61 protein-coding genes and 2 pseudogenes (1 of these 63 cut by a window edge) are annotated in these 45,934 nt (G+C 38.2%); 49 read left to right on the forward strand and 14 right to left on the reverse strand.

Features of this window, described 5'->3' with window-relative positions; all coding sequences use genetic code 11:
• A protein-coding gene (locus ACP3VS_RS08455) for a PLP-dependent aminotransferase family protein (protein ID WP_036166317.1) crosses the window boundary here: on the reverse strand, positions 1 to 1,278 show its 5' portion. The gene continues 132 nt to the left of window position 1, outside the view; the window shows 1,278 of its 1,410 coding nt (coding positions 1-1,278); the start codon lies at positions 1,276 to 1,278; its stop codon lies off the left edge, out of view.
• 110 nt (positions 1,279 to 1,388) lie between these two features.
• On the opposite strand from ACP3VS_RS08455, the gene ACP3VS_RS08460 reads away from it, so the two are divergent.
• Positions 1,389 to 1,829, forward strand: coding sequence for a GNAT family N-acetyltransferase (locus ACP3VS_RS08460; RefSeq protein ID WP_036161364.1), 441 nt, complete (start codon positions 1,389 to 1,391; stop codon positions 1,827 to 1,829).
• 100 nt (positions 1,830 to 1,929) lie between these two features.
• On the opposite strand, the gene ACP3VS_RS08465 is transcribed toward ACP3VS_RS08460, so the two are convergent.
• Positions 1,930 to 2,613: a class I SAM-dependent methyltransferase gene (locus ACP3VS_RS08465; protein WP_012294047.1), complete on the reverse strand. Its 684-nt coding sequence runs from the start codon at positions 2,611 to 2,613 to the stop codon at positions 1,930 to 1,932.
• A gap of 229 nt (positions 2,614 to 2,842) precedes the next feature.
• On the opposite strand from ACP3VS_RS08465, the gene ACP3VS_RS08470 reads away from it, so the two are divergent.
• From ACP3VS_RS08470 to ACP3VS_RS08490, 5 genes are all read left to right on the forward strand, one after another.
• A complete protein-coding gene (locus ACP3VS_RS08470; RefSeq protein ID WP_036166308.1) occupies positions 2,843 to 3,442 on the forward strand; it encodes a CPBP family intramembrane glutamic endopeptidase in 600 nt (199 codons plus the stop codon).
• Positions 3,443 to 3,513: 71 nt separating this feature from the next.
• Positions 3,514 to 3,699: a hypothetical protein gene (locus ACP3VS_RS08475; RefSeq protein WP_426388541.1), complete on the forward strand. Its 186-nt coding sequence runs from the start codon at positions 3,514 to 3,516 to the stop codon at positions 3,697 to 3,699.
• Entirely contained in the window at positions 3,692 to 3,859 is a 168-nt protein-coding gene (locus tag ACP3VS_RS08480) for a hypothetical protein (RefSeq protein WP_008175876.1), read from the forward strand. Before ACP3VS_RS08475 ends, ACP3VS_RS08480 begins: the two co-directional genes overlap by 8 nt.
• A gap of 8 nt (positions 3,860 to 3,867) precedes the next feature.
• Entirely contained in the window at positions 3,868 to 4,500 is a 633-nt protein-coding gene (locus ACP3VS_RS08485) for a hypothetical protein (RefSeq protein WP_426388542.1), read from the forward strand.
• A gap of 360 nt (positions 4,501 to 4,860) precedes the next feature.
• Positions 4,861 to 5,172, forward strand: a complete 312-nt coding sequence (locus tag ACP3VS_RS08490) for an RNHCP domain-containing protein (RefSeq protein WP_031419777.1) — start codon at positions 4,861 to 4,863, stop codon at positions 5,170 to 5,172.
• 49 nt (positions 5,173 to 5,221) lie between these two features.
• On the opposite strand, the gene ACP3VS_RS08495 is transcribed toward ACP3VS_RS08490, so the two are convergent.
• A complete protein-coding gene (locus ACP3VS_RS08495) occupies positions 5,222 to 5,719 on the reverse strand; it encodes a hypothetical protein (protein ID WP_031419779.1) in 498 nt (165 codons plus the stop codon).
• Between the two features lie 91 nt (positions 5,720 to 5,810).
• On the opposite strand from ACP3VS_RS08495, the gene ACP3VS_RS08500 reads away from it, so the two are divergent.
• From ACP3VS_RS08500 to ACP3VS_RS08545, 10 genes are all read left to right on the forward strand, one after another.
• On the forward strand, positions 5,811 to 6,551 hold the full coding sequence (locus ACP3VS_RS08500) for a sulfite exporter TauE/SafE family protein (protein WP_036166305.1): 741 nt from the start codon (positions 5,811 to 5,813) through the stop codon (positions 6,549 to 6,551).
• A gap of 3 nt (positions 6,552 to 6,554) precedes the next feature.
• Positions 6,555 to 7,520 carry a PD-(D/E)XK nuclease family protein gene (locus ACP3VS_RS08505; RefSeq protein WP_426388543.1) on the forward strand — a complete coding sequence of 322 codons (966 nt, stop codon included), beginning with the start codon at positions 6,555 to 6,557 and terminating at the stop codon, positions 7,518 to 7,520.
• An 86-nt stretch (positions 7,521 to 7,606) separates the two neighbouring features.
• Positions 7,607 to 7,909, forward strand: coding sequence for a hypothetical protein (locus ACP3VS_RS08510; RefSeq protein ID WP_332290542.1), 303 nt, complete (start codon positions 7,607 to 7,609; stop codon positions 7,907 to 7,909).
• Between the two features lie 231 nt (positions 7,910 to 8,140).
• Positions 8,141 to 8,797 (forward strand): hypothetical protein, encoded by a 657-nt coding sequence (locus ACP3VS_RS08515; protein ID WP_332290540.1) that lies wholly within the window; start codon positions 8,141 to 8,143, stop codon positions 8,795 to 8,797.
• A gap of 121 nt (positions 8,798 to 8,918) precedes the next feature.
• A complete protein-coding gene (locus ACP3VS_RS08520; RefSeq protein ID WP_332290538.1) occupies positions 8,919 to 9,626 on the forward strand; it encodes a hypothetical protein in 708 nt (235 codons plus the stop codon).
• Positions 9,627 to 9,762: 136 nt separating this feature from the next.
• Complete coding sequence (locus ACP3VS_RS08525) at positions 9,763 to 9,969, forward strand: hypothetical protein (RefSeq protein ID WP_332290536.1); 207 nt, start codon at positions 9,763 to 9,765, stop codon at positions 9,967 to 9,969.
• A 52-nt stretch (positions 9,970 to 10,021) separates the two neighbouring features.
• Positions 10,022 to 10,471: a hypothetical protein gene (locus ACP3VS_RS08530; protein WP_332290534.1), complete on the forward strand. Its 450-nt coding sequence runs from the start codon at positions 10,022 to 10,024 to the stop codon at positions 10,469 to 10,471.
• 152 nt (positions 10,472 to 10,623) lie between these two features.
• Positions 10,624 to 11,631 (forward strand): SPRY domain-containing protein, encoded by a 1,008-nt coding sequence (locus ACP3VS_RS08535; protein ID WP_281486563.1) that lies wholly within the window; start codon positions 10,624 to 10,626, stop codon positions 11,629 to 11,631.
• A gap of 125 nt (positions 11,632 to 11,756) precedes the next feature.
• Complete coding sequence (locus tag ACP3VS_RS08540; RefSeq protein ID WP_426388544.1) at positions 11,757 to 12,170, forward strand: hypothetical protein; 414 nt, start codon at positions 11,757 to 11,759, stop codon at positions 12,168 to 12,170.
• Positions 12,167 to 12,355 (forward strand): hypothetical protein, encoded by a 189-nt coding sequence (locus ACP3VS_RS08545; protein WP_332290528.1) that lies wholly within the window; start codon positions 12,167 to 12,169, stop codon positions 12,353 to 12,355. Before ACP3VS_RS08540 ends, ACP3VS_RS08545 begins: the two co-directional genes overlap by 4 nt.
• A 462-nt stretch (positions 12,356 to 12,817) precedes the next feature.
• Here ACP3VS_RS08545 and ACP3VS_RS08550 read toward each other — a convergent pair whose 3' ends face one another.
• Positions 12,818 to 13,048, reverse strand: coding sequence for a helix-turn-helix domain-containing protein (locus ACP3VS_RS08550; protein ID WP_281486562.1), 231 nt, complete (start codon positions 13,046 to 13,048; stop codon positions 12,818 to 12,820).
• Positions 13,049 to 13,223: 175 nt separating this feature from the next.
• On the opposite strand from ACP3VS_RS08550, the gene ACP3VS_RS08555 reads away from it, so the two are divergent.
• Together ACP3VS_RS08555 and ACP3VS_RS08560 are read left to right on the forward strand one after the other, a co-directional pair.
• Positions 13,224 to 13,727 carry a helix-turn-helix domain-containing protein gene (locus tag ACP3VS_RS08555; protein ID WP_426388545.1) on the forward strand — a complete coding sequence of 168 codons (504 nt, stop codon included), beginning with the start codon at positions 13,224 to 13,226 and terminating at the stop codon, positions 13,725 to 13,727.
• Between the two features lie 29 nt (positions 13,728 to 13,756).
• Positions 13,757 to 14,032 (forward strand): hypothetical protein, encoded by a 276-nt coding sequence (locus ACP3VS_RS08560; RefSeq protein WP_426388546.1) that lies wholly within the window; start codon positions 13,757 to 13,759, stop codon positions 14,030 to 14,032.
• 18 nt (positions 14,033 to 14,050) lie between these two features.
• On the opposite strand, the gene ACP3VS_RS08565 is transcribed toward ACP3VS_RS08560, so the two are convergent.
• Positions 14,051 to 14,659, reverse strand: a complete 609-nt coding sequence (locus ACP3VS_RS08565; protein WP_426388547.1) for a hypothetical protein — start codon at positions 14,657 to 14,659, stop codon at positions 14,051 to 14,053.
• 560 nt (positions 14,660 to 15,219) lie between these two features.
• On the opposite strand from ACP3VS_RS08565, the gene ACP3VS_RS08570 reads away from it, so the two are divergent.
• From ACP3VS_RS08570 to ACP3VS_RS08605, 8 genes are all read left to right on the forward strand, one after another.
• A complete protein-coding gene (locus ACP3VS_RS08570) occupies positions 15,220 to 15,699 on the forward strand; it encodes a hypothetical protein (protein WP_426388548.1) in 480 nt (159 codons plus the stop codon).
• 44 nt (positions 15,700 to 15,743) lie between these two features.
• Entirely contained in the window at positions 15,744 to 16,412 is a 669-nt protein-coding gene (locus tag ACP3VS_RS08575) for an FtsK/SpoIIIE domain-containing protein (RefSeq protein WP_281487145.1), read from the forward strand.
• Positions 16,413 to 16,635: 223 nt separating this feature from the next.
• The gene (locus ACP3VS_RS08580; RefSeq protein WP_197149466.1) at positions 16,636 to 17,292 is read left to right on the forward strand and encodes a hypothetical protein; all 657 of its coding nucleotides are present in this window, start codon (positions 16,636 to 16,638) and stop codon (positions 17,290 to 17,292) included.
• Positions 17,293 to 17,444: 152 nt separating this feature from the next.
• Positions 17,445 to 17,711 carry a histidine kinase gene (locus ACP3VS_RS08585; RefSeq protein WP_099805238.1) on the forward strand — a complete coding sequence of 89 codons (267 nt, stop codon included), beginning with the start codon at positions 17,445 to 17,447 and terminating at the stop codon, positions 17,709 to 17,711.
• A 230-nt stretch (positions 17,712 to 17,941) separates the two neighbouring features.
• Positions 17,942 to 18,073 (forward strand): hypothetical protein, encoded by a 132-nt coding sequence (locus ACP3VS_RS08590; RefSeq protein ID WP_257216143.1) that lies wholly within the window; start codon positions 17,942 to 17,944, stop codon positions 18,071 to 18,073.
• Between the two features lie 119 nt (positions 18,074 to 18,192).
• Complete coding sequence (locus tag ACP3VS_RS08595) at positions 18,193 to 18,345, forward strand: hypothetical protein (RefSeq protein WP_012294057.1); 153 nt, start codon at positions 18,193 to 18,195, stop codon at positions 18,343 to 18,345.
• A gap of 194 nt (positions 18,346 to 18,539) precedes the next feature.
• The gene (locus ACP3VS_RS08600; protein WP_426388549.1) at positions 18,540 to 19,718 is read left to right on the forward strand and encodes an MFS transporter; all 1,179 of its coding nucleotides are present in this window, start codon (positions 18,540 to 18,542) and stop codon (positions 19,716 to 19,718) included.
• 98 nt (positions 19,719 to 19,816) lie between these two features.
• Positions 19,817 to 20,476: an MBL fold metallo-hydrolase gene (locus ACP3VS_RS08605; RefSeq protein ID WP_426388556.1), complete on the forward strand. Its 660-nt coding sequence runs from the start codon at positions 19,817 to 19,819 to the stop codon at positions 20,474 to 20,476.
• Between the two features lie 38 nt (positions 20,477 to 20,514).
• Here ACP3VS_RS08605 and ACP3VS_RS08610 read toward each other — a convergent pair whose 3' ends face one another.
• Positions 20,515 to 21,681 (reverse strand): Ger(x)C family spore germination protein, encoded by a 1,167-nt coding sequence (locus ACP3VS_RS08610; protein WP_099805235.1) that lies wholly within the window; start codon positions 21,679 to 21,681, stop codon positions 20,515 to 20,517.
• 140 nt (positions 21,682 to 21,821) lie between these two features.
• Positions 21,822 to 22,067: a YkuS family protein gene (locus ACP3VS_RS08615; RefSeq protein WP_012294061.1), complete on the reverse strand. Its 246-nt coding sequence runs from the start codon at positions 22,065 to 22,067 to the stop codon at positions 21,822 to 21,824.
• A gap of 340 nt (positions 22,068 to 22,407) precedes the next feature.
• On the opposite strand from ACP3VS_RS08615, the gene ACP3VS_RS08620 reads away from it, so the two are divergent.
• Positions 22,408 to 22,599: a hypothetical protein gene (locus ACP3VS_RS08620; RefSeq protein WP_012294062.1), complete on the forward strand. Its 192-nt coding sequence runs from the start codon at positions 22,408 to 22,410 to the stop codon at positions 22,597 to 22,599.
• 53 nt (positions 22,600 to 22,652) lie between these two features.
• Here the strand turns inward: ACP3VS_RS08620 and ACP3VS_RS08625 are convergent, their stop codons facing one another.
• Complete coding sequence (locus tag ACP3VS_RS08625) at positions 22,653 to 23,228, reverse strand: TIGR00730 family Rossman fold protein (RefSeq protein WP_031419819.1); 576 nt, start codon at positions 23,226 to 23,228, stop codon at positions 22,653 to 22,655.
• Positions 23,229 to 23,308: 80 nt separating this feature from the next.
• On the opposite strand from ACP3VS_RS08625, the gene ACP3VS_RS08630 reads away from it, so the two are divergent.
• On the forward strand, positions 23,309 to 23,626 hold the full coding sequence (locus tag ACP3VS_RS08630) for a MazG nucleotide pyrophosphohydrolase domain-containing protein (RefSeq protein ID WP_012294064.1): 318 nt from the start codon (positions 23,309 to 23,311) through the stop codon (positions 23,624 to 23,626).
• A gap of 75 nt (positions 23,627 to 23,701) precedes the next feature.
• A pseudogene (locus tag ACP3VS_RS08635) lies at positions 23,702 to 24,100 on the forward strand (GNAT family N-acetyltransferase); the annotation flags it as partial.
• A 16-nt stretch (positions 24,101 to 24,116) separates the two neighbouring features.
• On the opposite strand, the gene ACP3VS_RS08640 reads toward ACP3VS_RS08635, so the two are convergent.
• Positions 24,117 to 24,569 (reverse strand): NUDIX domain-containing protein, encoded by a 453-nt coding sequence (locus ACP3VS_RS08640; protein ID WP_426388550.1) that lies wholly within the window; start codon positions 24,567 to 24,569, stop codon positions 24,117 to 24,119.
• Between the two features lie 96 nt (positions 24,570 to 24,665).
• On the opposite strand from ACP3VS_RS08640, the gene ACP3VS_RS08645 reads away from it, so the two are divergent.
• On the forward strand, positions 24,666 to 25,163 hold the full coding sequence (locus tag ACP3VS_RS08645) for a hypothetical protein (protein WP_031419823.1): 498 nt from the start codon (positions 24,666 to 24,668) through the stop codon (positions 25,161 to 25,163).
• A gap of 68 nt (positions 25,164 to 25,231) precedes the next feature.
• Here the strand turns inward: ACP3VS_RS08645 and ACP3VS_RS08650 are convergent, their stop codons facing one another.
• Positions 25,232 to 26,404 carry a multidrug effflux MFS transporter gene (locus ACP3VS_RS08650; RefSeq protein ID WP_207890052.1) on the reverse strand — a complete coding sequence of 391 codons (1,173 nt, stop codon included), beginning with the start codon at positions 26,402 to 26,404 and terminating at the stop codon, positions 25,232 to 25,234.
• Between the two features lie 366 nt (positions 26,405 to 26,770).
• Here ACP3VS_RS08650 and ACP3VS_RS08655 point away from each other — a divergent pair, with 366 nt between their 5' ends.
• Entirely contained in the window at positions 26,771 to 27,313 is a 543-nt protein-coding gene (locus ACP3VS_RS08655; RefSeq protein WP_426388551.1) for a GNAT family N-acetyltransferase, read from the forward strand.
• Between the two features lie 206 nt (positions 27,314 to 27,519).
• Positions 27,520 to 28,050, forward strand: a complete 531-nt coding sequence (locus tag ACP3VS_RS08660) for a hypothetical protein (protein WP_036166290.1) — start codon at positions 27,520 to 27,522, stop codon at positions 28,048 to 28,050.
• 81 nt (positions 28,051 to 28,131) lie between these two features.
• On the opposite strand, the gene ACP3VS_RS08665 is transcribed toward ACP3VS_RS08660, so the two are convergent.
• Positions 28,132 to 28,527, reverse strand: a complete 396-nt coding sequence (locus ACP3VS_RS08665) for a hypothetical protein (protein ID WP_012294071.1) — start codon at positions 28,525 to 28,527, stop codon at positions 28,132 to 28,134.
• Positions 28,528 to 28,716: 189 nt separating this feature from the next.
• On the opposite strand from ACP3VS_RS08665, the gene nagZ reads away from it, so the two are divergent.
• Both nagZ and ACP3VS_RS08675 read left to right on the forward strand, forming a co-directional pair.
• Positions 28,717 to 30,417 carry a beta-N-acetylhexosaminidase gene (gene nagZ / locus ACP3VS_RS08670; protein WP_426388552.1) on the forward strand — a complete coding sequence of 567 codons (1,701 nt, stop codon included), beginning with the start codon at positions 28,717 to 28,719 and terminating at the stop codon, positions 30,415 to 30,417.
• Positions 30,418 to 30,691: 274 nt separating this feature from the next.
• Positions 30,692 to 30,877, forward strand: a complete 186-nt coding sequence (locus ACP3VS_RS08675; protein ID WP_036166283.1) for a hypothetical protein — start codon at positions 30,692 to 30,694, stop codon at positions 30,875 to 30,877.
• A 68-nt stretch (positions 30,878 to 30,945) separates the two neighbouring features.
• On the opposite strand, the gene ACP3VS_RS08680 is transcribed toward ACP3VS_RS08675, so the two are convergent.
• Complete coding sequence (locus ACP3VS_RS08680; RefSeq protein ID WP_426388553.1) at positions 30,946 to 33,123, reverse strand: DNA topoisomerase III; 2,178 nt, start codon at positions 33,121 to 33,123, stop codon at positions 30,946 to 30,948.
• Between the two features lie 297 nt (positions 33,124 to 33,420).
• Here ACP3VS_RS08680 and ACP3VS_RS08685 point away from each other — a divergent pair, with 297 nt between their 5' ends.
• Both ACP3VS_RS08685 and ACP3VS_RS08690 read left to right on the forward strand, forming a co-directional pair.
• Positions 33,421 to 33,900, forward strand: a complete 480-nt coding sequence (locus tag ACP3VS_RS08685) for an RNA polymerase sigma factor (protein WP_031419832.1) — start codon at positions 33,421 to 33,423, stop codon at positions 33,898 to 33,900.
• Positions 33,900 to 34,418 (forward strand): hypothetical protein, encoded by a 519-nt coding sequence (locus ACP3VS_RS08690; protein WP_198696008.1) that lies wholly within the window; start codon positions 33,900 to 33,902, stop codon positions 34,416 to 34,418. Before ACP3VS_RS08685 ends, ACP3VS_RS08690 begins: the two co-directional genes overlap by 1 nt.
• A gap of 277 nt (positions 34,419 to 34,695) precedes the next feature.
• Here ACP3VS_RS08690 and ACP3VS_RS08695 read toward each other — a convergent pair whose 3' ends face one another.
• Positions 34,696 to 35,310, reverse strand: a complete 615-nt coding sequence (locus ACP3VS_RS08695) for a TetR/AcrR family transcriptional regulator (protein ID WP_012294077.1) — start codon at positions 35,308 to 35,310, stop codon at positions 34,696 to 34,698.
• 357 nt (positions 35,311 to 35,667) lie between these two features.
• Here ACP3VS_RS08695 and ACP3VS_RS08700 point away from each other — a divergent pair, with 357 nt between their 5' ends.
• The 13 genes from ACP3VS_RS08700 (at position 35,668) to ACP3VS_RS08760 (ending at position 45,628) form a co-directional block, all read left to right on the forward strand.
• On the forward strand, positions 35,668 to 36,420 hold the full coding sequence (locus ACP3VS_RS08700; protein WP_031419834.1) for an SDR family NAD(P)-dependent oxidoreductase: 753 nt from the start codon (positions 35,668 to 35,670) through the stop codon (positions 36,418 to 36,420).
• A 530-nt stretch (positions 36,421 to 36,950) separates the two neighbouring features.
• Complete coding sequence (locus tag ACP3VS_RS08705; RefSeq protein ID WP_012294079.1) at positions 36,951 to 38,309, forward strand: aspartate kinase; 1,359 nt, start codon at positions 36,951 to 36,953, stop codon at positions 38,307 to 38,309.
• 103 nt (positions 38,310 to 38,412) lie between these two features.
• On the forward strand, positions 38,413 to 38,595 hold the full coding sequence (locus ACP3VS_RS08710) for a hypothetical protein (RefSeq protein ID WP_031419837.1): 183 nt from the start codon (positions 38,413 to 38,415) through the stop codon (positions 38,593 to 38,595).
• A gap of 205 nt (positions 38,596 to 38,800) precedes the next feature.
• A complete protein-coding gene (locus ACP3VS_RS08715; RefSeq protein WP_031419839.1) occupies positions 38,801 to 39,484 on the forward strand; it encodes an adenosylcobinamide amidohydrolase in 684 nt (227 codons plus the stop codon).
• Entirely contained in the window at positions 39,481 to 40,437 is a 957-nt protein-coding gene (cbiB, locus tag ACP3VS_RS08720) for an adenosylcobinamide-phosphate synthase CbiB (protein WP_031419840.1), read from the forward strand. Before ACP3VS_RS08715 ends, cbiB begins: the two co-directional genes overlap by 4 nt.
• On the forward strand, positions 40,424 to 41,518 hold the full coding sequence (locus tag ACP3VS_RS08725) for a pyridoxal phosphate-dependent aminotransferase (protein WP_012294083.1): 1,095 nt from the start codon (positions 40,424 to 40,426) through the stop codon (positions 41,516 to 41,518). The genes cbiB and ACP3VS_RS08725 overlap by 14 nt, the downstream gene beginning before the upstream one ends.
• Positions 41,515 to 42,123 carry a histidine phosphatase family protein gene (locus tag ACP3VS_RS08730; RefSeq protein WP_036166276.1) on the forward strand — a complete coding sequence of 203 codons (609 nt, stop codon included), beginning with the start codon at positions 41,515 to 41,517 and terminating at the stop codon, positions 42,121 to 42,123. The genes ACP3VS_RS08725 and ACP3VS_RS08730 overlap by 4 nt, the downstream gene beginning before the upstream one ends.
• A gap of 12 nt (positions 42,124 to 42,135) precedes the next feature.
• The gene (locus ACP3VS_RS08735) at positions 42,136 to 42,711 is read left to right on the forward strand and encodes a bifunctional adenosylcobinamide kinase/adenosylcobinamide-phosphate guanylyltransferase (protein ID WP_012294085.1); all 576 of its coding nucleotides are present in this window, start codon (positions 42,136 to 42,138) and stop codon (positions 42,709 to 42,711) included.
• Positions 42,712 to 42,731: 20 nt separating this feature from the next.
• Positions 42,732 to 43,508 carry an adenosylcobinamide-GDP ribazoletransferase gene (gene cobS / locus ACP3VS_RS08740; RefSeq protein ID WP_200991172.1) on the forward strand — a complete coding sequence of 259 codons (777 nt, stop codon included), beginning with the start codon at positions 42,732 to 42,734 and terminating at the stop codon, positions 43,506 to 43,508.
• Positions 43,481 to 44,077 (forward strand): histidine phosphatase family protein, encoded by a 597-nt coding sequence (locus tag ACP3VS_RS08745; RefSeq protein ID WP_197149475.1) that lies wholly within the window; start codon positions 43,481 to 43,483, stop codon positions 44,075 to 44,077. The genes cobS and ACP3VS_RS08745 overlap by 28 nt, the downstream gene beginning before the upstream one ends.
• Entirely contained in the window at positions 44,029 to 44,421 is a 393-nt protein-coding gene (locus ACP3VS_RS08750; protein ID WP_031419843.1) for a bifunctional adenosylcobinamide kinase/adenosylcobinamide-phosphate guanylyltransferase, read from the forward strand. Before ACP3VS_RS08745 ends, ACP3VS_RS08750 begins: the two co-directional genes overlap by 49 nt.
• 32 nt (positions 44,422 to 44,453) lie before the next feature.
• Positions 44,454 to 44,945, forward strand: coding sequence for an ECF transporter S component (locus tag ACP3VS_RS08755; RefSeq protein WP_426388554.1), 492 nt, complete (start codon positions 44,454 to 44,456; stop codon positions 44,943 to 44,945).
• Positions 44,945 to 45,628 (forward strand): hypothetical protein, encoded by a 684-nt coding sequence (locus ACP3VS_RS08760; RefSeq protein WP_036161398.1) that lies wholly within the window; start codon positions 44,945 to 44,947, stop codon positions 45,626 to 45,628. Before ACP3VS_RS08755 ends, ACP3VS_RS08760 begins: the two co-directional genes overlap by 1 nt.
• A gap of 171 nt (positions 45,629 to 45,799) precedes the next feature.
• On the opposite strand, the pseudogene ACP3VS_RS08765 reads toward ACP3VS_RS08760, so the two are convergent.
• Positions 45,800 to 45,934: pseudogene (locus ACP3VS_RS08765) on the reverse strand (transposase); the annotation flags it as partial.

Consider the following 45,934-nt stretch of genomic DNA (forward strand, 5'->3'; position numbering starts at 1 on the left):
GAGAAAAAACGGACTGGTTGGATAAACTCTTACACCGTGGGACTCTGCTTGTTGGATGAGCTGTTGTTCAGAAAGTGAAGTCTTTATTTTCACTAATACATAGAGGCCCGATTGTTCGCCTAAAATAGTGATTTGCTCTCCGAATTGTTGTTGTAGCTCCTGCACAAGGCAATGCATTTTTTGTTTATAGGTTAGGCGCATTCTTTTAATATGGCGTGTCCATTCGCCTTGCGCCATAAATTGGGCCATGGTGCGTTGATGCAGGGTGGATGCGTTTTGTTCAAAATGAGCAAATTTCCTTTTGTAAGGCTGCACGAGGGCATTAGGTAACACCATATAGCTTATTCGTATGCCTGGTAAAAAGGATTTCGAGAATGTACCCAAATAAATTACCCGAGATGGGTCGATGGAGGCAAGGGCAGGGAATGGCTGTTGTGTATAGCGAAATTCTCCATCATAATCATCCTCAAGAATATAGCCATTCACTTTTTGTGCCCATTGTATCAGTGCTTGCCGTTGTTGAATGTTCATCGAGACACCATAGGGGAAGTGGTGTGAAGGTGTGACATACAAGAGACGTGAAAGACAATTTGTTAAGACATCAAGCTGTGCACCTGCTTCGAACACAGGTAAGGTCTCAATGTCAAAGTTATGTAATTGAAATGCCTCCCGAGCCCCATCATAGCCTGGGTCCTCCAGCAGTATGCTAGGGAAATTTTCCTTCAGTAAAAATGCAAGATACAAAAGCATCTGCTGTGTACTACTTCCAATAATGATATTTTCATGATTGGTATAGAGCCCTCTTGCCTGTAGTAAATACTGGACAAGCTGTTCTTTTAGTATAGGCTCTCCAAACAGTGCCCCATATTGATAACAGGCTGGCTCCTGTAAAACCTGATTGGCGATTTGACGCCAGGCCTTGATGGGAAAGTGTTGTTGATCGACAGCCCCAGCTAGGAAATTCACAAGTAATGCCGAAGTATCCTTTATTGGCTTCGATTGAATAGGCTGTGGTTGCTCTTGTAAGAAAACTTGCTCCAACGCATTCACAAAGTACCCTTTCCGACCTTCACCTCGAATATACCCCTCAGCTACAAGCTGATCGTAGGCCGTTAATGTCGTATTGCGACTCACCTGCAAAGTTTCTGCTAGCTTCCGAATAGAAGGCAGGGTATCATTCTTTTCCAATGTGCCTTCCATAATGAGGGTTTTCAGTTGCTGATAGATTTGTTTATATTTGGCTTCTTTGTCCGTTAATAAAAAGATGAAATCGTCCATAATGCACCTCATCGACATGTTGAAATGTTTGAAACTGTCTCTTTTGAAATGTCAGATAATCTACTACCATCATACTAGAATGACCAATAAATTGAAATGGGGAGTAGAATATGAATATTTGTACTGTATCACAGACAACAATTAGGGATGTGGTCCCGTTATTTAATGCTTATCGTGAGTTTTATGGACAACCGACTGATTTAAAGCAAGCCGAACAGTTTATCCAAGAACGTGTGGAAAAGGAGCAATCCACTATTTTTCTCGCATACTTAAATGGGGAACCAGTAGGTTTTGCGCAGCTATTTCCTACCTTTTCATCCGTAGCTATGAAAAGGGCATTTATTTTAAATGATTTATTTGTGGCAGTGCATGCCAGAAAAAAAGGGGTGGCCAAAGCATTAATCGAACAATGCTACATCTATTGCCAGCAGGAGAACGCTCGTTACATGATGCTCGAAACAGCAAAGGACAATGTTAATGCCCAAAAGCTCTATGAAAAAGTAGGGATGACCACAGATGATCATGTGTATTACTACAGTATGTATTGGTGAAAAGCGGCGCTATAGTTTTTAAAAGTCATTGTTTGTATGAAATCTACTAATCACCTGGTGAAAGCCCCCGCCAATTGAGCTAAATGGCGGGGGCTTTCGGTTAGGCATGACTCATCCAGCCTGCAAAAAGACCAGAAGTGAAAAAGCGAGTAACCTGCTTAAATCCAGCCTCTTTCAGTAATTCCTGCATGTCTTGATCGGATAGGAAAGAGATATTCATAATGACTTTCCCCATATCTTCGACCTTAGCTTTTTTGTATCCTGCGTCTAAAAAGAAGCTTTGCCAGATTTTAATGCGATCTTGCAGTTCGTCACTATTTCGATCTCCATAGGCACATGCGAGGATAAAAGGTTTCCCGGGCTTTAATTGCGCATGAATGTTGTGTAATAAGTTAAGTTTTTGCTGTCGATTTTCGATAAAATGCAGCACAAGGATGCAGCTAGCAGCATCATAGGTTAATGGAGAGGGGGGTAAGGTATCGATGGTTCCTTGAAGAAGCTGAACTCGGCTTTCTATAGATAATTGCTGTGCCTTATACTGAGCAATTTGTAGCATCTCTTCAGACGGGTCAATACCTGTAAAAGTCCAGTTTGGATTAGAGGGTCCCCATGCGGATAGCTCATTACCGCCCCCAGCTCCTACAACTAGCAGGGATGAGTCTTGCTCACCTAAATGAGCTCGGAAATAGGCTTGTGTCATGGCGAATAAAGTGTCATAAGCTGGTACAGAGATACGAGTACTTTGTTCATAGATGCGAGCCTTTTCTAATAGATGTATATTCATAGTTATTACCTCCAATACTATTACATACATTAAAGACCTTAATAGTCTGTAATTGAGTATATATGAAATTTTACCAAAGCACAACAAAGAAATCTCACCCGATTATAATTAAAGTGAAACGATGAATAATTAATATTTAAGATTAATAATTTAATGATTATCATTAAATTATTATTGAATTTAATAGCTCTTTCTTCTACACTTAACGTAATGAATAGGGGGAGAAAATATGATTAATGCTATTGTGCAAGTGTTGTTATTTTCAGTCATACCGTTTGTTTGGTGGAGTTTTTCAGCAAAAAAGGAACAACCCTTTCTTGAATGGTTAGGGTTGCATAGGCCTATTATTGTCGATAAGGGGAAATATGCCATATTTTATATACTTTCTATTGTAATAGTAGTGATGCCTAATTTCGCTCTCGTCTTTTTTTATATGGATGGTTCCATATTAGCGTCCAATCAATTTGCTGGCCTTGGCTTAGCGGGGCTCATACCCGCTCTTCTATATGCTATGATTCAAACCGGCTTATCAGAGGAGCTATTGTTCCGTGGTTTTTTATTGAAAAGGCTGGCAAAATCCTTTGGTTTCCAAGTCGGAAATTTGCTACAAAGCCTCGTTTTTGGGTGTATTCATGGGGCTCTGTTGTGGATGGTATTACCATTTCCAATCATCTTGTTAGTTGTACTATCTACAGGGCTAGCAGGCTATGTGATGGGATGGATGAATGAGCGAGTTGGCGGAGGTTCCATTGTGACAAGCTGGAGTATTCATAGTTTGACTAATTTAATGACTGCTTGCTTATCATTGTTTCAAATTCTATCTTTTTGACTTATTTGCATTTCTTTGACGTCACTTGCATAATAGGGCAGAGAAGATTTTTCGTGAAGGGAAGTGCAAACATGACAGAATGGCCAAAGGGAGTAGCCAAGCCTGCAATTCGTGCATTACAAGCAGCAGGCTATACACAATTGAAACAGCTGGAAAACGTTGAGCTTTCCACTTTAGCTCATTTACATGGAATGGGTCCAAAAGCGCTTGCCGCGATTGAGGCGGCATTAGAGGAAAGTAGGGAGCCGCATGAATAAGCTAACATTATTTTTACTGGCAATGGTGGTCTATTATATAGTCGTTGTTTTCCTCATCAGTAAGCTTTTTATCATTCCTATCATGAAAGTAATGGCACTTGTCTTCTTTATAGGAGCGGGTTTCATCTTTTCACGTAAGATGCGCAGGAAGCTGCAGTAGGAGGCATTATGAAAATTGTTCAATTAACAGTCATTTATTTAGCCATTATTTTGCTGGCAATGGGGCTATCTTTATCAGGGGTGCGGCTATCCTTTTCCCTCGGTATAATTGCTTTGTTCGTGGTAGCTATTATTTATCGTCATGTACATATTTTATATCGAACAAACAATATGGAACTTGTAGATAAATGGGTGAAGCGCCGTCAGAAAGAACCAATATTTGCGGCTCTCTATGCATCCGCTTATGAAACGGTAGACGAACAGATTCGTGCTATGGATGTCATCATCCACCATTATAAGCAGCCAGCCATCAAAAACAATTACCTATTTACGAAAGCGATTATGGAAAAAAATCTTGGAGCGGCAAAGGCTGCTGCCCAGCAAATTAACAAGGAGCCATTGTCAAGCTACGCCCTATGCTATATTGCAGCCATGGAAGGTCGAACGGCAGCTATGAGAAGTGACAAGCTGACACAGCCTTGGATGCAACCTGCTGTAGAGGCAGTTTACGCCCATAGCCAAAACAATAAAGAATTGTTCCGCCAATGGGCTGATGCTAGCATCGAAAAAGCCCGTGGTGTACAAAAGTATGGTTTAATACATAATTTTAGACAAATGGAAAGAGAATTGGATGGTGAATAACTATTTGGTATACTAAATAAAACATGAAACGTATGAGGAGTCGATCATTTGAAGGTAAATAGATTTCCTACAATTGTTCATAAGGGGACGAATGCCTAAGTTAGTGATGATCAATGAGCACCGACTAGTGGAAGGTGGAGAGGTCCGTCTTACAGTGGTTGATACAATAGTCTAAAGTCAATCGTGGTTCGGATAAAGAGATGAAAAATGTTCTTTTGAAGGTGGAACTAGAAGTAATCGTTTTGTAGAGCGAAACGGTGAATGGGTTAAATCATGATCAAAGCCTAATACTATTAATTTAGAAAAACAAAACGGAACCCTTTCTCCAAAGATGAAAAAATCGTCTTGGAGGAAGAACAATTGAGTAGAAAAACTGAAAATACAGCATTTCATTGTGAGCAGTGTGGGCTGGACGTGATCCCATTAAACAATGGTAGTTTCCGCAATCATTGCCCACATTGTTTATATTCTAAGCACTTAGATATTATACCTGGTGATAGAGCCAATCCATGTAAAGGGTTAATGCAACCGATTACTATTGATTATTCATCTAAAAAAGGTTATCAAATTGTACATCAATGTAAAAAATGTGGTCACCTGTCACGTAATAAAGTTGCCATCGATTGCATACAAGAGGATCAGCTTATTTTATTTATGCAATCCATAGAGTAGTTTCATGTTTGGAAGACGTATTAAAGAGCAACTCTTTAATACGTCTTTTTTAATGCTTTTTATTCAATAAAATGCCTCGTACGATTCCCATACTGAAAATACCACAGAGCAAGAAAAGAAAGAGATACGCATGCCATTGCTGTAAAATACGATCGTGCCCAAGTGCGATCGTAAGGTCATTGAAAAGGGAGTACGTAAAGTACAATAAAATACTATTTTTTATGAGACAAAATGTCATGATGCCATTTTGACGCTGACTATGGGACAGCGGCGGTTTATTTTTACGCATCACAGGATAGGCTGCTTTCATCTCTAAATAGTGCAAAAGTAAAAATAGCATAAGTGCAATAAAAGGTAAATAAAATATGGCGATTTTTGGTCCGAATTGTGCGTGGTCACTCGTAAAGCTTTGTAAAACTGGAATCGTTGCAGGAAGCTTTTGATATTGAATCAGTGTAGCTGTGAAGCCAGCTAAAAAAATGATGGCCACGACGACCGTTAGCTGGTGACAAAAGCGTGGTGTTGGTGTTTTTTGTTGTGTTTGCATCCTTGCCCTCATTTCCATCCTCATTCAAAATTACAATCTGTTATACTGTATCATAGAATGATTGCTTTTGTGAGAGAGAAAGAAGGATATGATGGAATACTTGTTATTTTTATTCATTGGAATCATTGGGAATGTCATTGGTACATTAGTGGGTGGCGGTGGTTTAATCACCTTACCAACGATGATGTTAATGGGGGTGCCAGTTCATTCTGCCATTGGCGCCAATAAAGTGTCCAATATGGTAAGTGCTTTTTCGAGCTTTTATACGATCTATAAACGAAAAGAATTAGCATGGTCAGAAATGCAGCCAGTCTTATTAGTATCGTTAATCGGTGGAACATTGGGTGGACTTTTTGCTTCGTTTATGAGTAGCCAAACATTGACATTTATTGCCATCATTTTACTAGGCTTTGCGTTAATGATGTCCTTTATGGGTGGGGCTGATTTTGGCCATAAAGAACTCTTTATGATGAATCGAAAGAATGGTCCAATCCTTCTTGGGGTTGGTTTTTATGATGGTATGTTTGGGCCTGGCAGTAGTACACTAGCCCTTTATACATATGCTCATGAGAAAATTTCTTATATTAAAGCAGTTGGACTCTCAAGGGTAGGTGTATTCGCCATGTGCTCAGGAGCAGCAATTACCTATATTGCTACGGGAAAAATTGAATGGCCACTTACATTGATTTTAATGGTAGGCTCTACGATTGGTGCGCAAATAGGCATTGTTTTAGCGAGAAAGGTGAAAGCAAATCAAGTAAAACTCCTACTTCGTATTGTAACCATTGTGTTGATCGTACAGCTTGTTTATGATTTTATCCAGCAGTTATAGGAGGTGATTGTCCTGTTTGAAATTACACCATATCCTACCTTTTCGTGGTCACTGTCACGCCATAAAACGCTAACAAGCTGTGCCCGTAAATATGGCTATGAATATTATTTTTCTCATAACGGGTGGCTGAGCTACAATGTGGAGCCTTATCATCAACTTGTTTATCGTTTGAAAAAGCTGCAGCCCATGCCTATTTTATTTGGGCAAATTGTTCACCGTTTTATTGAGCAGGCTATTAATGATTATTTACAAACCGGACAGCCCCCCACATTAGAGGAGCTGATTCATGGGGCTAGAGGACAGCTGAATGCGGCATTTATAGATTCTACTCGCCATCTTGAATCTTGGAGGCACAAGCCAAATAAATATTATATGATGCAGGAAATATACTATTCTGGCAAACTTTCTTCTGACCTAGTAAAGGATTATAAAGAACGAATCCAGCTTGTCTTTGAGCATTTTTTGATAAGTGAAACATTTCAACAAATTACATTACAAAGAGTCTCCTTACGAATTGGAGAACCAGAACAATTTCGCTCGATGAAAATCAACGATATCCAAGTGTTTGTGGTAATGGATTTTCATTACTTTAATGAACTAACAGATAAATGGGTTATCGTGGACTGGAAGACGGGGGGAGAGTCAGATGATGATCGTCAGCAATTAGCCCTCTATGCCTATTATGTGCAGCAAAAATATCGGGTGCCGCTTGAGCAAATCGAGGTCTATAATGAATATTTACTAACGGGAAAACGGAAAAAATATAGCTTCACCGATATTGATATGGAAAATATTTTACATACATTTCAGTATAGTGTGTTAGAAATGAAAAAGTATCAAGCCGATATTTTTTCCAACGAGCCTGTAGACCTTGTGGATTTTGAACAAACACAAGAAAAATGGCATTGTCGTGGATGCAATTTTAGAGAATTATGTGCGCAAAAGTATGACGAAAAATCGAGCAAGTGACCAAAAAGTGACCAATTAATTTAAATCATCGAAATGGTCGCTTGCTTCATTTTTATCCTTTTTGGTTAAATGACTGTATGTGTTAATTGTCATTTTTATATCAGAGTGATAAACGTAACATCTTATTGATAAAACAGCCGAAAGGATTGGTTGGGTGTGATGGATATACGGAAACATATGAAAAAGTTTCTGAACGAGTAGTCTATAAAGAAAGTAAAGGATTATTCAAAATCTTTAGAGATGCAAGTGCCTGGCTTATAAATGAGGATATGGAAGCATTCGCTGAACAAGCTTGTTTTACAAATGATTTTGAAATATACTTCGAGTTAAATAATGGCGATGAAATGTATGAAGGGTATATTGAAAAATTGCATGTGTTGGAAAAGTGAACTTCTTAACACCAGGGAAGTTCGCAAAAAAACAGTGTAAATTGATATTATCAAGTTTTATCAAAAGCGTACGGAAATACGCTAACATAAACATTCAAAATAAGCAGGTTCGCTTGTACGTGTAAGCAATTGAGACTACTAAATTGGTAGTCTTTTTTTGTGGTCTATTACGAAATAAGTAGTGCTATTTCTATATTTATAGTACCATTTAATTGGGTGGTGTTATAAATAATGGAATTTATATCGAACAGTTGGTTTATAAGTATTATTGGTGGTTTATTTGTTACTTTTACATGGGAAATAATAAAACTTCTTATGGAAAGAAAAGCTTATAACCGTCAAATTAAACTAGTACAAAATGATTTTTCAGGAATCATAAAAAGTATTATAGGTGAAGAGGAGTTACCAACTTCAACAATCTTAGAAAGTCTTTTAAAAGGTATTGCACAAAAACATAGTGTGAAGTTTAAAGATGTTTCAGAAGTGGGTTACATTTTTCATGCATTAATCGGAGAGGTAATGGAATCGAGTTTTTTGGAGTACAGCCAAAAAGTTTTATTTTGCGAGAAGATAGAGGGGTTATCTAAACGTCTGTCTGAACAAATAAAACTAACGAATGGTTCGCCTTCAACACCAGATGCATTTAGTTATAGTAAACAGCGATTAATTACTCTGATTCCGGTTTTAGGTATTAGCTCAGCAGCATTTTCTTTAATTTTAAATATAGCCAAGACTAATGAAAAATTTAGAAAGTGGGATGATGAACTTACAATATATCTACTTGATAATCCCTTAATATTATTAGGGCTGTCATTAGGAATAATAGTTATAGTGATTTTACCTGTGTATCTTCTAGTAAAGTATAAGATGAAAAAAACAGTTGATTAAAATGTAAATGAATTTTTTCTTCTAAGTCGTGCTCAATACGAGTTGTGGCTTTTTATTATGCTTGTATTCATTTAAATCCCACCATGATAAGATATTCCTAGTAAAATTTGGAGGGAACAAAATGAGGAGAATTATAGAAGCTATACTTTGTATATTTGTAGGAATATTTCTATTTGGAATAATTGCAATCACTTTTCAAGTAATCGGAGAAGATAGCCCTAATAAGGCTTCAATTATCGGAGGGATATTAAGCATGCTTGGAGGAGCAATAGGGGCGTTCGGTGCTTACTTCATTGCTAGAATGCAAATGACAAAACAATTAGATTTACAATATAAAAAAGAAAGAGAGAAAATGATTATAGAAATTAAAATAAATAAATATCAAGAGTTATTAATAACTTATGATAATATTTTGCAGATGTTAAATTTATTGCAAGTCGTACTAATAGATAATATATTTCATATGCGTATGCCAAACATCACAGGAGATAAAGTTAGGGCATGCGAAAATAATATTAGAGTTCAATTAAATGAGGTAAAAATGAATTTACCAAGAATAAATGCTTATATGAGTTATTTTGAAGAAGACGAAATTAAGAATATTCCTGACTTTATTGAAGTAATGCATAAGCTGGAAGATGATATTTACTTATTAATAATACGCGCATGTGATGATCCACATCCTGAGAACTATACTGAAGAAGAGTTTCAAAGGTCAAATAATAATTATAAAGATGAAATAAATGTAATAGTAAATACAACCTATAAAAATGTTTTTACATTAGCAAATCTTATTCAACAAAAAATTGATAAAATCATAAAATCATAATTCTAAAGATTCCGTAATAAGAAAAAAATTATAATTTAGCATTTATTTAACGGGGTACTTTTAATTATGTATTAAAATCCTATTACACAGTTAATCCTTTCCAGTTATGATATAGGTAGATGGGAGGTGATAGTCTATGTCGAATGAATATAAAGTTACTTTATATTTTGATGAAAACAAAGCTCATGAGGTTTTTGATTTAGAGGCTCAAAGTCTAGAAAAAGCTATTTTAGACGTATCTAAAATGATAGAAGATAAAAAAGTAGTTGTGGATCAAGTTAAAAATCGTGCATACGGTTATAACATGGGATATGTCAAAACATTTAATATTGCAGCAAAATAATTCTTAAATAGTCACATCCAACAAGGTGTGGCTTTTTATTCGGAGGAAATAAATGTCTCAAAACAAAAGGTATTATAAAATTTATAACTTTAAAGAAATTTATTCAGAATTTGAATCTCATTTAAAGAAAAATATCAATGAAGATTCAACTGTAAATAATTATATTAAACACAATATGAACAAATACTCTGATGATGAATTGGAGGTTATGAAAGAAAGTACATTAAAATATAGAGAACGAAATTCCTTTGAAGCTACTGTTGGAATTTCTGCTTTAACAGCTATTTTCACCCTATTTGCAATTCTAGTTGCTGCAGCTTTAGCTGCGCCAGGTGATAAGGGATTAGGGGTAAATGGTTTTGGGATAATTTTAATTTTTTTAATTATTTATGCGTTAATGATTGGGCGTATCGCTACAAGATTATTTAAGAAAGAAGCTCAAATTATTAAAACAGCAAATTTGTTGGATATTGCTATCAGATTAAGAAAGCATAAAATTTAACTCTAATTAAATACATAAGTCGGTCTACATTCATAAGAGTGTAGGCTTTTTATTATGCAATTAACTATATTAATGTAATTATTGTAATAAAAATAGTATGAAAGTTTTAATTGAGTTGTTATAATTGTACTATATGGAATAGGAGGAAAAACATGAAAAACATAATTAAAGCATTTTTAGTACTTACTATTGTTTTGCTGAGTTTCAATTTCAATATTCTTAACAACAGTGAGGCAAAAGCAGCAACAGTCGAACAACCAAAGATAACCTTTGATCCAACGCAAGGTAATCTGTCTTTAACTAATGAGAATATGACTGTAAGTGGTGGTAATGGTATTCGTATTCTAAATTCTTTTAAACAGACAGGGAAGTGGTATGTTGAATTTAAGATGGAATTGTCATATTCAAGAATTGGACTTGCTCAAGAAGGAATAACTTTCGGTAGTGGTCATAGTACAAATAAAGATAATTTTTGGTTATATAAAGATGGGAGTATAGGAGGAGGAGCTCTTCCTGGTCGCAAATATAGTGAACCAATAAAAGACACAGATATAGTTGGCATGCTGGTAGATTTAGATGAAGGTAAAGTAGAATTTTCAATTAATGGTGTAAGTCAAGGGATAGTTACAACAGAATTAAAGAGTATTTTTACTAAGCAAATATATATTTATGGAGGGGGAGGAGTTAGTTCTTCTAACACTAGTAGAGTAACAGCTTATGTTGATAGAGAAGAGTTAAAATACCTTCCCGAGGGGTATTCACCATTATCAGAAAAGGACAATGATACTGGAGGTGGAGAAACAGGAGGTGGCGACTCCGAAGGTGGTAGTACAACTAAGGCAAAATTATTCTCAGGAAATAAAGCATTATATAAATTGGACGAAAATGGAAATTTGTTTGCTTGGGGAAATAACAGTTATGGCCAATTGGGCTTAGGTGATACAGAAAATAGATCTCTCTCTACTAAAGGAAAGGTTGCAATTTTTGAACCAGTCTCAGATTTAATTATAGGTGAACGTTTTGTAATCGCATTATGCAAAAGCGGCAATGTATATGCATGGGGAGATAACACAAGTAAATTATTTAGTGACAGTGGTGGTATTATTCAAATACCGATTCAATTTGATGAAGGCATAGGAGCAATCTTCAAAGCTGAATAATCATTTTTATTAAGCATCCTTTGGGATGCTTTTTATTATGTCTTAAGTCCGATGGACGTATCAAATGGACTTTGCGAGTAGGACTATGAATTGTGGAGGGATGAATAATGCAAGTTTGTGAATGCATGAATGACTCGGCTCATGTATTTAAAGGTAGACATTCAGATGGTGTGTCTTGTCCTATTTGTGGAGGACCTGTCTTACCTAAGCCTTATGATGAGAGGAAGGATAGTAACCTTCCGTATTACAGGGGCTTAAAGAAACAATCGTCAAAACGAAAGTCTACAATCACTATTGATATGAATTTCGATGACAAATCTAAATTAAAGTTAAGAGCAATCGCAAAGCATGTTGGAGCAATGGCTGATGAGTTGGATGAGATTGATAACGCATGGCAATGTGACTGCGGTTCAACCGAGTTCGTTGACTTCTATTTAGATTCAAAAGTTATCAGACGTGAATGCGAGAAGTGTAGTGAACAATATGCTATGCACGACGAATCACTTCCAACACGATTAGAAGGTTGTGAATTTCTTTGAATCAAAGAGAACAAAGCATACAACGATTAACTGAAGTCTTTTCAGCAGATCAAATAGGCGCTTTACTAATTGGAGTTTTAGAAGGCATTTCTAAATACAAAGGTGAAGATAAAACAATTTTTGTGAATAGATGGATAGATTCAACTATCAATACACTAACAAAACAATTAGAAGGCAGTGAATAACATGGAACCAATCATTGCTAAGTGTAAAAAAACTTATTGATAAGTCACACCTAGATAACTTCGATGCTGGAACGGGTTAAGGCTAACGCACGTCAACTTTCTTCCAAACAAGTTGCTGATGCAATTGTAAATGGAAGAAAATTCATGGATAAACATACACGTGCTAGAGCTATTTACGATAAAGATCAAAATATTAATGTAGTGTTTATAGGGAATTCAAAAGAGGTTGCAATGGTTTACTTGTGATGGACCTTTAGTTTCAGCAACTTTATCAGAAGCCTCTTTTTCTTCAGAAACTGGTGCCTCTTCCTTAGGCGCTGCCTCTTCCTCACCGCATGCAGTAAGTAATAACGCTTACAATGCTCCAATATAAAATAATTTCTTCATAAATAAAAACCTCCCTTGATATTACCATTTTAGAAAATAACGCAAAGAAAGTATACAAAAAAACAGACAACCTATTTAGTTATCTGTTTCCTCATCATCTACTATCCTCATTAATTCGTTCATGTCAGTTATGCCAAATGCGTTTACTAGTTCATCAATTGAATGTTTGGTGTAGCTTTTAGTCTTGTTATTATAAAGTTCGCTAATTGTACGAGCTGATAGTGAAGTGCGTTCCGCTAGATCCTTCTGTTCCCACTCGCGTTCTGCAAGTAATACTCTCAATCTTAGTTTGACTGTTTTCGCCATTTACTCACCACCGTATTATATTTATTCGTATCTTAATTATAAAATACTTCTTTGAATTACGCAATTTTTATTTGAATTCCGAAATTCGTAAATTTATTATGTATTTAAAGAATTAAATCGTAATTTAAAACCGAATTACGAAATTGAATAACGAACGAAGGGAGTGAAATATAAAATGGCATTCGAATACCTAGCACAATACATAACATTCGATTCAGTAGCAGATATGGATGAGAGTGTAGAGGACCATATGGAGGTTCACTATTACGACTTAACGGAATCAGAACGAGCAATCGTATTTAAACTTGCATCACACAGCTTAGAACACACAGGTGTATGCCACTTAAAAGCGAGTACTATTGCTGCAGCATTAGAGATAAGCACAAAGACAGTTTATCGATCAATGAAGAAATTAACAGGGTTAGGCATCATTGAAAAAGTACCAAGTACTAAATTGAACGGTATAAAAGGGGCTAGTATTTATCGCATTTTACCTTATGTCCCATCGAGCATGTCCCAACGAGAGACAGTCGGTGAAGCTAGTAATGACGGGTTTGTCCTCCACAATCTGAAAACCAACCATCTAGTTCTTTTTATCTTTCTTCTTTTAAAACAAGCAATTTACAAGAAGTATATGAATCAGCACATGCTGAAAAAGAAGCTTGTAAGGAATGGATGAATGAATATCAGGTGATGCTATTTAATTTCATGAATAGCTTGCCACTAGCTGATAACTTGAAAGATGAATTATACAAAGTTGTATTAGCTACTCAGATTCATAGTGCACCAGAGTTTGTAAAAACTAAGAATGTATTATTCAAAATTGCTATGGACATTAAAGAAGGTGTACTAACGGTCACTAGTACATTAAGAGCCGTATTTGTAGGGGCTTATAACAAGGCAGTAGAGTGTTCTAATACGAAGCCTAATAAATCATCATCTATAGAAGAAACTCCATCTAAAGAACGCCCAGTACCTTTTTAGAGGAAAGAGACATTGTTTTTAAACAATATTAATTCCTGCACTTGCGTTGCCAGCAATATCGACAATTTCATTAGGATCTCCCGTTGTCGACGAAATATAAAATACCATTAATAAAAGATTACCTACAGTTACCGGTACTGGCGGGATATTAGCTGTAGCAAAAGTTATTTGTCCAAATGGATTAGGCCCCGTTAGAGGTGGAGTTAAATCAACGCTGGCACTTGTTCCAGTAAAAATATTACTACCTTCAGGTGCAAGGAAAATTTGAGCTCGAATTGTCACAGGTCCATTCAAAATAACCCCATCAAGTGGAGCAAATGTTGCTGAAATTGCTGTGATTTTACCATCACGTGGAACTGCGAAAGCTTCAGTTAAAATGTTAGTTGAATTAATTGTATTACTTATAATAGGTACAAAGTTAAAAGCGGTACTGAATCCTAACAAGCTTGCAATTTGGATTCCCAAAATATCCGCAACGAAAGATAGCGAAATACCAGAGGAAAATGGAATTATCGAGCCTTCAGCAGGAATGGAAACGTTCATACATTTGGCATCATTAGCCGTAAATGTCCCGAACTTATCGCATCTAAATGTCGACGATTCATTATTACATCCACAATTATTCATAGGGTGGTTATCTCCTTTTTTCTCTATTCTATGAAGTTAAGAGTAGGGGAACAAAGGCCATAAACCACATTTACTGAGATTTAACCTATTCAACATAATCGAATTAATAACGGGTTAGAAGAACGTGATAGTCGTAATTAGTAGCAGACAGAATGTCGGTAACTGGCTTGAATGGTGATTGGGTACCCATGGAAAAGGGGTACCTTAGGCATTTGAAGATACTTGCAAATTGCAGGTACCTACAAATTGATTTTCTACCACTGACAATTTGACAGTACTTGAAGTTTAACTGACCAGAATTTTCATATATACCCACTTGCATACCCGATACTGTGCCTGATTGAATGCCACCCTGGTATTGAAGTGAGCATATATGAAATTCAGTTTTACCAATGGTTTGAACTGGTATTTAAGGATGCCCGATACAAGTAACTCTTACTACGTAAGAGAACCTTGACGCTGATATAAAATGAAGAAAGGATGAAAATGTGCTTTTTGAAATTTTAACAACTTCGTGAATGGGTGGAATTGCATTAAAAGCTTTCTCAAAGAGTAGGGGAATGTCCTCTAATGATAGTGGGAAGCTCCAGAGGATAATGTCGCTCGCTGGTTTAAACGTTCGAGATGGCAAGGATACTTTGACCACTCAGCTTGTTAAGAAAAAACAGTATGAATGGGGATGGGAATACAAATTCAGGATCCCTCTTGGACGTTCGTTCACTGATTATGAAGCCAAGCAGCATGTCTTTGAGGATGGTCTGAATAATCGTAGAAAGCATATTACCTTTAATGATTTAAGACAACTGGATTTAAACAAAGACCTTCTTCTGCAGCTACAACAATTGTGGAAGGCAAAGCTTATAGAGCAGAAGGAAATTGAACTATCTTATGATGGTTTATTAATTGTATGTGTGTACGATAAGCCATTAGCGAAGGAAGTGCCATTCACGCTAGGTAAAGGTTGGCGGCCTGTAGGCGTTACTAGGGCAAAGAATGAGTTTAAGTATCATGACTTTGAATTGGTGCCGCATGCGTCTTAGGTGGTGCGACTCGATACGGCAAAAGTAACTTCATCAATTCGATTATTACATCGCTAGTTCATAGTGAACCATCGTCTGTTAACTTCTATTTAATCGACTTAAAAGGTGGAGTGGAACTGTGCGACTATGAAAATATGAAACAAACGATTTCGATTGCATACGAACCATATGAGGCCCATGACACTCTACAGATGGCATATGACAAGATGCGTGAAATACAACGTGATGTAAAGCGACTAGGTAAGAAAAACGTACAACAGACAGAAATAAAAGAACGTTACTTTGTAGTCATTGACGAGGTAGGAGAACTGAATGCAGTAGAAGCAGTCACAAAGGAAGAGAAACGCTTAAAGTTAGAGTGCCAGACGCTTATGTCGCAAATAGCAAGGCTAGGTGCTGGACTTGGATTCCGTTTGGTTGTAGCCACACAGTATCCAGTAGGTGATGTTATACCAAGGCAGGTTAAGCAAAATGCTGATGCAAAACTGTGCTTCAGAGTGCAGTCGGCAGTTGCTTCACGTGTTGTACTGGATGCAGAGGGAGCAGAGGCATTACCAATGATAAAAGGTAGAGCCATCTACCAAACAGCAGATAAACGAGAAATACTTCAAACACCACTCATCACACCACAAATTATCCACGATACTATTCAACCCCATATTGTTACGAAGGGGGAGCGCGTTGAAGAAACAGCTATCCAGCCGAGACAATGATTGAAAATCGTTATTAAATAGAGCTTTTGATTTACACTGAAACTTTATGAAAGTTATAGTTAACTATCAAGCCGATATTTTTTCCAACGAGCCTGTAGACCTTGTGGATTTTGAACAAACACAAGAAAAATGGCATTGTCGAGGATGTAATTTTAGAGAATTATGTGCGCAAAAGTAGAAATGGAGCATCGCCTATTTTCATTTGTACAAGAGGAGGGGGAAAATGATAAGAAATAAAAAGGCGCTTGTTACTGCCATTATCCTTTTAGGAATTTGTATGTGTTTATTTTTCCCATTTCCTAATTATCAAATGCTGAATGCTCGAATTTCTTTTATGTCGTTTCCTATCCTCAAAGATGAGGGCTATGTGTTGCTTGGTATACTTGGTTCAGTTCTCTTTATCCTTGCTGTGATTTTATTGGTCAAAGGTATAAAAAAATTCCATCTGCTTTCGATTGGTGTAGTGCTAATCACCTTTACCTTTTTCCCTTTACTTCTGATAACCATCTATCAAGAGACTTTCGCTAGCGGCATCATGGCGATTTCCTATACAGAGAATGGCGAATGCCAATTTGATGTAGTTAGCCAACATATATTACAGGGGGAATGTCATCTTGAATTACAAAATCGAAGTAATGAAGCGGTGTCATTTGAGCTAGAGTTTTTAGATGATCATTTAACGGAAAAAGGACAGCGTATGGAGTCGCTCATGAATGTAGCTGGTCCTTATTTTGTGACGATTGAGCCTAACCGTAAAAAGTCCATTCATATAAAGGAATTCCTTGATGTATCTGAAGTGCCAAACCATTTTATTCAAGGTGGAGGTTCGTCGTATATACATGTTAAAATTATCGACGGGAAGACTGCACGAATTTTATAAAAAAGTGTTGTTAAAACAGTTGAAGTGTAGGTAGTAGCTTAGGAGTTGCATGTGCAGCTCTTTTTTATTTAGCTTCTGAGCGGTTTAGTTGAATAAGAAATGAAATGATTTATGTTGAAATAATGGAAAAAAAAACCATAAGGGGTGAAGTAATGGTGTTTAGAAAATATTTGAGTATGATTTCATTGTTATTATTTTCTTTGTTCATTCTTTTTGCTTTTATTACCCCCATTGTAGTGAATGGAACCTCTGAAATTGGGGACATTGTGGTCATCTCCTTAATATTAGCGTCATTTCTAGCCGCTCTTTTTAGCCAAAAAGGGAAGTTGAAAATAGTGGCTTTAATTGTTTCCTTGATGCCAGTCCTTTTACTAGTAGGATACCTTTTACTTCCTATATTTTATTTATTAGAGCAATGAGCAGCTCTATTCTTTTTTTGTAGAATAGACCTAGTAGATTGATTAGTATGTGTAAATCAGGCTGCTCTTTTTTATTTAAATGAAAGAACTAGGGATAAAGTTGTCTATATTTTTTTGAGTATGACTCTCTTTTGAAAGGAAATGGCTAGTATAAAAACGAGTTATGAATCATATATAAGAAAAGTAGGCAATAGTATGTACATTTTTAAAAATCATAAGGGGGGATGAATATGGCTAAACAACTAACCATGTTTGAACTTTTGATAACTCCTATGAAAAAAAATCCAGATGATCGTATGAAAAGTGTTGAAAAGCAAAACGTAGTGGCTCCACGTAAGGTGGGGTATATTGTGCACAGATAAGTTCCTAGGTTGTACGAAGTGGCGCTAAATGATTGTGATGGTGGAAAACTGAATTTGCATTTTTAATTATTTTGTATTAGATTATAATGTATTGATATTTCGAAAGGAGGCAAAAAGTGATGGATACTATTTTTAGAATGGCTGCAATGGAAGTAAAGACATTTTTACAATTAGCTGATGTCAATTCAACGGGACCAGTCTGTCTTTTTTTAGCGAAACTTCATATAGAATTCAGCAACCGGAAGCTTTTTGCCCTTGTATTTAATAGATAAAGTTTTTTTAAAATACTCTATGCATTTCCTGACGCCGGTTTTCTGGCGTCTTTTTGCGTTTTTGAAAAAATAATTGACCAAAAAATTTTTGAAAGGGTGAGACTATTGCTGAAAAAGTTAAGGCAATTTAGGAATGTTTCAGTGTGCCAAGCGCTTCTAATTTAAAAGATTAATTAGAAGCGAGGAATTTTAAAATGAATAAACAAACTATTTTTACTTCAGCATTTCTTTTATTATTTATGAGTAACTTTTTAACTTTTATAGGATTTGAAATGTTACTACCTATTCTACCTGCCTATTTGATGAGCTTACATGCTTCTCCCTTTCAGGTAGGGTTAGTGACTACAGTATTTACAATAGGCGCTATTATCATTCGACCTTTTGTAGGCTATTATTTAGTCGATAACAATAGAAAAGGTTTAGCTATGGGGGCAGGCATAACGCTAATGATTATTACAATCATTTATCCCTTTATGAACACGATTTGGCTCATTCTACTGTTACGGTTTTTCCATGGAGCCACATGGGGAGTGTCGACTACTGCAAATAGTACAATGGCGGTGGATTTAATTCCTAAAACTAGATTAGGTGAAGGGATAGGCTATTTTTCTATTTCGACAACCGTAGGAGCTATTATTGCCCCTAGCTTAGGCATTCTACTCTATCATTCTTTTTCTTTCAGTATATTAATCTATTCTTCTTGCATGCTTTGCCTTTTGGCAGTGATAGCACTTCAATTTGTTTATTCGGCTGAACCGGTTAAGCATGAGAAACAGCCATTTCAATTTATGGAAGCAATTTTTGAGAAAGAAGTATGGTTTCAAGCATTATTGACTGTTATGACGACGCTTGGCTTTGGTGCAATTATTACCTTCCTAGTGCTATACGGCGAACAAAGAGGATTAGATCATATTTTTTTATTTTTCCTTATCAATGCAATTGTTTCCACCTTACTACGTCCCTTTACAGGAAAATGGTTTGATAAAACGGGGCCATGGTCTATTATCATTGTGTCAGCAGTAGTAGGGTTTTTATCATTGATAGTGTTGTCTTACGCGACTAATAGTTGGTTGCTTATTATCGCAGCCATCCTGTTCGGAGCAGGCTATGGAACAGTTATGCCTTGTTTACAAACATGGACTGTTCAAAAAGTCAGTGAGGCAAAAAGTGGTGCGGCTAATGCAACATTTCTTTCTAGTTTTGATAGTGGAGTTGGCATTAGTGCCTTTCTATTAGGGCTTTTAGCTGAATGGATGAGTGTAGAGATGATTTTCCGTCTTGTTAGTCTAAGCTTTCTACTTGTTGCTCTGTTCGTTTATATAGATGCTAAGAGAACGAGAAAAAATAATCACATACAGACTACAAAATTTTAAAGTCCATGATGGGGTTGGCAGGAAATTTTAGTCTGAAAGCAGAAACTAAATAGAGGATCACATTATCTCTTCATGTTTGGCAAAGGGGGGCGAATGCTATAGAAATATCGAAAGGCGTAAAGGTACTGGAACTGAATTATCAAGGATTCATGATTCATCCTACGCTTTTGTGGGATCAAGATATGGCTGTTTTAATAGACGCAGGTTTTCCTGGACAAATGGAAGAATTGCGAGAGGCTATGGCACAGGTTGGTGTTTCATTGAACCAGCTAAGGGCGGTCATTCTCACGCATCAGGATGTGGATCATATTGGTTGCCTGCCGGATTTAATAGATACATGTGCACAGGAAATACGAATATACGCGCATGCACTAGAGCAACCTTATATTCAAGGGGAACTACCCTTATTAAAAGATGCACATTTAGAGAATCCTCCTAAGGGGCGAGTGGATAAGACTTTAAGTGATGGTGAGGAACTGCCGTTTTGTGGAGGTATTCAAATCATCCATACACCTGGGCATACGCCGGGACATATTAGCCTTTATTTGACACAAAGCAAAACGTTAATTGCCGGAGACTCGCTATACAGTGTTGATGGCCATATTGTGGGTATCCATGAGCCATCCGTATTAGATTTGGCGGAAGCTCAGGAGTCTTTAAAAAAATACCTAGACCTCGAAATTGAGACGGTTGTTTGCTATCACGGGGGCATAAGTAGAGGAGCGGTCCTGGATCAGCTTCATCAAGTGCTATCATAAACAAGAGACCACTCCAATTATTGGGTGGTCTATTATTGTTATTCGGTAAGAGTTTCTTCAAACGATTTTCGCCCAGGGCTTACTTTGTTGATATGAATATCGATTTTACTGATGGATTCCTTGGTTAAAGGGATTTTGCCATCCTTCTGTATTTTTTTCCATACCTTCACATTGTCACGATAGAGATATTCTGACAAACGAAAGACGTCTGCATCCAAATTTAAGCCTTCCTCAAAAGTAGCCATAATTTCCTTTTTGACTTCTTTCTCCACCTTTTTCCTGACCTGACTCGGTGTCACTTTCCCTTTAAAGCCATTCAAAATGGTGTTAAATTTTAAATACACTTCAAATTTCACTTGATTGTTTCGCACAATCGGTTTGACCTTGACATCTAATTTTTTAATATCAACAGTTAAGTAGTCCCGCTCCTCGCTATTGTCTAATTTTACCGTAATTTCCCCTTGCTTCGTTGCATCATTCATCCATTCAATTCCTCGAGCTGTATTGCCTTTAATAAAGCCTTTGAAACCGTTCTTTGAAAGAATGCCAACACCTGCAAAAGCGGTTTCAGTTTGGGATTCCTTTTCCGTTTCCCAGTTTTGATTGATAGAAATGAATGGGACTTTCATTTCATGATTCGGCTCATTCAAGCCAATAACTAGCTGTCTCAAGTTAACAGGCTCTATAAACGACTCTTGTTTCGAAGTATTTTTAGGATTACTCAATTTGGTAGCAGTCGGCGATTTTTCAAGAATAGGGGCTACTAATAATACTTCATCGATTGGGTCTTGTGTACAATAGACCCAAATATGATATCTTGTTTCTCGAAAGCGTAAAAAAGTGTCGATTATGGGAATGGCATGTTCACTTTCCATTGCTTTTTCCGAGAAAAGGAGAAAGGTCATATGTCCCCAAAAAACTTCTTGGTCCATTGAACGATACAATTTATAAATGGCTTCTTCGATAGTTTTTCCTGTAGCTTTACCGACTTCAGTTGGTGCCGCTTGTGGGTTCGATTGTTCAGTTTTTGCTACGTTGGCGAAGTTCATAAGTTGGATGTACGCTATATATTCATTATCCTTATAATCAACACCAACACCTTGCACATAATACATCCGTTGGGGTTCTGTTACATCCCAACAGCCTGACATGAGTAGTGTGGTCGTAAGCATTAAAATAACAAGCAGTATATTTTTTTGGCTCATATGTCTCCCTACTTTTTAAAGTTCCTATTATTTATTTTGTACAACTAATAGGTGTATTATAAGTAGAGATTATAAGTATGTAAGGAAAAAACCAAATAAGAAAGTGCTGCTCGCCATGTTTACGCGACAGCACTTCATCATTAATGGAAATATTTTTCGACACGCTGAACGACATCGTTAGCTGAAAGCCCATTCGCATCAATGACAGGACCCTTTATAATTGGATCACTAATCCCCATGACGTCTCGGTCCTGACCAGTAATGATGCAGGCATCACATTTTTTAGCATCCTCTTCATTTCGAAGCTGGATGACTTCATAGCCTTTCGCTTTTAAAGCATCTTCAATATTGGATAAAGACTCTTCAACCCCAATAATTCTAGACATAATTTGTCCACCTCCTATAAGTAATGTGCCATTACATGTAGCGCATTATTCATATTATTTTTTTGAACGTGGATCATGACTGTGAAAGTGACAAACTATGATGATGAGAAATCTTCTCTTCGTTATGGTTGCTAATGGTTTGTCTGTTAAAAATTCATTATCTTTCAGATTATGCTTGGCTGGAAATGCAAATTCTGATTGAGCCTACACAACTTTTTTTAAAAGTACAAACTAAAGGATACATGGTACTTCCTCCTGTTACATGAAATATCTTTATCATCCCCTATACTGAGGAATATAGTTACTACATAGTGAACATACATACAAAGGTGGTGAACAGATGGGCATTGCAGAAGTATTGACTATTGTTTTTGTCCTATTAAAGGTAACGGATATTATTACTTGGTCATGGTGGCTTGTTTTATTACCGACCATACTATCATTTAGTGTATATGTAATCATCATGGTGGTGAAGCTCATTATGGTATTGGTAGCTGTATTCGTGGTGAAAAAGCGAGATGCGACGAGATAAAAAAAGGGTGGTAAGCATAGTCGAATAAAAGGATGACTACCCTTACCACCTGATTATTTGCTTAGCTCGTAGGTTTTTATAGCGGGAGGAACAAAATTTTGACATTGATCTAAAAGCGCTGTAGCTTCTGCCTCAACAATTAAGGCTTCCCGATATTGGGCCTTTAAAAATTGTTCCTGTTGCATATGATCAAAAAATGAGATTAATAAATCGAAATATTGTTCAATATTGAAAATGGCGCAAGGTTTTTGAATGAGGCCGATTTGATTCCAAGTAAACACTTCAAAAAATTCCTCTAGTGTACCAGGACCACCAGGCAGGGCGATAAAGCCATCTGCTAGTTCCATCATTTTACTTTTGCGTTCATGCATGGTGTTGACAACAATCAGCTCTGTTAACTGCTGATGAGCAATTTCACGCTCCTCTAACAAGGTAGGAATCACACCAATAACCTTTCCACCTTCCTGTAGCACGGTATTGGCCACTGTTGCCATAATGCCGACGCTTGCCCCACCATAAATAAGGGTAATTTGACGTTTGGCTAACTCTTTCCCTAGCTGAATTGCACCTTCACGATAGGCGTCTAAAGCGCCGATACTAGATCCGCAAAATACTGCGATACTTTTCATTGTTGACTCCTCCATATCTGATGAGATTCTTTTATAGTATAATTTAATTTGAATAGGAAAGAAATGGAGGGGGAACGAAAATGGAGTTAAATGAGTTTCAACATTGGGTAAAGGACTACTATGAAAGCCGCGGGTGGTCAGAGCTTAACATATTTACACGAATTGGCTTTTTAGCTGAAGAAACTGGTGAGGTAGCTAGAGCAATACGAGCATTAGAAATTGGCCGAGATCGACCAGATGAAATTACACCAACCTATGAGGAAAATAAGCAAGAGCTCATTGAGGAGCTAGGCGATGTAATAGGGAATATTATTGTCATTGCCAATCAATATGATATACCACTTGAGGAAATTTTTGTCGCGCATCAGGATAAACTATTGAAACGTTATCAGGATTAGGAGAAACTTCATATCGATACGCATATTTCTATTTTATAAGAACCGTACGATGATTTTACGAATTTTTCACATGATAAAATTCGTAGCTTTAATAATGAGCATTCTCCATATCATCGGGAAAGTAGACAGAAGGGAGCGGTTCGTCCTCTCCATTTGATCGTAACGGATCAACAACAGCAATGGGTCGGTGGTTTGACCGCTGAAGTTTATTGGGGATGGCTGGAAATACATAAATGTTGGTTTCAAGAAGCGTATCGGGGAAAAGGCTTGGGCAGTAAGCTGCTAGCACAGGTAGAAATAGCCGCACAGGAAATGGGTGCTAAGAAGGCTTTGCTTACAACCTATTCGTTCCAAGCTCGTACGTTTTATGAGGAAAGAGGCTATCAAGTAGTGGGGGAAATAAAAGATTATCCGCCTGGCAGTAGCTACTATACAATGGTCAAAACATTTAATGCTAAAGAAGGCTGTCTCTAAAAATAGGCAGCCTTTTCTAATTGATGTCACCTAAATAAATAGTGGTTTGTAGCCCTTGCTCATATCGCTGAAGCTGTGGAATTAATAATTTGGGATATAGTGGGAACTCGTGGAGCCTTGCCACTGAGACCCATTCTGTCCCAATTTGGTGACTATCTGGATTAGTGGGTTGGGGCAATTGCTCATGGAGCTGACATAGAAAATAATATTCTACATGATGAACATCCGCGTCAAAGGCAGCATGCTCATGATTTTTCCCAATATATTCGCGGATAAAAAGAAGCTCTCCAATATGCACAGATGCGCCTATTTCTTCAAGGCATTCTCGTTGGAGAGTCGCATGAAATGTTTCACCATGCTCTTGTCCACCTCCAGGACAAAGATAAAAATGTTCCTCCGAAATTTTATTTTTGATCAGCAAGATTTCACCATCAACGAGGATGATGGCTTTGACAGAATTTCTTATCATAGGAACCTCCCTAGCTTGGTTAATTTTTTATGTCTATGACTAAAACGTTACATGAATGTCTACCTTAATAAAAAGGGGAGATGAAGCGTGTATTCAATGTCCAATTTTAAAATACTTGTTGAAAAACAGACTGAGATTGATACAATTTATCAAAATTGTGATGATTTAATCCAATCAACGGTCACGCCAAAACTAGATGCTGAGGTTGATCATTTTTTACAGCTCGTTGAACAACATCTAACAGAGCAAGGCTTTAACATTACGAAAACTTCCACAGGCCTCATCGCCCATTTTCAAAAGGCGGTCATTAATATCGATAAACATTCTAAGCATCTGGAACAATGCTTTTTTATTAATTTAAATAGCTACGCAGAGGATCAGGTATCAATTGTGTTAGATATCTCACCTATTATGCTACCTAAAATCTCGAATCAGCTTGACGGCTATACGGATATTATTGAGCAAATGACAGATAAGTTAAAGCAAGCCAAAAGTCTTGAGAAAGCCTGTATGAATCCAAAATTCCTTTATAAGACTCAAAGCAATAAGGTGTTTCAATCCGCACAAGAAGTTGTGGATCACTATTTTCAATAAAAAAGAAGCCACCCTGTAAAACAGGGTGGCATTTTTGTTTTAGTAGATAAGATGCCCGCTAACATCCATTATCGAATATATTTTTTTGCACTTAACCACATCATGGTCGTTAATCCCAAGAAATAAAGTGGCATCGTCAGCAAGGATTCATTGTGAAGCAAACTCATACCATATGTGATCACACTGACAAGCAAGTAATAGCCGAGACTAAAGATGGCGCCTGCTGTTCCAATGACGTCCTGAAAGTTTACTAATGCTAGACTTAAACAGTTAGGAAGAGCAATGCCCGAGCCTAACAGCAAGATAAAAACTGTACCCATAATGCCTATGGCTAGCATACTTGTAGGCAATGGCAAAGTACAGACAATTATTAAGAGGAAAGTCCCTATCAACATCACCGAACAACCTATATGAATAATTTGTTGAGGTAAACGTGTGGTGATAAGTCGCTTAGAAATCATAGCCCCTATAATCGAGGCCAATGCTACGATGATGCCAAGAAAACCATAGAGACCCGGCGTCATCTGAAAGTAATCAATGAAAATAAAAGGTGCCTCCGCATAATAGCTAAATAGTACACCGTTAATGCCCCCAATGACCAAACCGTAGACAAGAACGGTCGGGGAAGCGAAAATGCGTTTGACGACAGGCCAAATCGCTATTCTTTGCCTAGCAGTTGGTTGCGTCGTTTCAGGTAACCTAACAAAGGCATAGCTGAACAACCATATACTCATGACCACTAGGACAAAAAATACTGCCCGGAAGCCAAGTGCTTGATCCACCCAGCCCCCAATCAATGGTCCTACCGCAGGAGTAAACGCAATGACTGCGGAAATTTGTGCAAACATTGCATGTCGTTTATGACCGGCTACACTTTCTCGCAAAATGGTTTGCGTAATAATAGAGCCAGTAGCAGCACCGAATGCTTGAATAAAACGACTTACAATGAGAAAGGAGATTGTGTCCGCAAAAAAACATAATGCGCTCCCGATTCCATAAAAAACTAAACCGCCTAACATGGCAGGTCTTCGGCCAATAAAATCAGAAATCCATCCCCAGCTAAAAACACCGAATGCAAATCCAATAAAATAGATGCTTAAGGTTAATTGGACAGAACTATTGGATACACCAAGTGCATCTGCAATGTCCGGTAGAGATGGTGTATAAATGGTTTCACTAATTTGTGGGAACGCCACAAGAACAATCATTAACAATAAAGATGGTACAGCCTGTTTTTTCAACATATTGCCCTCCTACAAGCAAATTCTACTCTGTTAGTGACAAGTAGAAAGCGTAGCTAGGGAACCGGCGGGACCATTATTAGAATACGTTCATAAGATAGCATGTTGAAATCACCTTTATATGCTTAATGTAGGAGTGCATAGTCAGCTTTCTATTATAAGCTATTTTATAAATTTTATATAGTAATATTTGTTATTTCTATTAAAATTTAAGAGAAATGACTTGTGCAAAAAATGGGAATTTCATAAGATGGAATAAATATATTTTTTTGTAATAGGTGATAGTATGTATCGATCATGGTGTATGAGAAGTCGCCTTTATGCTTGAGATTAAAGGATATAGAAGTGGCGAAGGGGGGAAGAAGGATGTTTCTAAAGTTAGAAACAGATCGACTAAAATTAAGAAAACTGACGCAGGCTGATGTACCTGCCATTTTTCATTGCCTTTCCAATGTGGAGGTAACACGCTATTATGGGCAGGAACCTTTTATTGAAAAACAGCAGGCTGAACAGTTAATCAAGCTTTTTGACAAAAACTATGAGGAAAAGAGAGGCATACGGTGGGGTATTGAGCGTAAAGAAACTGGCGAAGTCATGGGTACGATTGGTTATCATTTATGGTCTGCTCCACACAAACGAGCGGAAATCGGCTATGAAATCCATCCAGATTACTGGCGACAGGGATATATAAAAGAAGCCATTCAGCAAGTAATCGCCTATGGCTTTGAACACATGAATTTACAGCGGATTGGGGCTGTTGTGTATATAGAAAATGAAGCATCCAATCAGTTACTGCTGAAGCTAGGTTTTCAGCAAGAGGGAATTCTAAGAGACTATATGGTGCAAAATGAAAAAGCATATGATACGTTTATCTATTCTTTATTAAAAAAAGAAGTAGCCACTAGGTAGATTGATGGAATAACAATTCTTAACAATTAGGCGCAATTCTGCAACAAGAATTGTGCTTTTAATCATGACAGGAGCCGTATTCTTAGACTATATGTGAAAGATACCGTGAACAAATGTACGTAAGCGAACGGCAGAGGAAAAAGATTTGAATGTCGTTATTTTCATTAAATGTATAATGTGGTGCTTATTAATAAGGAGTGATACAATTGAAAATTTATCCTGATTGCCCTGTTATTGCTAAGTCAATAGAGGTTGGTGGACTAACGAAATGGCAGCTAATTCAAAAGTTACAAGAGCATTCTATCTCGATGAATCATTACGGAGAGAAATTATTATCTGATGATAAATTTATTACTTCTGAAAGAAAGTATAGCCTAAAAATTGTTGAACTTGCTGTTAGAAATCTTGGTTTTCCTGATGGAGCCACGATGCCTCAGCTTATTGAACAAGCAAACAAACTTGGCTTGGATTTATGTCCTCTTGAGGTCGGACCTTACGTAAGACTTGCATATTTAGACCAACCTGAAAGTAAATCAGGGAATCCTCAACAACAAAATCGAGCGCCTTCTGGGTCCATCACAATTGCCTCAGAAATCGTAAGTGATGAGGAGGATTTTCCTAAAGGATTTTACATTAGAAAAATAGATGGAGTACTTTGGCTACGTGGATATCTTGCTGACGACTTGCATGTTTGGAATCCTGATGATCTATTTATCTTTCGTAATCATTCAGAATAATTCAATGTTGGCAATTAAAAATCAAGATGAGGAAATAACAGAAATCCCCCTCACTGTTTTAATGATGAGGGGGGATGTTAATTATTTAACTAATGCTAGCAAAAACTGATCGCGATCCGATTCATCCTGCATTTTACTATCCACTAACATTGCACCTGATTGAACATTTGTCCTATCATTGTCAACAAGGAATTGCACATTGACCTTTGCAACCTTATTATTAACGGAGCAATCTCCTTTGAACTCGACTACATCCTGTCTTTTTTGTGTTTCAAAATAAACCCAATAGGGATTTTCGCAGGCAGCAGCAAAGCCATTTTCTAAAGTTTTTGTACTATTTTCATAAGTATAGTTTTTTACATATGTAATATATTCATTGTCAGTAATATCCTTTTGTGGACCATAGAAGTACCAAAATACCCCTAAAATGCCGATTGGTACAATCCACAATATATTCCTTTTACTCAATTTTCCCATACCTTGCCTCCCCCTTTATGAGAATATTTTAACATTTTCCTTCGTATTTTTGCTAGCTTACGATAATATTTTCTAAAGAGTGAATCGTTTCTGTTGATTTCACATGCTTTGTATTCATTCATTAGATATGATAACGTTAGCTGGTAGAATGATTTATGATTCTTAGGGTTGGATTGAGGAGGTTTTTTCATGCATAAAAGAAGACGTGGCTTGCTCCTATTTCTTGTGCTGGTTTTAATGGGTTTGCTCTTTTTTATCGGTATGAAGATGCGACCAGCCACACAAACGACTAGAAATTCGGAGTCACCCCCAGTCCAGGAGCATAGCGATTATGCAACTGAGGGCGGCGATACCGGAAATCTTGACGTAGTCATTCAGGATATTGTCAACCTAGCAGGAGAAGGAAAAGTACCTGATGTGCCATTTGTCGCAGGGGAGTCAGATAGCCGTACGGTTCATCAGCAATGGGGGGACCCTCAGCAAGTAACGGAGTCCGCTAATGGACAATACGAGGATTTTCTTCAACAAGAGATAACGATTGGCTTTCAAAGTACAAAAGCTTTCGATATCCGTTCATTTAAAGCAGATATAAGGAATATTCATTTAGCAGATATTAAAAATAAATTGGGCGAGCCTGATGAGGTCCGCTATTATCAGGACACAAAGACCAATCAAATTATTTTAGTGTATCAGGTTAACGACCACTATCAACTAAAGTGGATTTTGCCAAAGCCGACTGACGGTGATGCCAATCCTGCTGTTCATCACATCTCTGTCTATACAGCAATAACGGATGATATAGCAGAGACAATCAACCAGATGACATTGGATGAAAAGCTGGGTCAAATGATGTTTGCCGGTGTTTCGGGCACATCACTTCAGCAAGAGACAACGAGTTTAATTCGTGATTACAAGGTTGGAGGATTGATTCTTTATGCCAATAATCTTGAAACACCACAGCAAACAGTCTCACTGATGAATGATCTAATGGCAGCGAACGGGACTAATCGACTACCATTATTTTTGGGAACTGACCAAGAAGGGGGCAAAGTAGTCAGATTACCAGGGCCGTTAAAAAATTTCCCAACGAACCAAAAGATTGGGCAAATCAATCAAGCACAATTCTCCTATGAGATTGGTCAATTATTAGGGGAACAATTAAAGGCATTTGGCTTCAATCTAGACTTCGCCCCTGTAATGGATGTGAACAGCAATCCGAACAACCCGATTATTGGTGATCGTTCGTTCTCTAATAAGCCTGATATCGTTAGTCAATTAGGAATTCAGACTATGCAGGGGTTAGAAAGTCAGCAGGTAATTCCAGTCATTAAGCATTTCCCTGGTCATGGTGATACATCAGTAGATTCTCACTTAGAGCTACCCAAAGTGTCGAAAAGTCTAGACGATTTAACTAAGCTAGAACTTATTCCATTTAAAGCGGCGATTGATAAAGGCGTTGATGTGGTTATGGTCGGTCATATTTTATTACCTAAAATCGATCAACAATACCCTTCATCGATGTCAAAGGAAATTATTACTGGGATTTTAAGAAATCAGCTTGGCTTTGATGGGGTTGTAATGACTGACGATATGACGATGAAGGCCATTACGAATCATTTTAATATTGGGCAAGCTGCTGTAGATTCTGTGAAGGCGGGTAATGATATTATTTTAATTGCCCATGAATTCGCCAATGTCACAGCGGCCATAGATGCATTGAAGGCAGCCGTAAAGAACGGGGAAATCACAGAGCAGCAAATTAATGACAGTGTCCGTAGAATCATTCAGCTGAAAGAAAAATATCAGCTTGTGAATCAGCCAGTATCAGCAGTTGATCTTAATAAGCTCAATGCACATATGGACCAAGTATTAAATACGTATTTGAAATAAGAGGGAAAGGGACATACATATCGATATGTATGTTCTTTTTTTGAAGGGTAGAAGAGGATGAGCGCATGGATCAGGTATTTACATTAGCTAGTCAATTGACGAACCACACCTTGATAGTGTAACTATTAAGGTGTTTTTAGTTTGGTGGCGGATAGAAGTGTTTATAACTTAATGAATATGTAAGGAATGAGTAAGAAAAAAGTGATGACTGATAGATACAATGAAACTAGATTAAAACAAATAGTTTGATGAGAAGATAAGGAGGCAATAGGAAATGGGCATGATGATTGGGATTATTACAGGTGCAATAATAGGGGGTGTTTTATTAATCATCAGCTTCATTTTATTTTGGATAGGCAAGAGAAAACAGGAAGAAAACCGATATGCGCTATGGATGATGCTTGCAGGTTTATTAGCGCTAATAACCTCTGGAAGCAATGCTTTAACATATTTCTTTTGAGGTAGTGGGAAAGAAAGGGCGATATAAATATATCGCCCTTTGAAGTGCCTTCCCGCCTAAATGCTCTATTATTGAGGAAATTTAAAATGTACGCTTTGTTCTTGTTTATCCCAAATAAGATGCGCATTGAAGGTTTTTTGTCCCTTCTTAAACCCTTTTATCATGTCTGTTTCACCAGTGGCTAGTAGCTTTCTTACATTCGTCTGTGAAATGGTTTTACTAAGAATTTTCTTGGACACAGAAAATTTACAGTTTGCAGCTTTATAGTTTGAACAACCGTAAAAAGTTCCATGATCTATAATAGAGCCATTACAAAGAATACATTTTCCGACAACGGTTTTTTCTTTTTTATATTTCTTTTGATAAGGATTATTGGCACTGATTTTTTCGACTTCCTTTTGATCGAATGTCCATGCTTTTTCGCGTTCATGTGCATCGGTAATCAATTTGTAGGTAAGCTTTTTTACTTGCTCCATAAATGCTTGGGGAGAAGCATGTCCTTCACCAATTTCAGCTAGTCGCTGCTCCCATTTTGCCGTCATGGAGGGTGATGTTAATAGGCTGTTTTCACCGAGCGCTTCAATTAATAGCATACCTTTAGACGTAGCAAATACTTGATTTTTCTTTATTTCAATGTACTGTCGATCTTTGAGTGTACCAATAATACCCGCTCGTGTTGCTTCAGTCCCTAAACCTTCTGTTTTAGACAAAACCTTTTCTAATTCCGCATCATCAAGATGTTTACCAGCTGTTTTCATCAATGTAATTAAATGACCTTCTGAATATCTATTAGGTGGCTGTGTTGCCCCTTGTTTAACGCTAGCTTGAGCCACAGTTCCTAGCTCATTTTCATGAAGCAGGGGAAGCATTTCTTCCTCTTCTTGAGATGAACTATCTTTAGTTGGATAAATGACTTTACGCCAGCCCTCCTCGATTTGCTCCTTCCCCTTCGATATGAACTCTGCTCGTTTATCGACAAGCGAATGAATGGTGGTGTAAGCAAAAATGGCATGGTTATAATGTGCTGCAATGACTTGTCTAGCTACTAAATCGTAAATCTTCTCTTCTTCCATGCTTAGCTTACTAAGATTAGGCATCTGTTCTGTCACAATGATTGCATGGTGGTCCGTAACCTTTTTCTCATTTACATATCTTTTGTTATGCATAATGGAGTTTATTGGGGGAGGCAGAAGGTTTTTATATTTATCCATTTTGCTCAAATTGTTTAATATAGTTGGTAGTGTTTTGGCTTCTTCGCTTGTTAAAAACTGTGAATCAGATCTTGGGTATGAAACTAAACCTTTTACATAAAGCTTTTGTAAAATATCAAGAGTTTTTTGTGGTGAAAACTTATAAGCCTTATTTGCTGTAGCCTGTAACCCTGACAAATTAAATAAAAGAGGCGGTGCGTATTCCTTTGTCTCTTTAATTATTTTTGTGATGTCTACATTTTTATGTAGACAGAAATTAGCGATGGCTATCGCTTGTTTTTCTTCCAATACTCTTGACATATTATTTTTGTGCCATTTTGCTTTTAGCATCTTACCTGCAAAATGAAAGACTGCTTCGACTTCCCAAAAAGGCTCTGATTTAAAATTCGCGATTTCATGTTCTCTATGAACAATTAATGCAAGGGTTGGGGTTTGTACTCTGCCAATGGAAAAGACATCTTTGACACCGTTTTTCTTAAGTAGGACCGTATATAATCTCGACGTATTAATACCAATTAGCCAATCTGCACAGGAACGACTTAAAGCTTCGTAATAAATATCCTTCGTTTGTGCTTCAGGTAGTAAATTAGAGAAGCCATTTTTTACCGAGTTTTCGGTTAAGGATGATATCCATAATCGCTTCATCGGTTTGTTTACACCGCATACCCTCAAAATGGTACGAATAATTAATTCCCCTTCACGACCCGCATCTCCACCGATAATAATTTCCTGAATGTCTGCTCTTTTAACTAGATTTTTGATGATAGTAAATTGTTTATACTTAGATTTAGAGACTTTATATTCAAATCGATCGGGGATAATGGGTAATGTTTCCAACTTCCACTTTTTCCATGTAGAATCATATTCTTCGGGTGTTTTTAATTCACATAGATGCCCAATTGCCCATGTGATAATTGCTCCATTTGGGAAATATGAGTTGGCTTTGACTTCAAAATATCCTGTCTTTTTAGTAAAAGAAAAGGGAGCAGCTAACTTGGCAGCTTGGTCTGGTTTTTCTGCAATTACTATTTTCATCTATCATTCTCCTGTTAATAATCATTCCAACTCTTGTCATATCATTATAAATTAATATTCAGTATAACTGTTAGAACAAGCATTTTGTCGGTCTTTTTGATAGTTATCATACAATTCTTATGAAGTCAGTGGTTACAACTTCATAAAAAATACATGTGATCTTAAGGAGGGAATTAGTTTACTCTTCTTTTTCATTTAGGACAGCCTCCAATCATCCATGATAATAAAAGTATAATCCACTGCACGAATTTTAAAAGATGAATCGTATTATGAAAAGAAGGGGGCTCGATAGGAAATATGAAAAAGTTTGCGGGCTTATGTGTTCAAGAGATTGTTCAAACATATAGTGACACCTTAATCCGAATTGCTGTGCATCAGACAAAAAATATGTCTGAGGCAGAGGACATTGTTCAAGACGTTTTTATGACTCTTATGAAACAGAGAAAGCCCTTTGATCATGAAGATCATTTAAAAGCTTGGCTCATCAAAGTAACTTTTAATAAATGTAAGGATTACTTTAAGTCTTCCCGTGTGACGAAGACAGTGCCGATTACTGAAGAAATGTCCTTTATCGCCAAAGAGGAGCAGATGGTTCTTACGGAGATTTTTGAGCTTAGTCCAGAAGAGAGAGTCATTGTTTATTTACATTATTATGAAGGCTATACAACTGTAGAAATCGCTAATCTATTAGGAATGAATGGCAACACGATTGGCTCCAAGCTACGAAGGGCACGAATGAAATTGAAAACAATACTAGAAGAAGGGAGTAAGGTCTGATGAATGCTTATAAAAATGTGCTGAAGCAAATTCATGCTTCCGATGAATTTAAGATAAAGATGCAAAACGAGATGATGGAATTTGAGCAAAAAGAAAAGAGGGCATTTATGAAAAAAGTACGAATTAGTGTGGGAAGTTTAGTTGCCTGTGCAGTAATTGCTGTAGCTGCTCCTTTAGTAAATGTAAACAATGATACTGCACTTGATTTAACGGAAAGAATTGTAGTGGATCATGCAGCTCCTGCGGCAAAAGCAGTTGTCAATATTGAAGGAAAAATCACAGAAGTCGGAAAGGATGGACTGAGCTTTACGTTGGATAACGGCATGGAAGTTGTGGTCACAGATGAGACGAAATTGGGGATAGATGGTCCCACCGCACCCCCAAAGGAAGAACAATTTTTTGAGCCAACATTTAGAGTAGGGAATCTAATAGGCGGTTTCACGGTAGATACGACGACAGACCCAGTAAACGCGGCTGTCATTTATACGAACTGGAATTTTGACAATCCTATACGCTGAGGTACAGCTAAAATACCCCCTTTAGAAATAGAACTAAAGGGGTTGCTATCATTCCTGTTTCAACGAATATTTGTATACAAACTACATCGAAAGGAATAGTAGTTTTGTCAGAACTTTTACATCTATTTTCTAAAAAAGTGGAGGGAATGATCGGGTGGGAAAGTTAAGGGATGGCTGTTACTACGGCTGTGGTGCAACCGTGACCATCCAGTATAATTGGTCAGTTATTGTACATATCAATTAACCTTAAAAGCTGGCATATCATAAATGCCAGCTTTTAAGGTTGCTGAAAGGGGTTATCCAAGTAGGGTCCCTTAATGGTAATACGCATTAACTGAGTGGCCATAAATTTTGGCGTATAGGGCATATCATTTTCTAACCACCAGACGATTACTTCAAGGAAGGCGGCAGCATAAAAACGGATAGCCATCTCACGCGGTACGGTTAATTTTTGATCATCTGGCTCCATCAATTGAATGCCACTTGATACAAAATCGATAATTATCTTTTTTAAGCCTGCCGAAAAATAAGGGATATCTTTTTCTGTGAGGTAGACTTTGTAAAGCTTACTATTCAGCGCAATTTGTTCAAACAAATGCATAAAGGTCTCATGCGGCTGATCATAATGAGGCAATAAATCGAAATCTTTCTTCTCTTCAACCGTTGGGTGAATACTACCTACTAATTCATGTAGGATTTCCTCAGAGCTTTGATACAGTAAGTCTAATTTGTCACGATAATGTAAATAAAAGGTGGCCCGGTTCAAGGTGGCCCGTTGGGTAATATCTTGCACAGTAATCTTCTCATAGCCTTGTTCATCAATTAATTCCACTAGCGCATCTCTCAATAGCTGGCGTGTTCTAATCACGCGAGGGTCCATTTTTTTCGACATTTTCAAGCTCCTTGTATTAAATTTATCGTTTATACAACACAAAAGACTTCCATGTTGTTAATGCATCAATTATCGCTCTTGTGTAGTTTGTCCTTTTTGAACAGACAGTTATAATTATATTAACGACACCGTGTCGATAATACAACTAGTTGTTAACATGTTCATGAATTATACATTTATCTGATTCAGCCATTTAGTAGCAAACGCACGGAAAAGATATGCTTGTTGCTCTTTTTTAAGGGTGTCCAAACACCTGCTGAATCAAAATGAAGACTTCTTGCTTATGTCAAGGATTGGAAAAATCTTGGGGCATTTTCACAGTGGGAATGGATTGATAAAGGAAAGGAAGTTTTATAGATGGGACGTTTAAATGGGAAAGTAGCTATTATTACAGGAGCAGCGATGGGTATGGGAGCTTCTGAAGCAAAACTATTTGCACAAGAAGGAGCAAAGGTTATTGCGACAGATGTGCAAATCGAGCCGTTGAATAACTTGGTCAAAGAAATTAAAGAAAATGGTGGAGATATTATTGCTCTTTCACATAATGTAACTTCTGAGGACGAGTGGAAGGCTGTTATTGCAGAGGCGGTGAAGGTATATGGTAAAGTCGATGTACTAGTCAACAATGCAGGAATTTCATCACCAAAAACGATCGCCAACATGGAAATGGACGAATGGAATAAAGTGATGGACATTAATTTGAATGGCTGTGTCATTGGTATGAAATATGTGATTCCAGAAATGCAAAAGGCTGGTGGCGGTTCTATCGTCAATATTTCTTCCATTGGTGGAATCGTCGGAATGGCAGGGACAAGCCCTTATACTGCAGCAAAAGGAGCACTTCGAGTGTTATCTAAATCAGCTGCAGTCGAGTATGGGAAAGATCATATTCGTGTAAATTCTGTTCATCCTGGCATTATCGTTACGCCTATGACAGCGCCAACGATGGAGGAAGGTGGCGCATTGCCTTTCTATAAAACCTATACACAACTGCCATACTTTGGTGCACCTGAGGATGTAGCCTACGGTGTGGTCTTCCTTGCCTCTGACGAATCGCGCTTTATGACAGGTGCAGAACTAGTCATTGATGGTGGCTGGACTGCGATTTAAATGAATAGCTAGGAAAAACTAGGTTTCACTAAAAATATGTGATCCTAGTTTTTTTGTATGGATGGGGGAGATATAAAAGATATTCCCTTGTTCAAGCTTGGTCATGAAGGAATTTTACATATCCGCAAAAAAGTGAACAAGCCATCTTCTAGGTCAATAGGAAGATGATAAACCACTTATAACCTCCTACTCAAAACCCTCCTTTCGCCTGCAAATTAGCACAAACAACGAGGATACTTGTGCATATCATAGTGGGGAGTAAGCGTTTTCCTCATTATATAGAAGAAAGTCAAAACGGTAAATTTCACGAATCTGTGAACGTCACGAAAAAAAATTCATAAAAACCTTAACTATTTCATACGAAATCCGTATAATAAATCAAACAGTACGAAAATTGTCCATATTTCTCAGTAAATTGCGCGAATTTTTTAAATTGTATTGACGTAGGAATTGATAATTTGTACACTGTGTACAGTCAATTGTTTTTTGGAGGAATACAATTAATTTGAAAAAGTTAGGATTTGATAGATATGATCGTGTGTAAATTTGGTGGAACATCTGTAGCAAACGCAGAACAAATTCAAAAAGTGGCAAACATTGTGAAATCTAATTCGGCACGTAAAATCGTTGCCGTTTCAGCACCAGGCAAACGATCTGGTGACGATATAAAAGTAACCGATCTATTAATACAATTAGCAACTGCCGCGTTACAACATGAAGATACCGAAGACAAATTGCAAATTGTAGTCGATCGTTTTCGAGCAATTGCAGATGGCTTAGGGCTAGATGATGCCATTTGTGACGTGATTGCGGAAGATTTACGTGAACGTGTACAAGGTGACAAAACGAACGTGGAATTATTCATCGATAGCATTAAAGCAGCTGGTGAAGATAATAACGCTAAGCTTATTGCCGCTTATTTTAATGCCATTGGAATGCCCGCACGCTATGTAAGTCCTAAGGATGGTTTAGTGGTCAATGATTTGCCAGAAAGAACATTTGCTTTACCCGAAGCGTATGCTAATTTAGCGCCTTTAAAAGACACAAAAGAAATTATTGTGTTCCCAGGGTTCTTCGGTTACACTAAAGCGGGCGTATTGCGAACATTTGACCGCGGAGGCTCTGATATTACTGGCTCCATTTTAGCAGCAGCTGTTGAAGCGGAGTTATATGAAAACTTTACGGATGTGGATTGTGTGTTCTCTGCGAATCCGAAGGTTGTCAATGATCCAGTGGAAATTAAAGAAATTACGTATCGCGAAATGCGCGAATTATCATATGCAGGCTTTTCAGTGTTCCATGATGAAGCATTAATGCCTGTCTACAAGATTGGGGTGCCCGTTAACATAAAAAATACAAATAATCCATCAGCCCCAGGTACTCGTATCGTACCAAGTCGTCCTGCAACAGGTCGTCCCGTTACAGGTATCTCGGCAGACAGTGGTTTTTCAACTTTATATGTTTCTAAATATTTGATGAATCGTGAAGTAGGCTTTGGACGAAAGCTACTACAAATTTTAGAAGATGAGAATATTTCTTATGAACACACACCTTCTGGCTTAGACGATATTTCAGTCATTATGCGTTCGAATCAGATATCACCAGATAATGAAGAGCGTATTATTAGTCGAGTGAAAGAAGAGCTACATGCTGAGTATGTAGAAATGCGTCATGGTTTTTCGATGATTGTGATTGTTGGCGAAGGCATGCGCCATAATACAGGGTTAGCTGCCCGTGCAGCTACTGCGATTTCAAGAACTGGTGCAAACATTGAAATGATCAATCAAGGCTCTTCTGAAGTAAGTCTCGTTTTTGGTGTACTTCAGGAATATGAAAACCGCATTTTACAGGCGTTATACGAAGAATTTTTTGCCCATGCGAAAGCTTAATGACACAATTATCACTAATCCAAGGATTCTTACTTGGATTAGTGTTTTCTTTTTGCTAAGAATACGGTAAAATCGAGGGCGTACATAGTTGGGAGGGTTTTTCGTGAAGAATTTAACGATTGGTATGCTTTTTTCGATTGTTGGGATACTTTTTGTCTGTTTAACGATTATGGATATTTTACCGTCATCGACAAAAACAATGAAAGTGGTTTACATAGCGATTGGTTGGGTCTTTATCATTATTGGTTCTGTGATTCGCTTTAAAAATCTCAAGCAAAAGCAGTAACAACACGTCAAAATGGAATTGTAGCAATAGGCAAACTTATGATACAATTTCAAAGAAAATAAATAATTTGAGTATTATGAAGTTGTTAGTCTGTACAAACGTTCAGAAGGTTCAAATTTTAATAAAGAATCGACAGTACAAATTCTTCTTTGTAAGAATTTGTTTTTTTATGTTCGTCATTTATTTATCGTCAGGAGGCAAGGGAATGCCCATACTTTCAAAGGATCATATTCAAATTTTAGACCAATATGTAGCACTTCAAGCTGTTTCACCTATGAAGGTTGTATCCTCGGCCATGCATAATCCAGGCTTTGGTTATTTTACTCATCTGATGAATCGAACTGTGCCCATTACTTATGATGATCGACAGCCCCATCGTGATTTACAACATTTTTTGCAAGCACATGGTTTTCCAATCGATAACACGGTGGCGATGATGACGGCTGTCCAAGCTAAATTTGCGACCATTCGTGATTTTACATATGAAGGCATTCATCTAGTCATTATGATTACTGCTGGTCTGGGCAATGCCGTGGATATTACACGTGCTTTCCATCGTGAGGAGCAGTACCATGCAGGAACAATTAATACATGGGTGCTTATTAACGGAAAATTATCTGATGAAGCGTTATTTCAGGCTATGATTTCAACAACAGAGGCGAAGGTGAAAGCGTTAACGGATGAAGGCATAACTGATCCTACCACTGGCACGCAAGCAACGGGTACATCTACTGATAGCTTACTCATTGCTTCTACTGAAGAAGGAGACTACCATCAATATGCTGGACCTATCACAATGCTAGGTAAGGTTATTGGCTATGGTGTCTATGAAACGATGCGTGCGGCTATTCGGAAATACAAAAAAGATAAAGAGGAGAAGGCGTTATGATTGCCATAGTGATTGCCTGTATCATAGGGATAATTTTCGATGTTTTAGTAGGAGACCCTCCGAAGCTTCCGCATCCCGTGCGATGGATTGGCAAGCTGATTCAATCACAAACAGCTTTGTGGAATCGAGGCAAGTGGCGGAAACTGCGTGGTACGGTGATGGCACTGGCAGTTGTAGGGACAACGATGTTTGTGGTCACACTTATTTTACTACTCAGCTATCAGGTAAGCTTAATTTTTGGCATTTTGGTGGAAGGACTTTTAATTGGCATTGGGCTGGCGCAGCGTAGCTTGAAGGAGGCAGCACTGGCAGTTTATGAGCCCCTTGTAAAAGGTGATTTTGCGGAAGCACGGGTCAAATTATCTTGGATTGTTGGGCGTGATACCGAAAAGCTGGGAGAAGATGAAATTGTACGTGGTGTTGTAGAGACCGTTTCGGAAAATACAAGTGATGGGGTGACCGCCCCACTATTTTATGCCTTTTTATTTGGGGCTATCGGTTTATGGGGCTATAAGGCTGTCAATACGTTAGATTCCATGGTCGGCTATAAAAACGAAACATTCAAAGATTTTGGCATGTTTTCGGCCAAACTTGATGATGTCCTGAATTTTATTCCAAGTCGTATCACTGGCTTTCTTATGGTGCTAGGTACAAAAAATGAAACGAGTTACTCATTTGGACAACGATTAAAGCGGTGGGCGCAAGACGCTAAAAAGCATCCAAGTCCTAATAGTGGTTATTTAGAGGCCGCAACGGCAGTACAGCTTGGCGTACAACTAGGCGGAAAAAATACCTATCAAGGCGTTGTTTCTCAACGTGCGATTATGGGAGAAAAATTAGTTCCTCTAACAAAGGAACATATAATGGCATCTATTATTCAAATGCGTATTGCCATGGTGCTCTTTACGCTTGTCATGTTAGCAGTGGAGGTGTTCATTTATGCTATTACCTAATCACGGAGCAAATCCGCAAAATGTTTATCAGCAATTAGGTTTAACGATGCCTGAAGAGGTATATGATTTTAGTGAAAATGTCAATGCGGCAGGACCACCATCCTTTGTCGAAGCACGTTGGCGTACATTTTACCCGCTCATTCAACGCTATCCAGATCCGGATGGAGAGCCTTTTCTAACAAAGGTCGCTGCTTTTCATCAAGTGAAGAAGGACATGGTTTTACTAGGCAACGGGGCGTCAGAGCTCTTTAGTATTATTGCGAGGCGTTATGCTCAAAAGCGCGTCATCGTTGTACATCCTACTTTTTCAGAATATGAGCGAACATTGCGAGCTGCAGGGGCTATTATTATTCCGATTTTGGTGACGGACTTTATCCAATATACGTTGCCAATGGAACGGCTTAAACAAGAAATGGTGGAGGCAGACGCACTCTATATTTGTACACCGAATAATCCAACAGGTGTATTGCCAAAGAAGGAAGCTATACTAGACTTATTGGAGCATGGTCGAGCTGTCAAATGTGAGCTTGTCATCGATGAAGCTTTTATGGATTGGGTTGATGAGGCGAATTCCCTCATTCACGAAAGTGTGGAAAATTCACATGTCCTTGTGGTGCGTTCGATGACTAAAATGTATGCAATACCTGGCTTGCGCCTAGGCTATTTAGTTGCTCATACCTCCATCGTAAACGAGCTAAAGGACATGCTCCCACATTGGAATTTAAATGCCTTTGCACTCGTTATTGGTGCAGGCTGTTTGGATGAGCAGCATTATAGTCAGCAGGCAATTGCCTATGCGACAACGCAAAGGGAGCAGTTGCATCGTTTTTTACAAGAAAACGGCTGTCGTGTCACAAATAGTGTGACAAATTATGTGTGTTTTTCATTGCCAAAGGAGCAGCAGGCGGACGCCTTTTTTACGTATTGTTTAGCACAGGGAGTTGTCCTGCGTCATACGAAAAACTTTAAAGGATTACAGGGCGAATGGTTCCGTATTGGGATTAAAGATATTGCGGCCATGACATATTTACATAATTGTCTGCAGGCGTGGTTTAACGCAAATAAGGGGAGAGAAAAGTGACAACTTTTTATCTAGTAAGACATGGGGAAACACAATGGAATCAGGAGCAGAGACTACAAGGGTGGTTGGACTCTCCGCTAACCGACAATGGCAGAGAAGCGGCTGCGAGATTACAGCAGCAACTACAGTCAATCCCATTTGCGGCAGCTTACAGTAGTTCAAGTGGTCGTGCGAAGGAAACGATGGATATTTTAACGGTTCAACGCCAATTACCAGTTTACTATGAGGATAATTTGCGGGAAATCTGTTTAGGGAATTGGCAAGGTAAGAAAATTGAGGATATTTTGCTGACAGATGGGCTAGATTATGAGCTCTATACGAAGTACCCAGCTCAATTTATGGCAACCCATACGGAAAGCTTTGGTGCTGTCACAGAAAGAGCAATGTATACATTGAAAAAGATAGCGGAGCAGCACCGAGATGAGCATATTTTGATCGTTTCCCATGCAGTGACGATTAAATGTATGATTAATGCCATTTTACAGCGCAATATTGGTGAGCTTTGGTCAGCTCCATATATTCATGGGACAAGCGTCACTGTGATTGAAGGTCAGGGACAGCAATGGGTAATCCAAGAGATTGGTACGCTACATCATTTACAATAGGAGGTTTTACAAATGCCCCTCGTTTTTATTACAGGTGGTGTGCGTAGTGGCAAATCTCATTTTGCAGAACAAGCCGCCATACAGTATTACCAAACGCAGCCTAGTACAGAAAAACGGTTAATGTATATTGCCTCTGGTATTGCTTTAGATGATGAAATGAAGAAGCGAATTGATCGCCATCAAGCTGATCGACTAGCTCAGCCCATGCAATGGATAACAGTAGAGGCCCCTTATAACATCGCGCCCGTATTTGAGACACTCAAGGATGGGGATGTGGTGCTATGGGATTGCGTCACTACTTGGCTCACTAATGCGTTTTATGAAGGCTATGAAAGTGGAGCGCCATGTTTAACGAAGCCTGGCTGTTTAGCATCCAAGCTACACACTGTTAAACAGGCCATCCTTTCTCTGCTAACGAAGAACGTGACATTATTAGTGGTGTCAAATGAGCTGTTTGATGAACCTCCTTATCAAAGTGAAGAGGTGGAGCTGTATCGAAGAACTTTAGGACAATTTCATCAATGGTTTGTTGTGATGGCTCAAGAAGCGTTTGAAATGAATTATGGTATCTTAAAGAGATGGAAATAAGGGAAAAGGAAGGCAAGACAATGAAAAATGTTTGGTATAGCCTACTGTTGGCATTTCAATTTTTTACGGTTTTGCCAGTACATAAGGAATTACCTCTAAAAAGGTCAACGATTACAGGTATGTTTGCTTGCTTGCCATGGATAGGTGCCTTGATGGGGACAACTGTAGCTGGAGTCCTTTACAGTCTTACACAATGGACAGCCAGTAGCGAGGTCATGCTCGCCTTTATCGTCATCGGGCTGTTTGCTTTATGGACAGGCGGTTTACATTTGGATGGCTTTATTGACATGGGGGATGCGTATTTTTCTTATCGAGATCGGGACAAACGACTTGAGATTTTAGATGATCCTCGGGTAGGTGCTTTCGGAGTGCTATCCATACTATTTTTGTTATTTGGAAAATTTGTTGTTCTACATGAGCTTTTTGTGCAACATAAATTTGCATTATGGATGGTCGTATTCATTCCTTTTTTAACAAGGGTTGGCATGAGCTTTTATTTTATGTCACTTAACTGTTCAAAGGAAAAAGGGCTTGCCTTTTTCTTTCAGTCTCATCTACACGCGAAACGATTAAAAATAATGATGCTGCTGTTCCTTTTATTGGCCATGCCGGTTGTGCTGATCATCACAAAGTTCTCGATGCTCCCAATTATATTAGTCCTCGTTTTAGCGCTTGCGCTTGTTATTTTTCGCCAATTTACATTGCGTAATTTTGGTGGTGTCTCGGGAGATTTACTAGGTGCATCTATTGAAGGGATGGAGGTTGTATTATGGGTGACATTGTTACTGTGTGCTTAATGCGGCATGCGCCGACAAAGGCCAATTTAGAAAAGCGTTATCTGGGATGGACGGATGCACCATTAGCTGATACCTCCAAGCTCTCTGTCGTGGATGCATCTATCGAAACGGTATATGGCAGTGATTTACAACGCTGTCGCACCACGGCTGCCCATTATTTCCCAAATGCTAGCTATTATGCAGATGCTCGCTTACGAGAATCAAATTTTGGTGAATTTGAAGGGAAAACCTATGAGGATTTAAAAAAGGATGCTCGTTACCGTGCATGGTTGGATGATCCTATTCACTTCCCACCGCCACAGGGAGAGGCTTTTGATGATTTTGTGGCACGAGTTGTGGAAGGCTTCAATGATTTGCCGAAGATGGAGGATCATTATTTCTTAGTCGTTCATGGCGGAGTGATTCGTGCCTTACTCGTTGCTTATGCGCCAACAGAGCAGCCTTTTTGGTCATACCAAGTGCCACATGACCACCAATTTCATTTAACTTTTACTAGAAAGGCTTGGGAGGAGGGAGCTAGATGCATGTTTTTATCGGAGGCGCCTATAACGGAAAAACCGATTATGTGATGCGTTTATATGAACAGCACGATGTGGTACTTGTCGAAGGCGATCTACCAGATGTTGCACCAGCCTGTGAAATCCTTGTCATTAAACATGTGGAAAAATGGCTTATGACACAAAACCTTGAGGAAGATGAGGTCGTGGTACAATCCGTCCTCACTAAATTAACAGCCCTTGCCCAACATTGTTCGCTGGTACTTATTGTGACAGATATGGGCCGCGGTGTTGTACCGATGGAAAAACAAGCTCGTTTATTACGTGATACGTGTGGTCGCTTATACCAGGCATTATTTGCTGAAGCAGAGCAAGTCGTACGTATTTGGTACGGGATTGGCGAGCAACTCAAATGAGATCAACATACTAACGGAAAAGAGGAAATGCAATGGATCGACAAAAATTAATGACATGGATACTAACGGCTATGGTAGCAGCCATTTGTGCAGTAGGAGCCGCCATTAAAGTACCCGCATTTATTTCGACTGCAGCACTGGATTCGGCACCTGCCTTTTTAGGTGTTGTCTTTTTATCGCCATTATTAGCTGGGATAGCTGGATTCATTGGTCATTTTATTAGCGCATTAACGGCTGGCTTCCCACTTGGTCCACTCCATGTAATTATTGCAGTAGAGATGTTTATTGTTGTTTGGATTTTTGGAATCATGCATAAAAAAGGTATGCATTTTTGGAAATGGCCAGTTGCCCTTGTATTGAACGGCATCGTGGCACCACTTCCATTTTATTTTATTATTAGTCCTGCCTTTTTCTGGGGTGCTCTAGGGAGTATTTTCATAGCAACGGCTATAAATTTAATCATTGTAGCTGTGGTCATGCCCATTCTTTCGAAGGTTTTTGTGCGTAAGGCAGGTCGCGTTTAGTGAGAAATGCTATGAAAGTGGGCGCGTTTATTGCGACAATGGATAATGCGGCGGCCATTGGGGAGAAGCCACAAGATATTGTGCCAGCTTCCGATCAATTGACAGCCTATATGACAGCCCGTGTGACATTTTTAGAGCAGCTGGCTGCACAGGCACTTCCTATTCAAATTTTACTCGCTAATTTTTCAGGGGATGCTGCATGGTCACGCTATGAAAGAGGCATTCAGCAAGTGTTCGAGGAAACAGGCCTTCCCTGTCCAGTCATTGCAGGCAGTTCGGAATCCAATATGCCAACTTTACAGTCTGGTCTAGCAATTACTATGCTTGGGGAAATACAACAGCGAAAAGCATGGGACCTTGAACAGCTTAGTTGGTACACATACGGCTTACCACTTGTTGGCGAGGAACTATTAGCACAGCCTGATGATGTGGCGCAGTTGCAACCTATTTATCAGGCATGGCTGGCAGAAATCGTTCAGCAAGTGTGGCCTGTCGGATCTAAGGGACTTCAGGGTGAGTGTGCGCGTCTTTTTGGCCAGCAATTAGTTGAATGTTCACATGATATGACCAAATCAGCAGGACCAAGTACAGTGATTTTACTTGGTATGGATCCAGAAAAAGAGCAGTTGGCACATCAATTTTTCCAAAGAAATTTTGAGAAACTGCGGATAAGTGCTGAGTAAAACGACTGCTTTGAAAATAATCCAACGAGCGGTACAAGAATTATTTAAAGCGACCTTCATGAATAGACGAGGGCACTGAAAAATTTATGTTTTCATAAAAGCGAACCTTTTTCAGATAAAAATAAGGCACTTCTTGTTCAATTTTGAACAGGAAGTGCCTTATTTCTGTCTCACTGGATCTTCTGTTGCCATATCCAAGACTACTAGGTCGGCGTCTGATACATCATTCATCGCTTTTAATAATAAGTACTTAAACATGCGAATTGGAGGAATGGTATTACGTCCATTATCTAAACAATATTTTGT

Source organism: Lysinibacillus sp. VIII_CA (genome assembly GCF_049943995.1).
Taxonomy (GTDB): Bacteria; Bacillota; Bacilli; order Bacillales_A; family Planococcaceae; genus Lysinibacillus; species Lysinibacillus pinottii.

What these genes read in the sequence shown, in the direction of transcription:
- ACP3VS_RS08550 (WP_281486562.1), bottom strand. Translation starts at nt 13,048, where the DNA reads ATGGCGAAAACAGTCAAACTAAGATTGAGAGTATTACTTGCAGAACGC.
- ACP3VS_RS08725 (WP_012294083.1), top strand. Translation starts at nt 40,424, where the DNA reads ATGCTATTACCTAATCACGGAGCAAATCCGCAAAATGTTTATCAGCAA.
- ACP3VS_RS08655 (WP_426388551.1), top strand. Translation starts at nt 26,771, where the DNA reads ATGTTTCTAAAGTTAGAAACAGATCGACTAAAATTAAGAAAACTGACG.
- ACP3VS_RS08555 (WP_426388545.1), top strand. Translation starts at nt 13,224, where the DNA reads ATGGCATTCGAATACCTAGCACAATACATAACATTCGATTCAGTAGCA.
- ACP3VS_RS08625 (WP_031419819.1), bottom strand. Translation starts at nt 23,228, where the DNA reads ATGAAAAGTATCGCAGTATTTTGCGGATCTAGTATCGGCGCTTTAGAC.
- cobS (WP_200991172.1), top strand. Translation starts at nt 42,732, where the DNA reads ATGAAAAATGTTTGGTATAGCCTACTGTTGGCATTTCAATTTTTTACG.
- ACP3VS_RS08595 (WP_012294057.1), top strand. Translation starts at nt 18,193, where the DNA reads ATGGATACTATTTTTAGAATGGCTGCAATGGAAGTAAAGACATTTTTA.
- ACP3VS_RS08480 (WP_008175876.1), top strand. Translation starts at nt 3,692, where the DNA reads ATGAATAAGCTAACATTATTTTTACTGGCAATGGTGGTCTATTATATA.
- ACP3VS_RS08565 (WP_426388547.1), bottom strand. Translation starts at nt 14,659, where the DNA reads ATGAATAATTGTGGATGTAATAATGAATCGTCGACATTTAGATGCGAT.
- ACP3VS_RS08460 (WP_036161364.1), top strand. Translation starts at nt 1,389, where the DNA reads ATGAATATTTGTACTGTATCACAGACAACAATTAGGGATGTGGTCCCG.
- ACP3VS_RS08695 (WP_012294077.1), bottom strand. Translation starts at nt 35,310, where the DNA reads ATGTCGAAAAAAATGGACCCTCGCGTGATTAGAACACGCCAGCTATTG.
- ACP3VS_RS08615 (WP_012294061.1), bottom strand. Translation starts at nt 22,067, where the DNA reads ATGTCTAGAATTATTGGGGTTGAAGAGTCTTTATCCAATATTGAAGAT.
- ACP3VS_RS08715 (WP_031419839.1), top strand. Translation starts at nt 38,801, where the DNA reads ATGCCCATACTTTCAAAGGATCATATTCAAATTTTAGACCAATATGTA.
- ACP3VS_RS08535 (WP_281486563.1), top strand. Translation starts at nt 10,624, where the DNA reads ATGAAAAACATAATTAAAGCATTTTTAGTACTTACTATTGTTTTGCTG.
- ACP3VS_RS08600 (WP_426388549.1), top strand. Translation starts at nt 18,540, where the DNA reads ATGAATAAACAAACTATTTTTACTTCAGCATTTCTTTTATTATTTATG.
- ACP3VS_RS08585 (WP_099805238.1), top strand. Translation starts at nt 17,445, where the DNA reads ATGGTGTTTAGAAAATATTTGAGTATGATTTCATTGTTATTATTTTCT.
- ACP3VS_RS08675 (WP_036166283.1), top strand. Translation starts at nt 30,692, where the DNA reads ATGGGCATGATGATTGGGATTATTACAGGTGCAATAATAGGGGGTGTT.
- ACP3VS_RS08570 (WP_426388548.1), top strand. Translation starts at nt 15,220, where the DNA reads ATGTCCTCTAATGATAGTGGGAAGCTCCAGAGGATAATGTCGCTCGCT.
- ACP3VS_RS08685 (WP_031419832.1), top strand. Translation starts at nt 33,421, where the DNA reads ATGAAAAAGTTTGCGGGCTTATGTGTTCAAGAGATTGTTCAAACATAT.
- ACP3VS_RS08610 (WP_099805235.1), bottom strand. Translation starts at nt 21,681, where the DNA reads ATGAGCCAAAAAAATATACTGCTTGTTATTTTAATGCTTACGACCACA.
- ACP3VS_RS08630 (WP_012294064.1), top strand. Translation starts at nt 23,309, where the DNA reads ATGGAGTTAAATGAGTTTCAACATTGGGTAAAGGACTACTATGAAAGC.
- ACP3VS_RS08475 (WP_426388541.1), top strand. Translation starts at nt 3,514, where the DNA reads ATGACAGAATGGCCAAAGGGAGTAGCCAAGCCTGCAATTCGTGCATTA.
- ACP3VS_RS08620 (WP_012294062.1), top strand. Translation starts at nt 22,408, where the DNA reads ATGGGCATTGCAGAAGTATTGACTATTGTTTTTGTCCTATTAAAGGTA.
- ACP3VS_RS08485 (WP_426388542.1), top strand. Translation starts at nt 3,868, where the DNA reads ATGAAAATTGTTCAATTAACAGTCATTTATTTAGCCATTATTTTGCTG.
- ACP3VS_RS08665 (WP_012294071.1), bottom strand. Translation starts at nt 28,527, where the DNA reads ATGGGAAAATTGAGTAAAAGGAATATATTGTGGATTGTACCAATCGGC.
- cbiB (WP_031419840.1), top strand. Translation starts at nt 39,481, where the DNA reads ATGATTGCCATAGTGATTGCCTGTATCATAGGGATAATTTTCGATGTT.
- ACP3VS_RS08645 (WP_031419823.1), top strand. Translation starts at nt 24,666, where the DNA reads ATGTCCAATTTTAAAATACTTGTTGAAAAACAGACTGAGATTGATACA.
- ACP3VS_RS08500 (WP_036166305.1), top strand. Translation starts at nt 5,811, where the DNA reads ATGGAATACTTGTTATTTTTATTCATTGGAATCATTGGGAATGTCATT.
- ACP3VS_RS08580 (WP_197149466.1), top strand. Translation starts at nt 16,636, where the DNA reads ATGATAAGAAATAAAAAGGCGCTTGTTACTGCCATTATCCTTTTAGGA.
- ACP3VS_RS08700 (WP_031419834.1), top strand. Translation starts at nt 35,668, where the DNA reads ATGGGACGTTTAAATGGGAAAGTAGCTATTATTACAGGAGCAGCGATG.
- ACP3VS_RS08540 (WP_426388544.1), top strand. Translation starts at nt 11,757, where the DNA reads ATGAATGACTCGGCTCATGTATTTAAAGGTAGACATTCAGATGGTGTG.
- ACP3VS_RS08755 (WP_426388554.1), top strand. Translation starts at nt 44,454, where the DNA reads ATGGATCGACAAAAATTAATGACATGGATACTAACGGCTATGGTAGCA.
- ACP3VS_RS08640 (WP_426388550.1), bottom strand. Translation starts at nt 24,569, where the DNA reads ATGATAAGAAATTCTGTCAAAGCCATCATCCTCGTTGATGGTGAAATC.
- ACP3VS_RS08680 (WP_426388553.1), bottom strand. Translation starts at nt 33,123, where the DNA reads ATGAAAATAGTAATTGCAGAAAAACCAGACCAAGCTGCCAAGTTAGCT.
- ACP3VS_RS08745 (WP_197149475.1), top strand. Translation starts at nt 43,481, where the DNA reads ATGGGTGACATTGTTACTGTGTGCTTAATGCGGCATGCGCCGACAAAG.
- ACP3VS_RS08690 (WP_198696008.1), top strand. Translation starts at nt 33,900, where the DNA reads ATGAATGCTTATAAAAATGTGCTGAAGCAAATTCATGCTTCCGATGAA.
- ACP3VS_RS08470 (WP_036166308.1), top strand. Translation starts at nt 2,843, where the DNA reads ATGATTAATGCTATTGTGCAAGTGTTGTTATTTTCAGTCATACCGTTT.
- ACP3VS_RS08735 (WP_012294085.1), top strand. Translation starts at nt 42,136, where the DNA reads ATGCCCCTCGTTTTTATTACAGGTGGTGTGCGTAGTGGCAAATCTCAT.
- ACP3VS_RS08495 (WP_031419779.1), bottom strand. Translation starts at nt 5,719, where the DNA reads ATGCAAACACAACAAAAAACACCAACACCACGCTTTTGTCACCAGCTA.
- ACP3VS_RS08705 (WP_012294079.1), top strand. Translation starts at nt 36,951, where the DNA reads ATGATCGTGTGTAAATTTGGTGGAACATCTGTAGCAAACGCAGAACAA.
- ACP3VS_RS08590 (WP_257216143.1), top strand. Translation starts at nt 17,942, where the DNA reads ATGGCTAAACAACTAACCATGTTTGAACTTTTGATAACTCCTATGAAA.
- ACP3VS_RS08525 (WP_332290536.1), top strand. Translation starts at nt 9,763, where the DNA reads ATGTCGAATGAATATAAAGTTACTTTATATTTTGATGAAAACAAAGCT.
- ACP3VS_RS08530 (WP_332290534.1), top strand. Translation starts at nt 10,022, where the DNA reads ATGTCTCAAAACAAAAGGTATTATAAAATTTATAACTTTAAAGAAATT.
- ACP3VS_RS08560 (WP_426388546.1), top strand. Translation starts at nt 13,757, where the DNA reads ATGAATAGCTTGCCACTAGCTGATAACTTGAAAGATGAATTATACAAA.
- nagZ (WP_426388552.1), top strand. Translation starts at nt 28,717, where the DNA reads ATGCATAAAAGAAGACGTGGCTTGCTCCTATTTCTTGTGCTGGTTTTA.
- ACP3VS_RS08515 (WP_332290540.1), top strand. Translation starts at nt 8,141, where the DNA reads ATGGAATTTATATCGAACAGTTGGTTTATAAGTATTATTGGTGGTTTA.
- ACP3VS_RS08465 (WP_012294047.1), bottom strand. Translation starts at nt 2,613, where the DNA reads ATGAATATACATCTATTAGAAAAGGCTCGCATCTATGAACAAAGTACT.
- ACP3VS_RS08750 (WP_031419843.1), top strand. Translation starts at nt 44,029, where the DNA reads ATGCATGTTTTTATCGGAGGCGCCTATAACGGAAAAACCGATTATGTG.
- ACP3VS_RS08520 (WP_332290538.1), top strand. Translation starts at nt 8,919, where the DNA reads ATGAGGAGAATTATAGAAGCTATACTTTGTATATTTGTAGGAATATTT.